The organism is Planctomonas sp. JC2975 (assembly GCF_012985205.1).
In the GTDB taxonomy this organism is placed as follows: domain Bacteria; phylum Actinomycetota; class Actinomycetes; order Actinomycetales; family Microbacteriaceae; genus Humibacter.
Map to the genome: position 1 here is coordinate 1 of NZ_JABEKS010000002.1, position 57,366 is coordinate 57,366.

51 protein-coding genes and 1 rRNA gene (1 of these 52 only partly in view) are annotated in these 57,366 nt (G+C 68.0%); 28 read left to right on the forward strand and 24 right to left on the reverse strand.

All coding sequences use genetic code 11. The features are described from left to right. The first annotated feature begins 4 nt into the window (after nt 1-4). Nucleotides 5-121: ribosomal RNA gene (gene rrf, locus HII28_RS13535) — 5S ribosomal RNA — on the forward strand. Nucleotides 122-226: 105 nt separating this feature from the next. Here rrf and HII28_RS13540 read toward each other — a convergent pair. The 5 genes from HII28_RS13540 to HII28_RS13560 are packed head-to-tail and all read right to left on the reverse strand — an operon-like array spanning nt 227 to nt 5,882. Then, nucleotides 227-1,345, reverse strand: a complete 1,119-nt coding sequence (locus tag HII28_RS13540) for a LacI family DNA-binding transcriptional regulator (protein WP_170026152.1) — start codon at nt 1,343-1,345, stop codon at nt 227-229. Continuing rightward, entirely contained in the window at nt 1,332-2,864 is a 1,533-nt protein-coding gene (locus HII28_RS13545) for a sugar ABC transporter ATP-binding protein (RefSeq protein WP_170026153.1), read from the reverse strand. Before HII28_RS13545 ends, HII28_RS13540 begins: the two co-directional genes overlap by 14 nt. Then, entirely contained in the window at nt 2,861-3,862 is a 1,002-nt protein-coding gene (locus HII28_RS13550; protein ID WP_240977957.1) for a sugar ABC transporter permease YjfF, read from the reverse strand. The genes HII28_RS13545 and HII28_RS13550 overlap by 4 nt, the downstream gene beginning before the upstream one ends. An 8-nt stretch (nt 3,863-3,870) precedes the next feature. Further along, nucleotides 3,871-4,932: an ABC transporter permease gene (locus HII28_RS13555; RefSeq protein ID WP_170026154.1), complete on the reverse strand. Its 1,062-nt coding sequence runs from the start codon at nt 4,930-4,932 to the stop codon at nt 3,871-3,873. Next, nucleotides 4,920-5,882, reverse strand: coding sequence for an ABC transporter substrate-binding protein (locus HII28_RS13560; RefSeq protein ID WP_346769334.1), 963 nt, complete (start codon nt 5,880-5,882; stop codon nt 4,920-4,922). The genes HII28_RS13555 and HII28_RS13560 overlap by 13 nt, the downstream gene beginning before the upstream one ends. Before the next feature lie 367 nt (nt 5,883-6,249). Between HII28_RS13560 and HII28_RS13565 the strand changes: the two genes are divergently transcribed. The 3 genes from HII28_RS13565 to HII28_RS13575 are packed head-to-tail and all read left to right on the forward strand — an operon-like array spanning nt 6,250 to nt 10,075. Next, entirely contained in the window at nt 6,250-7,374 is a 1,125-nt protein-coding gene (locus HII28_RS13565; protein WP_170026155.1) for a substrate-binding domain-containing protein, read from the forward strand. 2 nt (nt 7,375-7,376) lie between these two features. After that, nucleotides 7,377-8,975 (forward strand): sugar ABC transporter ATP-binding protein, encoded by a 1,599-nt coding sequence (locus HII28_RS13570; protein ID WP_170026156.1) that lies wholly within the window; start codon nt 7,377-7,379, stop codon nt 8,973-8,975. Continuing rightward, nucleotides 8,972-10,075: an ABC transporter permease gene (locus HII28_RS13575; protein WP_205864934.1), complete on the forward strand. Its 1,104-nt coding sequence runs from the start codon at nt 8,972-8,974 to the stop codon at nt 10,073-10,075. Before HII28_RS13570 ends, HII28_RS13575 begins: the two co-directional genes overlap by 4 nt. 210 nt (nt 10,076-10,285) lie before the next feature. Here the strand turns inward: HII28_RS13575 and HII28_RS13580 are convergent, their stop codons facing one another. Continuing rightward, nucleotides 10,286-10,660: a type II toxin-antitoxin system VapC family toxin gene (locus HII28_RS13580; RefSeq protein ID WP_170026157.1), complete on the reverse strand. Its 375-nt coding sequence runs from the start codon at nt 10,658-10,660 to the stop codon at nt 10,286-10,288. Beyond that, nucleotides 10,657-10,905: a type II toxin-antitoxin system prevent-host-death family antitoxin gene (locus HII28_RS13585; RefSeq protein WP_170026158.1), complete on the reverse strand. Its 249-nt coding sequence runs from the start codon at nt 10,903-10,905 to the stop codon at nt 10,657-10,659. Before HII28_RS13585 ends, HII28_RS13580 begins: the two co-directional genes overlap by 4 nt. A gap of 488 nt (nt 10,906-11,393) precedes the next feature. Here HII28_RS13585 and HII28_RS13590 point away from each other — a divergent pair, with 488 nt between their 5' ends. Continuing rightward, the gene (locus HII28_RS13590; protein ID WP_170026159.1) at nt 11,394-12,605 is read left to right on the forward strand and encodes an enolase C-terminal domain-like protein; all 1,212 of its coding nucleotides are present in this window, start codon (nt 11,394-11,396) and stop codon (nt 12,603-12,605) included. A gap of 77 nt (nt 12,606-12,682) precedes the next feature. Here HII28_RS13590 and HII28_RS13595 read toward each other — a convergent pair whose 3' ends face one another. Continuing rightward, nucleotides 12,683-15,151, reverse strand: coding sequence for a glycosyl transferase (locus HII28_RS13595; RefSeq protein WP_170026160.1), 2,469 nt, complete (start codon nt 15,149-15,151; stop codon nt 12,683-12,685). Between the two features lie 362 nt (nt 15,152-15,513). After that, the gene (locus HII28_RS13600) at nt 15,514-15,873 is read right to left on the reverse strand and encodes a GntR family transcriptional regulator (RefSeq protein WP_346769335.1); all 360 of its coding nucleotides are present in this window, start codon (nt 15,871-15,873) and stop codon (nt 15,514-15,516) included. 31 nt (nt 15,874-15,904) lie between these two features. Between HII28_RS13600 and HII28_RS13605 the strand changes: the two genes are divergently transcribed. From HII28_RS13605 to HII28_RS20315, 3 genes are all read left to right on the forward strand, one after another. Continuing rightward, on the forward strand, nt 15,905-16,309 hold the full coding sequence (locus tag HII28_RS13605; protein WP_170026162.1) for a (deoxy)nucleoside triphosphate pyrophosphohydrolase: 405 nt from the start codon (nt 15,905-15,907) through the stop codon (nt 16,307-16,309). Nucleotides 16,310-16,372: 63 nt separating this feature from the next. Then, the gene (locus HII28_RS13610; RefSeq protein WP_170026163.1) at nt 16,373-16,909 is read left to right on the forward strand and encodes an SET domain-containing protein; all 537 of its coding nucleotides are present in this window, start codon (nt 16,373-16,375) and stop codon (nt 16,907-16,909) included. Between the two features lie 232 nt (nt 16,910-17,141). Further along, nucleotides 17,142-18,050: a DUF2510 domain-containing protein gene (locus tag HII28_RS20315; protein WP_170026164.1), complete on the forward strand. Its 909-nt coding sequence runs from the start codon at nt 17,142-17,144 to the stop codon at nt 18,048-18,050. Nucleotides 18,051-18,135: 85 nt separating this feature from the next. On the opposite strand, the gene HII28_RS13620 is transcribed toward HII28_RS20315, so the two are convergent. Next, the gene (locus tag HII28_RS13620) at nt 18,136-18,924 is read right to left on the reverse strand and encodes an SDR family oxidoreductase (RefSeq protein WP_170026165.1); all 789 of its coding nucleotides are present in this window, start codon (nt 18,922-18,924) and stop codon (nt 18,136-18,138) included. A gap of 123 nt (nt 18,925-19,047) precedes the next feature. On the opposite strand from HII28_RS13620, the gene HII28_RS13625 reads away from it, so the two are divergent. From HII28_RS13625 to HII28_RS13635, 3 genes are all read left to right on the forward strand, one after another. Next, on the forward strand, nt 19,048-19,764 hold the full coding sequence (locus tag HII28_RS13625; RefSeq protein ID WP_170026166.1) for a TetR/AcrR family transcriptional regulator: 717 nt from the start codon (nt 19,048-19,050) through the stop codon (nt 19,762-19,764). Next, on the forward strand, nt 19,761-20,486 hold the full coding sequence (locus tag HII28_RS13630; protein ID WP_240977962.1) for a nucleoside/nucleotide kinase family protein: 726 nt from the start codon (nt 19,761-19,763) through the stop codon (nt 20,484-20,486). Before HII28_RS13625 ends, HII28_RS13630 begins: the two co-directional genes overlap by 4 nt. Before the next feature lie 181 nt (nt 20,487-20,667). Beyond that, nucleotides 20,668-22,251 (forward strand): MFS transporter, encoded by a 1,584-nt coding sequence (locus tag HII28_RS13635; RefSeq protein ID WP_170026167.1) that lies wholly within the window; start codon nt 20,668-20,670, stop codon nt 22,249-22,251. 22 nt (nt 22,252-22,273) lie between these two features. Here HII28_RS13635 and HII28_RS13640 read toward each other — a convergent pair whose 3' ends face one another. Further along, entirely contained in the window at nt 22,274-22,801 is a 528-nt protein-coding gene (locus HII28_RS13640; protein ID WP_205864935.1) for a carboxymuconolactone decarboxylase family protein, read from the reverse strand. A gap of 174 nt (nt 22,802-22,975) precedes the next feature. Between HII28_RS13640 and HII28_RS13645 the strand changes: the two genes are divergently transcribed. The 6 genes from HII28_RS13645 to HII28_RS13670 all read left to right on the forward strand — a co-directional run bounded on the left by HII28_RS13645 (nt 22,976) and on the right by HII28_RS13670 (nt 29,791). Continuing rightward, nucleotides 22,976-23,875: a sigma-70 family RNA polymerase sigma factor gene (locus HII28_RS13645; protein ID WP_170026168.1), complete on the forward strand. Its 900-nt coding sequence runs from the start codon at nt 22,976-22,978 to the stop codon at nt 23,873-23,875. 99 nt (nt 23,876-23,974) lie between these two features. Next, nucleotides 23,975-24,544, forward strand: a complete 570-nt coding sequence (locus tag HII28_RS13650; RefSeq protein ID WP_205864936.1) for a MarR family winged helix-turn-helix transcriptional regulator — start codon at nt 23,975-23,977, stop codon at nt 24,542-24,544. Further along, complete coding sequence (locus tag HII28_RS13655; protein WP_170026169.1) at nt 24,541-25,956, forward strand: MFS transporter; 1,416 nt, start codon at nt 24,541-24,543, stop codon at nt 25,954-25,956. Before HII28_RS13650 ends, HII28_RS13655 begins: the two co-directional genes overlap by 4 nt. 88 nt (nt 25,957-26,044) lie before the next feature. Next, nucleotides 26,045-27,247: an acyltransferase gene (locus HII28_RS13660; protein WP_170026170.1), complete on the forward strand. Its 1,203-nt coding sequence runs from the start codon at nt 26,045-26,047 to the stop codon at nt 27,245-27,247. 135 nt (nt 27,248-27,382) lie between these two features. After that, the gene (locus tag HII28_RS13665; RefSeq protein ID WP_170026171.1) at nt 27,383-28,699 is read left to right on the forward strand and encodes an aspartate kinase; all 1,317 of its coding nucleotides are present in this window, start codon (nt 27,383-27,385) and stop codon (nt 28,697-28,699) included. A 153-nt stretch (nt 28,700-28,852) separates the two neighbouring features. Next, a complete protein-coding gene (locus HII28_RS13670) occupies nt 28,853-29,791 on the forward strand; it encodes an SDR family NAD(P)-dependent oxidoreductase (RefSeq protein WP_170026172.1) in 939 nt (312 codons plus the stop codon). A gap of 12 nt (nt 29,792-29,803) precedes the next feature. Here the strand turns inward: HII28_RS13670 and HII28_RS13675 are convergent, their stop codons facing one another. The 3 genes from HII28_RS13675 to HII28_RS13685 form a co-directional block, all read right to left on the reverse strand. Beyond that, nucleotides 29,804-30,556, reverse strand: coding sequence for a glucose 1-dehydrogenase (locus HII28_RS13675; RefSeq protein WP_170026173.1), 753 nt, complete (start codon nt 30,554-30,556; stop codon nt 29,804-29,806). A gap of 162 nt (nt 30,557-30,718) precedes the next feature. Beyond that, nucleotides 30,719-31,465 (reverse strand): glucose 1-dehydrogenase, encoded by a 747-nt coding sequence (locus tag HII28_RS13680; protein ID WP_170026174.1) that lies wholly within the window; start codon nt 31,463-31,465, stop codon nt 30,719-30,721. Nucleotides 31,466-31,494: 29 nt separating this feature from the next. After that, nucleotides 31,495-31,962 carry a MarR family transcriptional regulator gene (locus HII28_RS13685; protein WP_170026175.1) on the reverse strand — a complete coding sequence of 156 codons (468 nt, stop codon included), beginning with the start codon at nt 31,960-31,962 and terminating at the stop codon, nt 31,495-31,497. A gap of 134 nt (nt 31,963-32,096) precedes the next feature. Here HII28_RS13685 and HII28_RS13690 point away from each other — a divergent pair, with 134 nt between their 5' ends. Then, nucleotides 32,097-32,768 carry a pentapeptide repeat-containing protein gene (locus HII28_RS13690; protein WP_170026176.1) on the forward strand — a complete coding sequence of 224 codons (672 nt, stop codon included), beginning with the start codon at nt 32,097-32,099 and terminating at the stop codon, nt 32,766-32,768. A 33-nt stretch (nt 32,769-32,801) separates the two neighbouring features. Here the strand turns inward: HII28_RS13690 and HII28_RS13695 are convergent, their stop codons facing one another. The 3 genes from HII28_RS13695 to HII28_RS13705 all read right to left on the reverse strand — a co-directional run bounded on the left by HII28_RS13695 (nt 32,802) and on the right by HII28_RS13705 (nt 36,405). Further along, a complete protein-coding gene (locus HII28_RS13695) occupies nt 32,802-33,698 on the reverse strand; it encodes an SGNH/GDSL hydrolase family protein (RefSeq protein WP_170026177.1) in 897 nt (298 codons plus the stop codon). 14 nt (nt 33,699-33,712) lie between these two features. After that, complete coding sequence (locus HII28_RS13700) at nt 33,713-35,554, reverse strand: site-specific DNA-methyltransferase (protein WP_170026178.1); 1,842 nt, start codon at nt 35,552-35,554, stop codon at nt 33,713-33,715. Between the two features lie 101 nt (nt 35,555-35,655). After that, entirely contained in the window at nt 35,656-36,405 is a 750-nt protein-coding gene (locus tag HII28_RS13705) for an SDR family oxidoreductase (protein ID WP_170026179.1), read from the reverse strand. Between the two features lie 180 nt (nt 36,406-36,585). On the opposite strand from HII28_RS13705, the gene HII28_RS13710 reads away from it, so the two are divergent. From HII28_RS13710 to HII28_RS13720, 3 genes are all read left to right on the forward strand, one after another. Next, nucleotides 36,586-37,887, forward strand: a complete 1,302-nt coding sequence (locus tag HII28_RS13710) for an L-fuconate dehydratase (RefSeq protein WP_170026180.1) — start codon at nt 36,586-36,588, stop codon at nt 37,885-37,887. Continuing rightward, entirely contained in the window at nt 37,884-38,855 is a 972-nt protein-coding gene (locus tag HII28_RS13715) for an aldo/keto reductase (RefSeq protein WP_170026181.1), read from the forward strand. The genes HII28_RS13710 and HII28_RS13715 overlap by 4 nt, the downstream gene beginning before the upstream one ends. Nucleotides 38,856-39,355: 500 nt before the next feature. Then, nucleotides 39,356-40,147 (forward strand): hypothetical protein, encoded by a 792-nt coding sequence (locus HII28_RS13720; RefSeq protein ID WP_170026182.1) that lies wholly within the window; start codon nt 39,356-39,358, stop codon nt 40,145-40,147. A gap of 66 nt (nt 40,148-40,213) precedes the next feature. On the opposite strand, the gene HII28_RS13725 is transcribed toward HII28_RS13720, so the two are convergent. From HII28_RS13725 to HII28_RS13735, 3 genes are read right to left on the reverse strand one after another with little or no spacing between them, the layout of a single operon-like run. Further along, a complete protein-coding gene (locus HII28_RS13725; protein WP_170026183.1) occupies nt 40,214-41,173 on the reverse strand; it encodes an amidohydrolase family protein in 960 nt (319 codons plus the stop codon). 26 nt (nt 41,174-41,199) lie between these two features. Beyond that, complete coding sequence (locus HII28_RS13730; RefSeq protein ID WP_170026184.1) at nt 41,200-41,565, reverse strand: L-rhamnose mutarotase; 366 nt, start codon at nt 41,563-41,565, stop codon at nt 41,200-41,202. 28 nt (nt 41,566-41,593) lie between these two features. Next, nucleotides 41,594-42,286 (reverse strand): FadR/GntR family transcriptional regulator, encoded by a 693-nt coding sequence (locus HII28_RS13735; protein ID WP_170026185.1) that lies wholly within the window; start codon nt 42,284-42,286, stop codon nt 41,594-41,596. A gap of 200 nt (nt 42,287-42,486) precedes the next feature. Between HII28_RS13735 and HII28_RS13740 the strand changes: the two genes are divergently transcribed. Further along, the gene (locus tag HII28_RS13740) at nt 42,487-43,572 is read left to right on the forward strand and encodes an aspartate-semialdehyde dehydrogenase (protein WP_170026186.1); all 1,086 of its coding nucleotides are present in this window, start codon (nt 42,487-42,489) and stop codon (nt 43,570-43,572) included. Nucleotides 43,573-43,579: 7 nt separating this feature from the next. On the opposite strand, the gene HII28_RS13745 is transcribed toward HII28_RS13740, so the two are convergent. Further along, on the reverse strand, nt 43,580-44,878 hold the full coding sequence (locus HII28_RS13745) for an amino acid permease (protein ID WP_170026187.1): 1,299 nt from the start codon (nt 44,876-44,878) through the stop codon (nt 43,580-43,582). 249 nt (nt 44,879-45,127) lie between these two features. Between HII28_RS13745 and HII28_RS13750 the strand changes: the two genes are divergently transcribed. Beyond that, a complete protein-coding gene (locus tag HII28_RS13750; RefSeq protein WP_170026188.1) occupies nt 45,128-45,754 on the forward strand; it encodes a DUF1684 domain-containing protein in 627 nt (208 codons plus the stop codon). A gap of 86 nt (nt 45,755-45,840) precedes the next feature. Here the strand turns inward: HII28_RS13750 and HII28_RS13755 are convergent, their stop codons facing one another. Beyond that, the gene (locus HII28_RS13755) at nt 45,841-46,566 is read right to left on the reverse strand and encodes a MerR family transcriptional regulator (RefSeq protein ID WP_170026189.1); all 726 of its coding nucleotides are present in this window, start codon (nt 46,564-46,566) and stop codon (nt 45,841-45,843) included. A 127-nt stretch (nt 46,567-46,693) separates the two neighbouring features. Here HII28_RS13755 and HII28_RS13760 point away from each other — a divergent pair, with 127 nt between their 5' ends. From HII28_RS13760 to HII28_RS13770, 3 genes are all read left to right on the forward strand, one after another. Continuing rightward, nucleotides 46,694-47,131 carry a hypothetical protein gene (locus HII28_RS13760; RefSeq protein ID WP_170026190.1) on the forward strand — a complete coding sequence of 146 codons (438 nt, stop codon included), beginning with the start codon at nt 46,694-46,696 and terminating at the stop codon, nt 47,129-47,131. A 191-nt stretch (nt 47,132-47,322) separates the two neighbouring features. Continuing rightward, nucleotides 47,323-50,259 (forward strand): DUF5979 domain-containing protein, encoded by a 2,937-nt coding sequence (locus HII28_RS13765; RefSeq protein WP_170026191.1) that lies wholly within the window; start codon nt 47,323-47,325, stop codon nt 50,257-50,259. Nucleotides 50,260-50,343: 84 nt separating this feature from the next. Further along, nucleotides 50,344-51,816, forward strand: coding sequence for a malate:quinone oxidoreductase (locus tag HII28_RS13770; protein WP_170026192.1), 1,473 nt, complete (start codon nt 50,344-50,346; stop codon nt 51,814-51,816). A gap of 122 nt (nt 51,817-51,938) precedes the next feature. Here the strand turns inward: HII28_RS13770 and HII28_RS13775 are convergent, their stop codons facing one another. Then, a complete protein-coding gene (locus HII28_RS13775) occupies nt 51,939-53,306 on the reverse strand; it encodes an extracellular solute-binding protein (RefSeq protein ID WP_170026193.1) in 1,368 nt (455 codons plus the stop codon). A 17-nt stretch (nt 53,307-53,323) separates the two neighbouring features. After that, nucleotides 53,324-55,093, reverse strand: a complete 1,770-nt coding sequence (locus tag HII28_RS13780; RefSeq protein WP_170026837.1) for a glycoside hydrolase family 13 protein — start codon at nt 55,091-55,093, stop codon at nt 53,324-53,326. 430 nt (nt 55,094-55,523) lie between these two features. Here HII28_RS13780 and HII28_RS13785 point away from each other — a divergent pair, with 430 nt between their 5' ends. Together HII28_RS13785 and HII28_RS13790 are read left to right on the forward strand one after the other, a co-directional pair. Continuing rightward, on the forward strand, nt 55,524-56,540 hold the full coding sequence (locus HII28_RS13785) for a LacI family DNA-binding transcriptional regulator (RefSeq protein ID WP_170026194.1): 1,017 nt from the start codon (nt 55,524-55,526) through the stop codon (nt 56,538-56,540). Between the two features lie 173 nt (nt 56,541-56,713). After that, on the forward strand, nt 56,714-57,366 hold the start of the coding sequence (locus HII28_RS13790; protein ID WP_205864938.1) for an intein-containing Rv2578c family radical SAM protein. It continues 1,495 nt past the right edge of the window; the window shows 653 of its 2,148 coding nt (coding positions 1-653); it begins with the start codon at nt 56,714-56,716; its stop codon lies beyond the right edge, outside the window.

Genomic DNA, 57,366 nt, shown 5'->3' on the forward strand with positions numbered 1-57,366 from the left:
GTGTTTCGGCGGCCATAGCGAGAGGGAAACGCCCGGTCACATTCCGAACCCGGAAGCTAAGACTCTCAGCGCCGATGGTACTGCAAGGGGGACCTTGTGGGAGAGTAGGACACCGCCGGACTTCTTTGTAAGAGGGCCGCCCAGAAATGGGCGGCCCTTCTTGCGTTAACGGGCCGCATTCCGGGCCCGTCCGCCCCGAGTGAGGCGTTTCCGCGGGAGACGGGCTTTAGCCGCGGCGGCGCGTTTCGGTGGGACAGTTCGCGCCGGAACCCGCGGCATCCGTGAGCGTCTGGGGCTTCGCATCCGCATCCTCTGGGGTGTCGCCGACGGGCCCGCGACGACGCTGGCTCGAGGCACGCACCACCAGCGTGACGGGAATGGGCGGCGGGGACGGCGACGTGTCGTCGCCGTCGAGCCGGTCGAGCACGCGACGGAGCGCGAGCTGCCCGAGAGCGGCGAAGTCCTGAGTGACGGTCGACAGGGGCGGGGTGTAGAACACCGACTCGGGTACGTTGTCGAAACCGACGACGCCGACGTCATCCGGCACGCGGAATCCGCGTCGTGCGAGTGCAGACATGATGCCGAGTGCGATCTGGTCGTTTGCGGCGAAGACCGCCGTCTTGCCGGCGATGACGGTGAGTTCGAGGCCTATCCGGTGGCCCTCTGCTGCCGACCAGTCCGCGTGGTAGAGCGCTCCGCGTGGAATGCCGGCATCCGCGAGTTCGTCCGCCCAGCCGCGTTGACGCTCACGGGCGTCAGGGTGGTCGGGAGGCCCCGCGACGTGGATGACGTCGAGGTAGCCGGAGTCGATGAGGTGCTGAACGGCCGCTCTCGCTCCGCCGTATTGATCGATCGCCACGACGTCGCCACTGCGCCCGGGCGCCGCGATCGAGATCAGCGGAACGCCGACGTCTAATCCGCGCAGGGACTCGAGGGTCGTGACGTCGAGCTGCACGAGCACGACGGCCTCGACATTCTGCCGCAGCAGCGACTCGATCGCGCTGCGCGCCTCGCTGGCGCTGTCGCCCGGCACGCTCACCGTGAACACGCTGTACCTGGCGGCGTGCGCCGCCTCGTTGAAGTAGCGCTGGATGCTGGCCGGCCCATAATCCGCGGATCCCGGCGCGATCAGTCCGATCGTCCGCGTGCGTCTGGTGACCAGGGCGCGCGCAGCGGCGGATGGCTCGTATCGCAGCTGTTTGATCGCCTTGCGGACGCGCTCGCGGGTCTGGTCGCGCACATCCGGAGAGTCGTTGATGACCCGGGACACCGTCTGATGCGACACCCCGGCAAGGCGCGCGACATCGAAGATGGTCGCCGCACGGTTCCCCTCAGTCCGCGCCATTCGCCTCGTCTCCATCCGCGATGAGCGTGAGCAGGAGCTCGCGGTCGAGCTCATCGTCATTCGCCACGATGCCCAGGATCGATCGGTCGCGCATGATCACGATCCGGTCGGACAGCCGCAGAACTTCGTCGGGTTCGGCGGAGATGTACACGACGCCGACTCCGTTGGCTGCCATGGACGCCACGAGGCGCTGAACCTCAACCTTAGCGCCGACGTCGATGCCCCTCGTCGGCTCGTCCAGCACCAGAACACGTGGCGCGATCGCAAGCCAGCGGGCGAGCAGCACCTTCTGCTGATTGCCACTGGACAGGGATGCCGCCGGCTGGCCGGGGTCGCACGGCCAGACATTCAGTGCCTCGAGGTAGCTCATCGCGAGTTCGTCCTGCCGCGCGCGCGGCATCCGCAGGAACCAGCCCCGCTGCGCCTGGATCGCGAGCGTGATGTTCTCCCGCACGCTGAGCTGACCGATGAGGCCCTCGGAGATGCGGTTCTCGGATGCGTAGACGACGCGAGCGCCCAGAGCTGTGCGCGGCGACCGGTACGTCGTGGTCGACGTGCCGCCGACGAGCTGTCCGCCGGCGATCGGATCGATGCCCGTGATGGCCCTGGCCAGTTCCGTTCGGCCGGATCCGAGGAGCCCTGCGACGCCGACGATCTCGCCCTCGCTCACCTCGAGGTCGACGGGAGCGCGCAGAGCGCTCGTCCGCACCCCCTCTGCCTGCAGGATGGGCGCCGGGCTGGCGATGGCCTCGGCCGCGCGTTGCTCGATGATCTCGTCGAGCTCTCGCGGATCGCGGCCGAGCATGCGCTGCACCAGATCGCGGCGCAGGATGTCGGCCGTTGGGAACTCGCCGACCAGGATGCCGCCACGCAGCACGGTCAGCCGGTCAGCGATCTCGTACACCTGCTCGAGGATGTGCGACACGAACAGGACGGCGACGTCCTCGTCGCGCAGCGACCGGATCACGTCGAGCACGTGCTCCGTCTCGGCCTCGTCGAGGCTCGCGGTGGGCTCGTCCAGCACCAGCACCCGCGGATTGGACCGGATCGCCCGGGCCATCGCCACCAGCTGCCGGATGGCGGGCGGATGCCCGCCGAGCGGCGACCGCGGATCCACCACGGCGCCGAGCCGGTCGAGCAGCTCCGACGCGCGACGGATCATCGCCCGGCCGTCGATGCCGAACCGGCCGTGCGGCTCGTCGCCCAGCATCACGTTCTCGGCGACGGACAAGTTCGGCAGCAGCCCGGTCTCCTGGTGGACGACGCCGATTCCGGTGGCGAGCGCGTCGCGTGGGGAGGTGATGCGCACCTCAGCGCCGTTGCACAGGATCTGGCCCCGCGCCGGCCGGATCGCACCGGTCAGCACCTTGATGAGCGTCGACTTTCCCGCGCCGTTCTCGCCCATCAGCGAGTGCACCTCGCCACGATGCAGGTCGAGGTCGACGTCGTCGAGCGCCAGGTGGCCCGGATACCTCACGGTGATGCCGCGCATCCGGATGAACGGATCGTCGGAGTTCATCGCAGCACCGCCGATCTGCTGGCCGCAAGGCGTTGCGCCACCACGAAGACGAGCAGGAGGAGGCCGAGCACGATGGGCGTCCACCACGGATCGACGCCGAGGTAGTCGATGGTCAGCTGGATGACGCCGTAGACCAGCACGCCGATCACCGTTCCGACGACTCCGCCGTGTCCGCCGCCGAGCGTCGTACCCCCGATGACGACGGCGGCGATCGCCGCGAGTTCCATGCCGACGCCCGCCTGCGGGTCCCCGGACGACGTGTACGAGGCGAACAGCACGGCGGCGATCCCCGCGCAGACGCCGCTGACCACGTACACGAGCACCGTGGTGCGCATGACGGCAAGGCCCATCAGGCGTGCGCCGTCCGCGTTGCCTCCGATTGCGAAGACCGTGCGGCCGAACCGGGTGCGATGCAGAAGCAGGTAGGCGGCGACGGCGAGCGCGAGCGCTGCGATGACACCGAGCGATAACTGCAGGTCGCCGACGCCGACCGAGACCAGCGTCAAGGCGTTGAGCCCGCTGTCGCGGATGGCGACGGCGTTGAGACTGACAGTGTAGGCGAGGCCTCTGGCCAGGAACATGCCGGCGAGAGTTGCGACGATCGGCTGCACGTCGAAGGCGGCGACGAGCACACCGTTGACGAGGCCGATCCCGGCGCCGGCGGCGACGACCAGCGGGATGGCGATGCCTGCCGGCACGCCGGCGGCCAGCAGCTGGGCCCCGATCACGCCGCCGAGTCCGATCACCGAGCCGATGGACAGGTCGATGCCCCCGGAGAGGATGACGAACGTCATCCCGACGGAAAGGGCGAGCAGATAGCTGGTGTCGAGGAACAGGTTGGAGACCAGGCGGGCGGAGACGAAGGATCCGAAGACGAGCTGATCGCCGAGCACCAGCATGCCGAGCATGACGACGGCGACGAGAACGGGGGAGAGGTGCACGCGACGGCTGGCGGTGAAGGCGGGCGATGGCATCCGCTCCACGGGGAGCTGGGGCATCTGCGTTGTCATTGGATGCCTCGCCAACCGGCCCGCACGCGCTGCAGGAGCGCGCTGGTGCGCGGAGCCTGGAGCAGGCAGACCGCGATGATGATGACGCCCTCGAAGAGCGGGGACGTCGCGGGCGACGTGCCCAGATACGTCACCGTGGAGGTCAGCACTTGCACCGTCAGAACTCCCAGCACCGTGCCGCCGATGGAGAACCGGCCGCCGCGCAGGGAGGTGCCGCCGATGACGACGGCGAGGATGGCATCCACCTCGATGCCGAGGCCGGCGTTGCTCGCGTCGGCCGACATGATGTCCGAGCTCACGATGAGTCCGCTGGCTGCGGCGAGCAGCCCGCTCACGGTGTAGACCGTCGCGGTGAGGACGCGCACGCGGAGGCCGGCCATGCGGCTGGCGACCGGGTTCGCGCCGATCGACTCGATCATGGTGCCGAGTGCGGTACGCCTCAGCAGCACGGCGACGACCGCGACGACGGCGGCGGCGATGATGGTGGGCGCCGGAATGCCGAGCACCGTTCCCGAGGCGATCCACGCGTACGGCGGGCTGACGACCGTCTCGACCTGACCGTGCGTGACGAGCATGGCGAGGCCGCGGCCGGCCAGCATGAGCACAAGGGTCGCGATGATGGGTTGCACGCCGATGGCGGCCACGAGCATGCCGTTCCACGCCCCGAGCAGAATGCCGACACCGAGGCCAGCCCCGATGCCGAGCGCGACGGCGCCGAAGGATGCCGGGTCGGGCGATCCCGCGATGACCGCGAGCGCGACGGCGCCGCCGACCGACAGCACGGCGCCCACCGAGAGGTCGATGCCCCTGACGGCGACGACGAGCAGCATTCCGAGGGAGACGAGCATCAGCGGCGCGGCGTCGCGGATGATGTCGGGGATCGCCCCGTACAGTGCACCGCGTCGGATCGACAGCGCGAAGAAGTCCGGCCGCACGGCGACGTTGATGATCACGAGCGCGAGCAGGATGACGACGGCCCAGGACTGAGGACGGCGCAGCAGCGTGCTCAGGCGGCGCCGGACGAAGGCGTCCTCGCGCGCCGGAGTCAGTACGGCCATGTCGCGAGCACCCCCTTGGCGGCCTTCGCGTCGAAGACGCGGTCTGCGGCGATGTACTGCCGCTGGACGGTCGCGCCCGCGTGCACGGCACGCACCACGGATGCCACCCGCGGCCCGAGCATCGGATTGCACTGCACGACCTGGTTGAGGCGGCCGGCCACCAGTTCCGTCAGGGCGTCGCGCGTGCCGTCGATGGTGACGATGCGGATGTCACGCCCGGGCTCCAGCCCTGCCGCCGTGATGGCCTCGATGGCGCCGAGTCCCATGTCGTCGTTCTGCGCGAACAGCAGCTGGATGTCGTCGCCGTGCTTCTCGAGGAACGCCGCCATCACCTCCTTGCCGCCGGCTCGCGTGAATCCGCCGTCCTGCGCATCGAGGATCCTGATTCCGTGGCCGGCGATCACCCGGTCGAATCCGGCGGAGCGGTCGAGGGCCGCGCTGGATCCCGTCGTGCCGAGCAGCTCGACGATCCGCGTGCCGGGTTCAGCGGTTTCGATGATCCACTTCGCGGCGAGGCCGCCTTCGCGGCGGAAGTCGTCGCCGACCCGGCTCAGGTAGAGCGACGAGTCGCTGGGATCGATGCCGCGGTCTTCCAGCACGACGGGGATGCCGGCGCGACGTGCCTCGTCGAGCACGTCGTGCCATCCGCTCTCCACCATCGGCGCCAGCACGATCACGTCGACGCCACGGGTGACGAAACTGCGCACGGCGGCGATCTCGTTCTCCTGCCGGCCCTGCGAGTCGATGAACATCAGATCGAAGCCGTTGCGGCGGGACAGGGCGTTGCGGAGCGAGACGGTGTTGGCCGCGCGCCATGTGCTCTCGGCGCCGGTCTGTGCGAACCCGACGGAGATGAGGGATCCGGAAGCGTCGGCGGCTGTGCAGCCGGCCAGCCCCCCTGCGGCCAACGCGAGGGCGCCGCCGAGCATTGCTCGTCGGGTGATCGTCACTGATCGCCTCCCTGCGTCGTCGGAGCGGAGTTCGTGGAGCGGGTTCGTGGAGTTCGTGGAGCGGGGCCCGTGGACCGCCCGTTCGCGGACCGGAGTGTTCGGGCTACGCAAACGTTAGCGTTCACAGTCCCCTTCCCGCGAGGCCCGCATCCGCGGGATGACGGACTCTCAGACGGATGGGTCGGCCGGATCCCTTCGCATTTGCGGGCTTGACAACGAATTCTGTTAGCGCTCACAATGCTCTCTGAACCCGCCGCTCCGCAATCCGGCACCGTCACGGCGCGAGAAATGTGAGCCCTCACAATTCGTGTCGGCGCCAGGCTGTCTGCGTGCGGGAGGTCCCTCACACACCAACAGGAAGTGAACGATGAAGATCACACTCAGAGTCGCGGCGGTCGCTGCCGCGCTCCTCCTCGCCGGCAGCATGGCGGCCTGTTCCAAGTCGGCCGCGAACGATACCTCGGCAAGCACCGCCAAGAGTTCCGTGGCGCTCAAGGGAACGCTCGCGTTCAACCAGTCGAAGCTCGCAGACCTCGACCAGAAGCTGAAGTCCGCGCTCGCGGGCAAGGACCTCTCGGCAGTCGACATCGCGATGGTCGTCAACGTCGCCGCCGACTACTGGAAGGCCGGCCAGGTCGGCTTCGAGGCCGGATGCAAGGACCTCGGCATCTCCACGAGCAAGTGCACGTACTTCGCTCCGCCGAGCGGCAAGCTCACGGAGCAGACGTCCGAGCTCGAGACGCTGAAGTCGCAGGGCGTGACCGGATACTCGATCTCGGCCATCGACCCGACGTCGACGGCGAACACCATCAAGACCGACATGGACGCGGGCATCTTCGTGCTGCCGATCGACTCGCCGCTGCCGAAGACCGCGGCCGCCGGCCTGTATCTCGGAACGCCGAACTACACGGCCGGGTTCCAGGCGGGCACCGCCATGAAGCAGCTGCTGAACGGCAAGGGCAAGGTGGCGATCCTGGTCGGCTCGCTGACGGCCGACAACGCGGTGCAGCGCATCCAGGGCTTCGAGGACGCCATCAAGGGCACGAGCATCACCGTCGCCCAGAAGGTGAACGACAACCTGCAGGCCAGCACCGCAACGAGTGACGCCGAGACGATCCTCGCCAACAACCCCGACGTGACGGGCCTCTACGGCGTGTACTCCTACGACGGACCGGCGCTCGCCCAGGCAGTGAAGTCGGCCGGCAAGCAGTCCAGCGTGAGCATCGTCTCCGACGACTCGGACGCGCAGACACTTGGCTTCATCAAGTCGGGCACCATCGGCGGCACTGTGGTGCAGATGCCGTACCAGCAGGGCTACACCGGGGCGTACATCCTCGCGGCGGAGAAGGTGCTCGGAACGGATGCGACGGCCGCGATCCTCAAGCCGTACCTGGCCTCCGACGGCTACACGCTGAGCTCCGGCGTGGGACTGGTGAGCAAGTCGAACCTCTCCGACTACCAGTCGCTGCAGAGCCAGCTGGGCATCGGCTAGGCATGACGGACGCCACAGCCCCCTCCGGCCGTGCGGTCATCGCGCGGCTGGAGGGGGTCTACAAGGAATATGGGCCGGTGCGCGTGCTCGACCTTCCGGAGCTCGAGCTGCTCGAAGGCCAGGTCGTCGGGGTGGTCGGCGAGAACGGCGCAGGCAAGTCGACGCTGATGGGAACGCTGTCGGGTGCCGTGCATCGCGACGGCGGCGAGATCACGATCGACGGCACGGCGCTCGCGCCCGGATCGACCGAGGCCGCGCAGAAGCTCGGCGTCGCCATGGTGTCGCAGGAGTTCCCGCTCGTCGGGCAGCTCTCGGTCGCGGAGAACCTCCTCCTCGGCCGTCGCCCGGAGCAGGCGCGGAGCGGCTGGCTCGTCGACCGGCGCGCGCAGCGAGCCGAAGCTGCGGCGATGCTCGCCGACATCGGCCTCTCCGCGGGCCGCGTCGGCCTGGATCGCGACGTGCGGTCCCTGCCCGTTCCGACGAGGCAGATGATCGAGATCGCCAAGGCGTGGGGGCGCAAACCGCGACTCCTCATCCTCGACGAACCCACGTCGTCGCTCGGCCCCGTCGAAGCGGAGACGGTGCTCGGGCTCGCGCGCCGACTCGCCGATCACGGCGGTGCCGTGCTGTTCATCGGTCACCGCCTCGACGAGGTCCGTGAGGTCAGCGACCGCGTCATCGTGCTGCGCAACGGACGGCTGGTCGCGGATCTCATCCCGGCAGAGGCGACGGAGGCACGACTGATCAAGGAGATGGTCGGCGGCGAGCTGGAACAGGAGACGCCGAAGGCGCCGCCCGCCGACGCCCCCGTCTTCCTCCGCCTCGAGGGCGTCACGGCGGACGGACTGGGCCCGGTGGACCTCGAGGTGAAGGCGGGCGAGATCCTCGGGATCGCGGGTCTCATGGGATCTGGTCGCAGCAGGCTGATCCACACGATTGCGGGCGCACAGCCGTCGACCGGTGGAACGATGAGCCTGCGCGGCGCCAGGCATGCGCCAAGGTCGGCGCAGGACGGCGTCGAGGCCGGTATCGCGCTCATCCCCGAGGACCGCAAGGAGCAGTCGCTCGTGCTGTTCGCCTCGATCGCATCGAACGTGACCGTGTCGATCCTGCGGCGGCTGAGCCGGTTCGGGATCCTCGGCACTCGCGCGCAGCGGGCGGCCGCGGTGAAGATCGCCCGCGACGTCAACGTGCGCATGCAGAGCGTCGACCAGCCGGTCGGATCCCTCTCCGGCGGCAACCAGCAGCGTGCGGTCTTCGGTCGCGCGTTCGCCACCGAGCCGGGACTCCTGCTGCTGGACGAGCCGACCCGCGGTGTCGACGTCGGCGCCAAGTCGGAGATCTACGGGCTCATCGACCGGGCGGCAGCCGAGGGCATGACCGTGGTCGCGGCATCCTCCGAGCTCGAGGAGCTGCAGCTCATCAGCCATCGCATCGCGGTGATGAACCGTGGCCGCATCATGACGGTGCTCGATCGGGATGCCGCAACCAAAGAGGCCATCATGACCGCGGCCGCCTCCACCCCCGTCCCGGCGCCGGCGGCGCCGGCATCCGCTTCAGCAGCTGCATCGACTTCACCATCTCAAGGAGACTCGGCATGACCGCCGCACCGAACCCCATGACCGCACCGAACCCCGCGACCGCCTCGGGCACCGCCGGTCCGCCGCCAGGAGCCATGCCGGCTCGCGGGCCCGAGAACCGGAACGGCGGCGACCGTTCCAGCGCGAACCGCGACGACCGGCCCTCGCTGATGCACCGCTTCGCCGCATCGCCGGAGGCGGGCGTCGGAGTCGCCTGCGTCGTCGTGTTCGTCGTCATCGCGATCGCCGCACCGACATACGCCACCGCCGGCAACCTGCAGGTGATGGGACGCGACCTGTCGCAGCTCGGAATCCTCGCCGTGGCGGAGGCGCTTGTCATCCTCACCGGAGGCATCGACCTGTCGGTCGGTGCGTTGGCCGGTCTCGCGGGGATCATCGCCGCGACTCTCAACGTGACCCTGCATCTGCCGGCCGTGCTCGCGATCGTGCTGACGATCGTGATCTGCGGACTCGTCGGCGCCTGGCACGGATTCACCGTCACCAGGCTGAAGGTGCCGCCGTTCGTGATCACGCTCGTCACGTTCACCATCGCGCAGGGACTCTCGCTCGCCATCACGAGCGGGACCCCGGTGAACGGCATCGATCCGCTGTTCAGCGACATCAGCGGATACTACGTGTTCGGTGTGCCCGTACCAGCGCTGTTCTTCATCGCGGTCGTGCTCATCGCGTGGTTCGTTCTCGAGCGCACGTATGTCGGCCGGCAGATCTACGCGGTGGGCGGCAACCGGGAAGCGGCGCGGCTGGCGGGCATCCCGACGTCGCGGCGCATCTTCTCGATGTACGTGGCCGCGGCGGCCATCTCCGGTCTCGTCGGCGTTCTCGTGATCGGGCGCATGAACGTGGCAGATCCGTCAGTGGGCCCGGGCTGGGAACTCACGGCCATCGCGGCCGCCGTCGTCGGAGGTGTCTCGCTGACCGGCGGCGAGGGACGGATCTTCGGAGTCGCGGCAGGCGCCATCCTGCTCGAACTCATCGCGAACGGCCTGCTCGCGCTGCACGTGAGCCCGTACTTCCAGCAGGTGGTGCAGGGCGCCGTTCTCGGCGTCGCGATCCTGCTGGATCGGCTGCGAGCACGCTACTTCGGGCGGGGAAGGAGTTAGACCCGATTCGCACCATCCCGCACGAAATCGATGGGCCCCGGGCATGTGCCCGGGGCCCATCGTCTGTGCGCTGGCGGGTGCGAGTGTCCGCGGTGACATGACATCCGGTTGAGGGCATGCCAGTCGGGCATGTATTCGGCGGGAGAGCGCGGACTGTCTTGTTGAGGCGGATGGCGAGTGCGGAGGGCGCTAGTTCCAGGTGATCCTGCGCTACGCGATCAGGTCGATGCCGTACTGCGTGATGCGCGCATCCGCGCTGAGGAAGGGAACGCGCTCGACCGCCGACTGTGCGACCAGCATGCGGTCGAACGGATCGCGATGGTGCCACGGCAGGGTGCGCAGCGCATCGGCATGGTCGGCCGTGAGGGGGAGCGAACGGAAGCCCTGTGCGTCGAGCACGGATACGAGATCGTCTGGGGATGTGAGCTTGCCGAGGGATGACTTGATCGCGATCTCCGCGACGGTAACCGACGAAACCAGCAGTTCGTTGCCGGTGTCACCGATGATCGCGCGATGCGTTGCGCTCAACCGCGAGTCGTCGCTCAGCCACCACAACAGGATGTGCGTGTCGAGGAGCGCCCTCACGACTGGTACCAGTCGTGCTCGTCCGCGGTCGTGAAGTCGTCGAAGTCGTCGGCGATGGTGACTTGGTCGTGCCAGACGCCGGGCTTTCGAGCCTTCGCCGGACCCGGATACGGCACGAGTTGCACCACCGGCCGGCCATTGCGGCTGATGGTGATCTCGGCGCCGTTCTCTGCAGCGGCGACCAGCTTCGAGAACTGGCTCTTCGCGTCGTAGATGTTGATCGGCTGGCTGTGTAATGCTGCCATGATGTCATGGTAATTGACCTGGTCAGACCTGGCTAGACCTTCTCTGGATGCGTTCAGACTCGGTGCTTCCGTTCACGGGGTTGGCTGATCGTTCGTCATCAGCCTCGCGAACCGGCCAGGCATCGCGAGACCGATCGACCGGCGGGTGCGATCGGGCTCGCTCACACGACTTACGCAGCAGCGCTACTGCAACGCCTCGAACACGGTCGCGTCGCCGAACGTCGCGACGCCGCCCGTCACCGAGGCTGGCACCTCGAAGACGACGATCCCGGATGCCTGCTGCCCGTTCCCGAGGGTCACTTACGGCATCTGCCCGGGTGCCCCGTAGTGGGCGGTGGCGTGCGAGTACACGCTGCCACTGGCATCGGTGAAGCTGGCGTCGTAGGCGGTGTTGCAGATGCCTATGCGCGTTGCCGACACCCGCACCCGCCTCCGCGCCACACCCCCTACTCTCGGAGCATCCCCGCATCCCGACGAAGGATCTCTCCATGCGCACCCCACGCATCGTCGACGTCCAGGTGCACCGCCTCACCGGCCCGAATCCCCGGTACTCCGACGGTCCGCATCCGGACGGCGATCGGCAGCGGCAGATCCAGGCGATCGACCTGTACGCGGATGCCCGCGCCCCCCTTCGCGTTGCTGCCGCTGATGCGCAGGAGTCGCAGACGGTCTCGCGCTGCTACCTGCGCATCCTGGCCGACGACGGATCCTTCGGCTTCTACGGACCCATCGATGAGCTACCCGGCCGAGTGGTGCTCGACGCCTACCGCGAGCTGCTGATCGGGCAGGATGCGCTGGCATCCTCGACGATCTGGGACCAGCTCGAGCGCGTCGACCGGCACAGCAGGCACGGCCTGCACAAGGCGGCGATCTCCGCGATCGACAACGCTCTCTGGGATCTCCGCGGTCGGGTCTTCGACGCACCCGTCTGGCAGTTGCTCGGCGGGGGATCGCGGCGGAGCATCCCCGCGTACGCGAGCATGCTCGCCACCCCAATTGACCCGGAGTCGATCGCGTCAGCCGCCAAGGCGGTGCAGGCGGAGGGATACGCCGGACAGAAGTGGTTCTTCGAGCACGGGCCGGCGAGCGGTCCGGCCGGGCTGAAGGCATCCGTCGACCTCGTGCGCCAGGTGCGCGAAGCGGTCGGCGACGACGAGCCGATCATGTTCGACGCCTACCACGGTTGGGATCTGCCGTTCGCCCGCGCCTGGGCGCAGCGCGCCGAGCAGTACAGGCCGGACTGGCTCGAAGAGGCGCTGCTGCCGAACCGGCACGCGGCGTTCGCCGAGTTGCGACGTTCGACGAGCATCCCGCTGGCGACCGGCGAGCACGTCTACGACCGCCAGGAGGTGCTCGACCTCGTGCGCGACGGATCGATCCAGGTGCTGCAGGCCGACCCGGAGTGGTGCGGCGGCGTGACCGAATTGACCAGGATGGCCGCGCTCGCCGAGACCTTCGGCGTCGCGCTGATCCCGCACGGGCACGGCATCCACGCCGCGCTGCACGTCATCGCGGCGCAGTCGCCCGAGGTGTGCCCCAAGGCGGAGTACCTGCTGCGGCACATGCCCTGGCGGCATCAGTTCGAAGCGGATGCTCCGGCACCCGTCGGCGGCGCCTTCCCGCTTCCCACTGAACCCGGCTTCGGCATCACCATCGACGAGTCGAAGGTCGAACGCGACGAGCTGCTGCCGACAGCCTGACGCCGCGCCGCGCGTGCTGCGGCCCTGCGGATTTCAGCGCCGCGCACATCCCTCCGGAGCGCGCGGCGCCGAAACGCCTACAGGATCGCCTCGACCCGAACCGTGCTCCCGGCGGGTGCGTGCGGCACGAGGTTTCCCTCGATCGCCGCGCCGTCGACCGTCAGCTTCGCCACGGCGCCGTCCGCGCCCGAGTTCGTGACGGTGATGACGTACGTCGCCCCGCGCAGCCCGCGGGTGACGGTGAAGCTCGGCACATCCGGTCCAATGCGGGGGTCGACGACGAGGCCGTCGTAGTCCGGGCGCACACCGAGCAGGTACTGCGAGATGGCGACGAAGTTCCACGCGGCCGTGCCGGTCAGCCACGAGTTCTTCGCTTCGCCGTGTCGCACAGCCTGCTTGCCGGCGATCATCTGCGCGTACGCGTACGGCTCGAGGCGGTGGACGTCGCTGATCTCCTCCCGGAACGCGGGCGCGATCTTCTTGTACAGGTCGTAGGCACGGCCGCCGCGGCCCACCCTAGCTTCGGCGATCATCACCCACGGGTTGTTGTGGCAGAAGATTCCGCCGTTCTCCTTGTACCCGGGCGGATACGTCGATACCTCGCCCATGTGCACCTGATAGGTGGTGTAGGCGGGGTACTGCAGCACGAGTCCGTGGTCGGTGCCGAGCAGCTCGTGCACCGCGTCGAGAGCCTTGATGGCCGGGGCTTCCGCGTCATCCGGACCGGATCCGACACCGATGCCGGCCATGATCGCGATGCCCTGCGGCTCGATCCAAATCTTGCCTTCCGGCTGCTCGTCCGTGCCGATCTTGCCGCCGTAGTAGTCGTAGGCGCGTAGGAACCAGCGTCCGTCCCAGGCGTGGGTCAGCACCGCGTCGCTCATCTCGGCGACGAGTCCGCGGGCGCGCTCGGCGACATCCGTCAGCCCCCGACGCTCGGCGAGTTCGGCGTACTCGGGACCGTAGAGCACGAACTGTGCGGCGATGAAGACGGATTCCGCGACTCCGCCCGTCTTGTTCTCGGTGGTCTGGAACGGTTCGCCGGGGGTCGTGGAGAACGCGTTGAGGTTCAAGCAGTCGTTCCAGTCCGCGCGGCCGATGAGCGGCAGCCCGTGCGGGCCGCGGTGGTCGACCGTGAACTCGAACGAACGGGTGAGGTGCTCGAACAGTGGCACCTCGCTCTCCGGCTCGTTGTCGAACGGCACCGGCTCGTCCAGGATGCCGAAGTCGCCGGTCTCCTTGATGTACGCCGCCACACCCGCGATCAGCCACAGCGGATCGTCGTTGAAGCCCGAGCCGATGTTGTTGTTGCCGCGCTTCGTGAGCGGCTGGTACTGGTGATACGCGGATCCGTCGGGGAACTGGGTCGACGCGATGTCGATGATGCGCTCGCGGGCGCGCTCGGGAACAAGGTGCACGAAGCCGAGCAGATCCTGGTTGGAGTCGCGGAATCCCATGCCGCGGCCGATGCCGGTCTCGAAGTACGAGGCCGAGCGGGACATGTTGAACGTGACCATGTTCTGGTACTGGTTCCACACATTGACCTGGCGGTCGAGGCGCTCGTCGCCCGAACTGACGGAGTACTTCGACACCAGCAGCGACCAGTGGTTGCGCAGGGCCTCGAGTGCGGCATCCGCTTGCTCGGCGGTCGCGAAGCGGCCCAGCAGGGCGTGCGCCGGCGTCTTGTTGATGATCTGGTGGGCGTCGTCGGCCCACTTCTGTTCGACCGGATTCTCGACGTAGCCGAGCACGTAGACGAGCGTTTTCGTCTCGCCCGGCTCGAGCGTGACGTTCACCGAGTGCGAGCCGATCGGATACCAGCCGCTCGCGACCGAGTCCGCCGACTTTCCTCCGCGCGGAACGGATGCCTCGCCCAGCGAGTTATAAGCGCCCACGAAGGTGTCGCGGTCGGTGTCGAAGCCGTCGGCGTGAGTGTTCACCGCGAAGACGGCGTAGTGGTCGCGACGCTCGCGGTACTCGGTGCGGTGGTAGATGGCAGAGCCGTGCGGCGAGTCCTGCTCGATCTCGACCTCGCCGATGGAGAGGTTGCGCTGGTAGTTGGTCTGGTCGTCCTCGGCGTTCCAGAGGCAGAACTCGACGAACGAGAACGCCGTGAACGTCTTGGCGGCATCCGTCGTGTTCGTGAACTCGACCTTCTGAACCTCGGCGTTCTCGCCGAGCGGCACGAAGAAGAGGGTCTTCACCTTGAGGCCGCCGCGCTCGCCGGTGATCGCGGAGTAGCCGAGCCCGTGGCGCGCCTCGAAGAAGTCGAGGTCGGCCTTGACCGGCAGCCAGCTGGGCGTCCACACGTCGCCGCCGTCGTTGATGTACAGGTAACGACCGCCGGCGTCCGCGGGGATGTTGTTGTAGCGGTACCGGGTCAGGCGCCGCATCTTCGCGTCGCGGTAGAACGAGTAGCCGCCCGCCTGGTGCGAGAGCAGGGAGAAGAACTGTTCCGACCCCAGATAGTTGATCCACGGGTAGGGAGTGTGCGGGGTCGTGATGACGTATTCGCGGGCTTCGTCATCGAAGTGGCCGTAGCGCATTGCTGTTCCTCGCTGTTTCTCTCATCGGCACCCATGCCGAACGGTCGGCGCCCATGCCGAACGAATCGCTCGGGACGAGAGTAGCGGAAATCGTGGGAGCGCTCTCACGGGGTGCCTGAACCGGTGTCGGCGGAGGCCGCGGAGGGCGGGCAGGCGCTGCAGTGCGGAGAACGGGGGTGGAGCGGCGCGTGCATTTCGCCGCTCCGAGGACGGGCGCGTGATCGACGCGATCTCCGCTGCGCGACGAGAGGCGGATGCAGCATCACGATTCTCGAGGCACGCGAGCTCTCGAGGCCGGCGCTTTCAGACCGGCGTCCTCGAGACCGGCGCTTCCGAAGCCGCGTCCACGAAACCCCTGCCTGCTACCGACTACCGCTCCGCTGCAGGTACGCGACTGTCTGCTCCCTGTTGAATCCGAGCGCGTTCATCGCCTTCAGGTACCGCTCGGTGAGCGCCGCAGCCTCGCGGTGCGTCGCGTTCCCGGAGAAATCCTCGGCGACCGTCGTGCCGTTGCGCCCGCGGGTCACCAGGTATCCGGATGCCTCGAGCTCCTTGTAGACACGCGCGACGGTGTTGGGCGCCAGGTCGAGGTCGGTCGCCAACTGCCGCACGGATGGCAGTTTGTCGCCGGGCACGAGTTCGCCCGCTGAGATCTGCGAGACGAGCTGGTCGCGCAGCTGCTCGTAGATCGGTGTCGGCAGTGACGGATCGATGGTCAACACGCCAGTCAGCATCCCACGCCACACTGGATCCATGACCGCAGACATCACGGTGGTCGCCGCGATCATCGCCGACGGCGATCGCATCCTCGCCTGCCGCCGCAACGAAGATCGCGAAGCGGGCGGCCTGTGGGAGTTCCCTGGCGGCAAGGTCGAGCCGGGGGAGTCGGCTGAGGATGCGCTCGCCCGCGAGATCCGCGAGGAGCTGGGCGTCGGGATCCGTGTCGGCGGGCTGCTGCACCGCTGTACGACGCCTGTCGGCGGGCGGCTCGTCGACCTCAGTTGCTACTGGGCCGTGCTGACGGATGCCGCGCCCGCCTCGAGCACGGATCACGATGACATCCGCTGGTTCCGCCGCGACGAGCTGCGTGACGTCGACTGGCCGGAGCCGGATCGTGCGGCGGTGGCGCTGCTCGCGGACGGCGCGGGCGAACAGTGACCTGCTCGCCGGACTGACCTCAGGGCATTCACACGCGCCGCTCTCCCGCGTACCGTGGCGCACATGCCCACCGAGCCGACGGCATCCGCCGTGCCCATCGCATCCTGGATCTCACCGAAGGCCCACAAGGGTGCCGCGAGCGACATCGCCGGTCGCGGGCTGTTCGCGCTCGAGGCGATCGCCTCCGGTGAGGTGGTCGCCGTCAAGGGCGGCCACGTCGTGACGACGGCGGAGCTGCATGCGCTGCCCCAGCTGCTGCAGAACTCGGACATCCAGATCGCCGACGAACTCCACCTGGTGGCGCTGACCGACGACGAGTACGAGCCGGTCATGCTGTTCCTCAACCATTCGTGCGCGCCGAACGTCGGCATCGACGGCAACGTGCTCTTCGTCGCCATGCGCGACGTCGCCGCCGGCGAGGAACTGACGACCGACTACGCGCTGTTCGACGACTACGACGGGTCCATGGAGTGCCACTGCGGAGTGGATGCCTGTCGTCACGTCATCGACGGTCGCGACTGGCGGCTGCCCGAACTGCAGAAGAGGTACAGCGGGTGGTTCTCCAGCTATCTGCAGCGACGGATCGACGCCGCAGGCTGAGGCAGCCGTCCACCGCGAATCTTCGTGACCATTCTCGTTCGTAACGGCTCGTGCGCGAATGCGTTTGCGTGCCTCGGGATCAGCTGCATATATTCACCGCGTGGGAGGGGCGACGATAACGCTCCGATTAGTGTCCCCAGAAATGGGTAAGTAACAGAAGGATACGCGTGCCCTAATCTCGGCCTGGGCGAGTTCATTGCTGACTCGCACAAATGTAAAGAGGTGCACCAAAGTGACTCAGACCCCACCGGGCTGGTATCCGGATCCGCACAATTCATCTCGGGTGAGATGGTGGGACGGGCAGACTTGGACTGACCAGACATTCATGGCGCCGGCGGCACAGATGAAACCCAAGTGGGTGCCGACGGCGTCCACGTGGATAGTGGGAGCAGTTGCGATCGTTTGTGCTCTCATCGTTTCAATGAGCGGTGGTATTGGTGGATTCCTTCTCGTCCTATCGCTTTTTGCATTGCCCACGGGCATCGTCGCACTGATCAGTTCCAGACCGACGTGGCTGAGGCTTCCCGCTAGCAAGGGAGCAGCGACCGTCGTAACGGTTGCTGCCGTCATCGCGTTGTTCGTCGGCGCTTTCACGGCAGGGCTTGGACAGGTCAGTACTCCAAGGGCGTCTCAGCCCGTCGCACATCAGACGTCCACTCCAAGTGCTACCGAGACACCCAAAGCGATCGTTGTCGTTGATGTGATCGGTCGATCCGCACCAGATGCTGCGGTCATACTCTCCGGCGACGGGTTCACCGTCGAGACCGAAGCCGTCGACGGTAGCTCCCTTCCGTCGGATCTCACTAGCTGGTCGGTAATCTCCGAGTCGCCAACCGCAGGAACTCGCCTGTTGCCTGGTGCGGTAATCGCACTGAGGCTGCAGGCTCCTCCAACTCCAACTCCAACTCCAACTCCAACTCCAACTCCGACAAGCGCGGCGCCTGCGCCGCAGCCAGCGCCAGCGCCGCCGCCAGCGCCTGCGCCGCCGCCCGCTCCGGCACCCGGCCAGGGCCTGGTCATCCCTGGAGCCTTCTGCCCGGACGCCAGCGTGGGACAGTCCGCGCAGGCTGCGAATGGTCGTACCTACACTTGCGGGAGCAAGGGGCCGGATGCGAACGGGCACTATCACTGGAACTCGTGATGGCGACTTTGCGGTGATCGTCGATTCGCATCCGCCAGCATGTTGCTCTCGCTCCGGCAGCGTTTCGTTGACTCCGACCTTCGACTCACACGATGTGCCCGCCCGCGACATCGAGCGTGACCCCCGTGATCCAGGATGACGCTCCCGAGGCGAAGAAGAGCGCTGCGGCCGCCACATCCTGCGGCTGCCCCAGGCGGCCGAGCGGGAAGCCTGCGGCGAGGCGTGCGCGGACCTCGTCGCTCGTGTACGCGCGCATCCGCTCGGTTTCGATCGTGGCGGGGGAGAGGCAGTTGACGCGCACGCCGTGAGGGGCGAGCTCGCCGGCCAGATGGCGGGTGAGGCCCATGACTCCGGACTTGGCCGCCGCATACGCCGCATTGGCGTCGGTCGGCTCGCGTGCGGCTGAGGACGCCATGGTCACGATCGACCCGCCGCCCGCGGTCAGGTCATCGAGGAAGGCCGAGATCGTCAGGAAGGTGGCGGTGAGGTCTCCGTCGAGCACCCGACGCCAGTGCTCGGCGGTCTCGGTCGTCGTCGGCACCGGTTGCCCGTTGCCGCCAGCGAACGTCGCCAGGATGTCGACCCGTCCGAGATCCGCGTGAACCTCGGCTCGGAGCCGGTGCAGGTCGTCATCGACGGTGCAATCAGCGGCGATCGCGATCGCCTTGCCGCCGAGATCACGGATGTCTGCGGCCACGGCATCCACGGCTGCCCGATCCCTGCCCACCACGGCCACCTCAACACCGTTGGCTGCCAGCGCTCGGGCCGTCGCCGCTCCGATGCCACGTGAGCCGCCTGTCACGACGGCGACCTTACCGTCGAGATCCGGACAGATCGCGCCGGCGCCTGCCTGCCGGTCGAACGTCTCGGTCATGTCGTGCGCTCCTCCCGTTCGGGACGCGCGCTGCACGCTGGGGGCGAGTGGCGCATCCATGCGGTATTATTTGTTCGTACAGCTTGTTCAATTAAACGTCGACGGAACGGCACGGTCAAGAGCATGAGCCCACGCCCCTACAACCTCGGTCTGCGCGGCGACCAGATCAGCAAGGGGCGCCGGCAGATCCTGGATGCCGCCCGTTCCCTTCTCAGCGAAGCCACCAGCTACACGGACTTCACCGTCAACGCGGTCGCCGCGCGAGCGGATGTCTCGCGCGGCACCGTCTACTACCAGTTCGCCTCGAAGGTCGGGCTGCTCGAGGCGCTCTGCGACGACCTGGCCCGCCTGGGCGGGCTAGCGGAACTGCCCCGCGCGTTCGGCGATCCGGACCCACGAGCGGCCCTCGACGCGTTCATCGAGTGCTTCGGCCGGTTCTGGCAGGCCGACAGGGATGCCATGCGCCGGCTCCGCGCGCTCGCCGCCCTCGACCCGGAGGTGAGGGCCGTGATCGGGCCGAGAGACGAACGGCGGCTGGCCGGGTTGACCGAGCTCGTGGCGCGGATAAGTGGGAGAAGGACGGGCTCGGAATCTTCGGACAGCGCCGCAGGAAAGACGGACTCGGAACCTCCCGCCGGCGCTGCAGGAAAGATGAGCGCCGCGGGAGCGGCTCGCCCCGGAGAATCGACCAGCGACCTCGTCAGGCAACTGCAAGCGTTGACCAGCTTCGAGACGTTCGACACGATCGCGGGACCGGATCAGCGTGACATCATGACGGTGACGCCCACGATCGTGCGGCTCGCGCACGGGGTGCTCGATGCGCTGGGATCGAACGCATGACCCTCGACGCATATCCCCGGTTGGACGCGCTGACCGACCGGATGCTCGCGCTCGCCGACACTCCGGCCCCAGGCACCGACGCCGATCCTGGCACCGGACCCGACACCGACACCGGCAGCGGCAGCGCTGGGAGAGACTCGTCGTCGGATCGCCGAATCCTCGGAATCGCCGGCGCACCCGGCGCGGGCAAGTCCACGCTTGCTGGGGCTCTCGCGGATGCAGCATCCGCGCGTGGCCGCGCCCACGAGGTCGCGGTGCTCCCGATGGACGGCTTCCACCTCGCGGATGCCGCGCTCATCCGTCTCGGACGCCTCCAGCGCAAGGGCGCGATCGATACCTTCGATGGCCACGGGCTGCTCGCGATGCTGCGTCGCATCCGTGCGGAACGCGACAACACCGTGTACGCACCGGCGTTCGAGCGTGACCTGGAGCAGCCGGTCGCGGGCAGTATCGCGATCGAGCCCGAGGTGCGGGTCGTGATCGTGGAGGGCAACTACCTGCTCGACGAGGAGGCGCCGTGGCCGAGCATCCGCTCGCTGCTCACGGAGGCATGGTTCGTCGAGACACCGGACGCCGTCCGACTGCCGCGGCTGATCGCGCGGCACGAGAGGTTCGGCAAGAGCCCAGCGGATGCCCGTGCCTGGGTCGAGCGCGTCGACGAGCCGAATGCGCGCCGCATCGCGGCCGTGCGCGATCGTGCCGATCTCGCGGTGCGGCTCTGACGAGCCCAGGAACTCGCCAGTGCGAAACGACCCGAAAGGGGTGAACCGACGGGCGGCCCGCGCATCCGGATCCGGCGAAGCCGACACTGGACGATGGCATTCTCCAGCAGCGGTGGAGGGATGACGATGTGCAGAGCTGCCGACGAGTTCGGATCCCAGATGTCCCGGCTTCGGTGCGCGCATGAGTGACGCGAAGGCAGCACCGACGCGCTTCAATCTGCGGCTCGCCATCCTCCTCGCGATGGCGATGTTCGTGCTCGTGGTCGACACGTCGCTCATGAACGTGTCGATCTCGGCCGTCGTCCGCGACCTGGACACCACCGTGAGCGGCGTGCAGGGAGCGATCGCCCTGGAGGCGTTGGTGTCGGCGGCCTTCATCCTGATCGGCGGCAAGACCGGGGACCTGATCGGCCGCAAGCTGGCCTACATCCTGGGGCTGCTCGGGTACGCGGTCGGCGCCATCGCCATGACGCTGGCGCAGAACCTCTTGACCATCGTCATCTTCTGGGCGTTCATCGGCGGGATCGGCGCATCACTGCTGCTGCCATCGATGCAGTCCCTCATCCACGGCAACTTCGAGGGCGACCATCAGAAGCGCGTGTATGCGCTCGTCGGCGCATCCGCTGCGATCGCCGCAGCGGTCGGACCTCTCCTCGGTGGCTTCATCACGACCTTCCTGTCGTGGCGGGTCGGCTTCCTGCTCGAGGCCGTCATCATCGCGGTCGTGCTGGCCGGCATCGGGCTGGTGCACGACGTGCCGTACACCGGAAGACGCTCGATCGACCTCATCGGCGCACTCCTGTCCGTGATCGGAATGGGCGGAATCGTCACCGGCATCCTCGTCTGGCAGGAGGGCGGCGAATACGTTCTGCTGCTGATCGTGGTCGGTGCCGCCGCACTCGTCGGCCTCGTCTTCTGGCTGCGGGCCAGGAGCAAGCGGAACAAGGCGACGCTGCTGGATCCGGCCCTCTTCACCTCGAAGCTGTTCCGCACCGGGGTGAGCGGACAGCTGCTCCAGCAGGTGGCGCTGGGCGGCACCATGATCGCCCTGCCCATCTACCTCCAGATGGTGCTGGAGTACAACGCGCTCCTGGCCGGCCTGTCGATTGCGCCGCTCTCGTTGAGCATGTTCGTCATCGCGCTACTGGCCGGCCGCAGGATGAAGTGGCGACCGGCGAACCTCATCCTGTCCGGCTTCCTGCTGTCCGTGATCGGCATCGTGATCATCATCCCGATCGTGCCGATCGCGACGAACGGGTGGTTCCTGACCATCCCGCTGATCATCAGCGGTAGCGGACTGGGTCTGTTGGTCTCGCAGCTCAACAACTACACGCTGTCGCCGATCAGCGATGAGCGGGTCAGCGAGGCGGCCGGCGTGAACTCGGCGGCTGGATCGTTCGGTCTCTCGTTCGGCCTGGCCTTCGCCGGCGCGATCATGCTGGCGACGCTCTCACTCACCTTCACCTCGCTCACGAACGCCAGCACCGTGCTCCCTGCTGAGGACAAGCAGCAGGTGGCGACCGCGCTCGAAGAGGATGCGCAGGTGATGTCGAACACGCAACTGGAGAAGCAACTCGCGCACGAGAACCCCGCCGTGCGGGAGGAAGTGGTCCGCATCAACACCGAGGCGCGGCCGCTCGCACTGCAGGTGGCCCTTCTGATCCCACTGCTGGCCGGTCTGCTCGGCGCGGGCAATGCGCTTCGGATGCGACGCCTTCCCGACCCCGCGCCATCCGACAGCGGCGAGGCATCCGTAATCGGTTGAGGGCCCGTGCGCACCCGGCGAGTCAGCGCTTGCCGGCCGGCTGGCGGATCGCCGCGTTGATGCGGTTCCACACGTTGATCGTGCCGATCGAGAACAGCAGCGCGGAGATCTCCTTGTTGCTGAAGAGGCCCTTGACCTCGTTCCACAGCTCGTCGGAGACCGGATCCGGACGGTCAGCAAGCCGGGTCAGCGCCTCCGTGAAGGCCAGCGCCGCGCGCTCCCGCGCGGTGAAGTACGGAGCTTCGCGCCAGGATGCCACGGCCGCGATGCGCTCGTCGCTCGCGCCGTCGTCCTCCCGCAACTCGCGCGTGTGCTCGACGGTGCACCACGAGCATCCGTTGATCTGGCTGGCCCGCAAGGTCACCAGGTGCAGGATCGCCTCGGGAAGATCGGTGGAGTGGGTCGCCTTGTTCATCGCGGTGAGCGCATCCATGCCGCCTTCCAGCAGGAATGCGGGGTGCGGCATGCGCGCCTTCACCTCGACCAGTGGCTCCGCGTCCACAATCTCAGCGGTGTCCGCGAGGTCAGAAGTAGCAGTGGTGTTGGTCATGATGATCTCCCTGTTGTCATGAGTGCTGATGTCGGGACTGCTGTCGCCTGCACTGTCGCCGCTGCGCAGTCGCCGAGGCCGGTCGCCGATCGTGCGTCGGCGGTCACGTCTGGCGGCGACTGCGGGTCATACCGGCGAACACACTGATGACCAGCGACAAGAAGGAAACGTGACATGTCCGATCAGATTCGTCTCGCCGAACGATTCGAGGAGCATCGCGGTCGGCTGCACAGCCTCGCATACCGCATGCTCGGGTCCGATGCCGAAGCGGATGACGCGGTGCAGGAGACCTGGATCCGCCTGTCCCGCACGGGCGACGACGACATCGAGAACCTCGGCGGATGGCTCACCACTGCGGCCTCCCGCGTATGCCTCAACATGCTGAGGTCGCGCACAACGCGCGGCGAGACGGACTACGACGAGCAGTTGCCCGATCCCGTCGTGGAGTCGGCCGACGTGCTCGCGGATCCGGAAAGCTCCGCCCAGCTCTCGGATGCCGTCGAGACCGCCCTGCTGATCGTGCTGAGCCGGCTGAGCCCGGCGGAACGAGTGGCGTTCGTGCTGCACGACACGTTCGACGTGCCGTTCGAACAGATCGGTGAACTGCTCGACCGGGCGCCGGAGGCGGCCCGCCAGCTGGCGAGCCGGGCGAGGCGACGAGTGCGAGCGGATGCCGGCGCTCCCGACACCGACACCCGTCAGGTCGGCGCCCGCCACACCGGCGCCGGGCCGTATGGTCGCCGCGTGGTCGACGCGTTCTTCGCCGCGGCGCACGAGGGCGACTTCGACCGGCTCGTTGCGCTTCTCGCTCCTGACGTCGCTCTCCGCGTCGACGGAGGGCCTTCGGCCTCCGTGATCGTGCGCGGCAACGAGACCGTCGCATCGCGGGCCATGATGTTCGCCAACCCGGACGCCGTGCTGCGGCCGGTCGTCGTCGACGGCGAGCCGGGCGTGCTGGTCATGGTCGCGGGACGTCCGACCTCGCTGATGGCGTTCCACGTCGAAGAGGAGACCGTCGTCGCCATCGACGCGTACACCGAGGAACGGCTGGCGGGCGTCGCGCTGCCGGTCTGACGGATCCGTCTGGGAGTGTCTGGTCGCCGCACGCAACCGCCGGACAATCGGCCGATCGAACGGATCGGCGGAGTCTGACAGCTCTGTTATATTAGCGCTGTGACATCATCCGAACCGCCAGAGGCATCGGCGCGGCCGCACACGATCGACGACCTGCCCAGCGCGTGGCGTCCGTTCCGAGCGCTGCAGCAGCGGATGGACGACGGCATCGCCGAGGCCTACACGGCACTGGGCATCGAGGGGGTGCCGACGCGGTTCAGCGCTGCGCTGATGTTCCTCGAGGACGGGGCCATGAGCATCCGCGACCTCGCCGAGCGCTGCGGCGTGACGCACTCGGCGATGAGCCAGTCCGTCGCAGCGATGCGCAAGTCGGGGCTCGTGGACTCGGAGCCGGGAGAGGATGCGCGCAGCCGCATCGTCTCGCTCACCGATCATGGCCGGGAGGTGGCGCCTCAGCTCTGGAACGAGTGGTACGCGACGGAGCGCGCGGTGCGAGAAGTGGCCGACGAGGCAGGGATCTCGCTGGATGAGGTCGTCACATCGATGAGTGCAGCGCTCGACCGCGAGTCCTTCACCGATCGCCTTCTGCGCCAGATGCGCGAGGACAGCACGAGAGCCCAGGGCTTCCCGACATCCCAGAGCTTCCCGAAATCCCAGGGCGACCGATGAGCCTGCGCGACCATCTCGTCGACGTCCGTCCGCTGCGCGAGATCCCGGCGTTCCGTGCGTTCTGGATCGGCACGACGATCAACGGATTCGGATCCCAGCTCAGCTCATTCGCCCTCCTCTACTACGTGTGGGAGCTCTCGCACTCGGCACTCATCGTCGGCCTCACGGGCGTCGTGCGCGCGGTGCCGATCGTGGTCGGCGGGCTCGTCGGCGGCATCCTCGCCGACCGGATGAATCGCCGAACGCTCCTGTTGTGCACGCGCGTCATCCAACTGGTCAGCGCCGTTGCTCTCGCCGCGGTCGTCTTCGCCGGCTGGGCCAACGTGCCGATCATCTTCGTCTTCACCGCGATCGGATCCGGCCTCGGCTCCATCGCCTTCCCCGCCGCCCAGACCTTCGCGCCACGCCTGCTCGACGGCGAGCGCCTCAGCGGCGGCCTCGCGCTCATGCGCCTCTCGTCGCAGGTCGCCGCGCTCGCCGGACCGTTCGCCGCCGGCCTCATCGTGGCGCAATGGGGTGTGGCCGTCTGCCTCGCCGTCGACGCGGTGACGTTCATCGCCTCCCTGTGGGGCATCGGCGCGCTGCCGAAGGATGCCGCCATGCCGGAGGCCGCATCGGGCGACGGCAAGGAGGGGCGCGGCATCCTCTCCTCCGTCACGTTCCTGTTCCGCACACCGGTGTTGCTCGGCGCTTTCGCGACTGATCTCAACGCCATGGTCCTCGCGATGCCCATCGCCCTCTTCCCCGTGATCAACGCCGAACGCTTCGGCGGGTCGCCGGCGACGCTGGGGCTCATGGTTCCGGCGATCGGTCTCGGCGGAATCCTCGCGGGAGTGTTCTCCGGACGCATCACCAAGCAGCCGAGACAGGGCGTCGTCATGGTGGTCAGCTGCGCGATCTGGGGCGTCGGGGTCGCGCTGTTCGGGCTGAGCGGATGGCTTCCGCTCGCGCTGTTCGGGCTCGTCATCGCCGGCGCCGCTGACACCGGCACCGTTGTCAGCCGTGGCACCATCGTGCAGCGGACGACCCCGGATGCCCTCCGCGGCCGCATGAACTCGCTCGACTTCCTCGTCGGCGCCGGCGGCCCGAGCCTCGGCGACCTGCGAGCGGGGACCGTCGCCTCGCTCACCTCCGGATCGGTGAGCGCATGGATCGGAGGCATCGCCTGCGTCATCGGAGCAGGGGTGATCGGCGCCGCGATCCCGAGCCTGAGGACCTGGCGGGCCGACGCCGCCGATACCGCCCACGCGGCCGACAGAGCCCAGGTGGCCGACACCGCCGAATCGGACGTCGTCGGTGAGAGCGAGGACAGGAGTGCCGCTCCGAGCCGCGCGGCTTCCGACGCCACTCTCGCAGCGGCGGCTGGGCGAGAGAACTCCGCCGACGGGACGGCCGGGGGCGCCCCAGCCTGAGACGAGCCGAGGGTTCGGGCACCGGCTGACAGGCCACGCACAGGATTCGCATACGGCGACCGCACGTTCGCGGCAGAGTCTGTCGGGTATGCGGGGGGCCGATGCGAAACCAGTGACGCGCATCCGTCCCGAGATCCAGGCGTTGCGGGCGCTCGCCGTCGTTGGCACGATCACTTTCCACACCTGGCCCGGTTACATTCCCGGCGGCGATGCGGGCGTCGACGTGTTCTTCGTGGTTTCCGGCTTCTTGATCACCGGGATGCTCGTGCGCGAGGTCGACCGCACCGGGGGCATCTCGTTCCGTCGCTTCTACGGGAGACGCATCCGGCGCCTGCTGCCCGCCGCGTACGTCGTGATCGCGTTCAGCGCGGTCATGACGCTCACGTTCGTGCCGCGCATCCAGTGGGGATACTTCTTCCACGAGATGCTCGCGGCCGCGCTCGGCGTGGAGAACTGGAGCGAACTGGCGAACTCGCAGAGTACGGATGCCGTGCTCCGCCATCTTCCACCGACACCGGTTCTCCACTACTGGTCGCTGGGCGTCGAGGAGCAGTTCTACCTGGTGTGGCCGGCGCTGATCCTGCTGATCGTGTGGCTCGTGCGGCGCAGCCGCCGGCGGGGATCGGGATTCCGCACGCAACTGCGCTGGGTGTTCGGCGTCGTCGCTGTCGCATCCTTCATCGACTGCGTGCTCGCCACGTCTGCGAACGTGAACCTCGGATACTTCGCCACCAACGCCCGCGCCTGGGAGCTGGCGGTCGGCGGACTGCTCGCACTCACGCCCGGGCTCGGGCGCCTGCCGATGCGAGCGCGGATCCTGTTCGGCTGGGCGGGACTCCTCGCGATCCTCGGCACCTACTTCTTCACCTGGGACCAGCAGCACTTCCCCGGCTGGTACGCGCTGTTCCCCGTGCTGGGCGCCGTGGCTGTCATCGCAGCGGGCACACCGCAGTCGGCGTGGTCTCCGTCGTACCTCGCGCAGTGGGCTCCGATCCAGGCGTTCGGCGATGCCTCATACTCGATCTACCTCTGGCACTGGCCGATCATCTTCCTCTTCCCGTTCGTCTCGGGGTCTCCGACGCCGTGGTGGGGTGTTCTGCTGCTCATCGCGCTCGGGATCGGCGTCGGCTTCGTCTCGAAGCGATGGATCGAAGACCCGTTGCGCAGCGGGGCGCGCTCCAGGGAAGGAACGGGAGTGCGCCTGCACCTGCATCCGACTGCGCACGCGGATGCGGGGAAGGCGACAGCGGAGCAGGGGTCGCCGGGCAACCCCACCTCCGCGGCCGGCTGACGGTCCTGCACGTCGCTTCGTGCGCAGACGCGCATTCCGCGACGCTTAGAATTGGGATACCGGGCGCGAGTCGCAGGCGGTCGTCCGCTGCGCCGGGTCCCATCCCCCTCAGGAGCATCCTTCAGGAGCCTTCACGTGGCATTGATCGTGCAGAAGTACGGCGGTTCATCCGTCGCCGACCCCGAGAGCATCAAGCGGGTCGCCAAGCGCATCGTCGAGACGCGCAAGGCCGGCAACGAGGTCGTCGTCGCCGTCAGTGCGATGGGTGACACGACGGACGAACTGATCGACCTCGCGCACGAGGTGACGCCGATCCCGGAGCCCCGCGAACTCGACATGCTGCTCACTGCCGGCGAGCGCATCTCGATGGCGCTGGTGGCGATGGCGATCAAGTCCATGGGCTACGACGCGCGGTCGTTCACCGGCAGCCAGGCCGGAATGATCACGGATGCCCGCCACGGGGCGGCCCGCATCGTCGACGTCACGCCCGGGCGCATCCGCGAGGCCCTGGACGAGGGTGCCATCGTCATCGTCGCCGGATTCCAGGGCTTCAGCCGCGAGTCGCGAGACATCACGACGCTGGGCCGTGGCGGATCCGACACGACGGCCGTCGCGCTCGCTGCGGCGCTCGAGGCGTCCGTCTGCGAGATCTACACGGACGTCGACGGAGTCTTCACCTCGGATCCGCGCATCGTGCCGCTGGCCAAGAAGATCGACTACATCACGAGCGAAGAGATGCTCGAACTCGCGGCGTCCGGAGCGAAGGTGCTGCACATCCGCGCCGTCGAATACGCGCGCCGCCACGGTGTGACACTGCACGTGCGCTCGTCGTTCAACAACGGCGAGGGCACCTATGTGCTCAACGAGACGACGGACGACTACGCCGAGAAGGTCGCGGCGCTGCAGGAGAAGATCCAAGAAAGAGGCGGGAAAGTGGAAGAGCCGATCATCGCGGGTGTCGCCACCGACTTGAGCGAGGCCAAGATCACGATCGTCGGCGTTCCCGACGTTCCCGGCAAGGCGGCCCAGATCTTCAAGATCGTCGCGAAGACCAACGCCAACATCGACATGATCGTGCAGAACGTGTCTGCCGCGGCCACCAGCCTCACGGACATCTCCTTCACGCTGCCCAAGGGCGACGGACAGCGCGTGCTGCAGGCACTGCGCGCCGAGCAGCAGGACGTGGGCTTCCAGTCGCTGCAGTACGACGACCAGATCGGCAAGCTCGCCCTCGTCGGCGCCGGCATGCGGTCGAACGCGGGCGTCTCGGCGTCGCTGTTCGAGGCGCTGTTCACGGCGGGGATCAACATAGAGATGATCTCGACGAGCGAGATCCGCATCTCGGTCGTGACCCGTGCCGACACCGTGGCCGAGGCGGCTCGGGTCGTGCACAAGGCCTTCGGACTGGACGCGGACACTCAGGCCGTCGTCTATGCCGGCACCGGCCGGTAGCGCGCCGGAGCTTAGTACGGAGACTCATTCCGGCCTCCGCAGCGACGCTCCTTCTTGCTCGACCGGACGCCGGAACGACGACGCCCGGAACCGGCTCGCGGGGCCTTGCGCCGACCGCTTTCTCAACGGTCGGGTCGGAAAGCGAGTCCAAGGGTGAGCGGCGCGAAACCGAGCCCGCTCGCGCCGCTCGGACGCCTCTCACGCGATCGGTTCGCGGGCACCAACGTGCTGATCACCGGCGCCAGCGACGGCATCGGGCTCGAGATCGCGCGGTGGATCGCCTCCGCCAGCGGGCGCATCCTCATGCCGGTGCGCAGTCGGGAGAAGGGCGAGCTGGCTGCCGCGCGCATCCGCGAATCGGTTCCGGATGCGCTCATCACCCTGTACGACCTCGACCTGGCCGACCTCGCGTCGACGCGCGCGCTGGCGGACCTACTCCTGGCCGGAGGGGAGCCGATCCATCACTACGTGATGAACGCAGGCCTGGTGCTCTTCGGCGACCGGATCCGTCATGTCACGCCCGACGGATTCGAGGTGCATTTCCAGACGAACTTCCTGGGTCATGTCGCGCTGACCGACGGCATCCTGCCTCTTCTGGTGGCTGGTCGCGCTCGCGTCGCGGCGCAGGTCAGCCTCGAGGGAGGGCACGGACGTCTCGCCTGGGACGACCTGCAGAGCGAGCGGCGATACGGTCCACTGCGGGCCTATCGCATGTCCAAGATCGCGTTGGGACTGTACGCGACGGAGTTGCAGCGGCGAGAGGGTGCTGCGCAGGGCATCACGGTGAACCTGTGTCATCCGGGAGTCGCTCCGGCGACGGCGATCGCTGCGCCGATTCGGGCGCTGCTCCCTCGCGCTGCCGTCGATGCGGTGACCCGGAATCTCGGCAACAGCCCGCGGCAGGGTGCGCTGACCGCGGTGGCGGCTCTGACGGCGGATGCTCCCGCACCCGCCATGTACGCACCATCGCACTGGTTCGGCGTGTCCGGTCCGCCCAGACGTCGGCCGCCGTTCCGCACCATGACGGATGCGCCAGAGGCGAAGCGCATCCGGGACACGGCGCTCGAGCTGCTCGGCGGCCGCGCGTCCTGAGCCTTCCGTGCGTTATTGCGCCGTGTATCCGCCGTCCACCACGTGCTGCGACCCCGTGATGAATGCGGCGCGGTCCGACAGGAGGAACGTCACGAGCTCCGCGACCTCCTCCGCCGTGCCGAGGCGTGCGATCGGGTGCAGGCCAACGAGCGCGTCATATGCCTCTTTCGGCATGCCCTGCAGCAGCGGTGTGTCGATGTATCCGGGGTGCACCGAATTGATGCGGATGCCCTGGCTCGCCACTTGCAGAGCCGTCGCCTTGGTCATGCCGGCAACGGCGTGCTTCGCCGTGACATACGGGATGGCGAGCGGGGTTCCGACGAGTCCGAGGATGGACGACGTATTCACGATCGCGCCCCCGCCTGCTTTGAGCAGCTCCGGGATCTCGTACTTCATGCCGTAGAACACGGAGTGCAGGTTCACGTCGATGAGCTTCAGGTAGCCGTCGATGTCGATGTCTTGGATGGCGCCCTGCGGTCCTCCGATGCCGGCGTTGTTGAGGGCGAGCGTGAGGGATCCGAAGGCCTGCACCGTGGCGTCCACGGCGCCCTTCACCTGCTCGGGATCACCGACGTCGACGCCGATCGCGATGGCGCGACCGCCTGCGGACGTGATCTCGTCGACGACCTGCTGGGCGGCATCCTCACGCAGATCTGCGACACCGATCGCCGCACCCTCCGCCGCGAGCTTCACCGCGACGGCCTTGCCGATTCCGGATGCCCCGCCTGTGACGAGCGCGACCTTGCCGTCGAATTCGTGTGCCATTGTTCTTCCTTTCTGTTACCTCTGCCCCTATTCGAGAACAGCAACTGTCTTCCGGAACAGCAGGGAAGCTGCTGTTGCGGCCGCGAGAGCGCGGTCACTGCTGTTTTCAATGCACGGCTGCCGCTGCGAATTGGCTGATGCGATCTGTTGTGTGGTGCGTGCTCAGTTGTGGGGGATTCCGGCCACCAGGCCGCCGTCGATCACGAACTCCGCTCCTGTCGAGTAGCTCGCCTCGTCTGATGCCAGAAACAGCACCAGCTTCGACACCTCGGCGGGCTGCGCTGCACGACCGAGCGCGATCTGCAGCCTCTCCGCCGAGATGTCGGTGGTCATCGGCGTCTCGATCAGTCCCGGGTGGATCGAGTTCACCCGGATGCCCGAAGGCCCGAGTTCGAGCGCCGCCGACTTCGTGATGCCGCGCACTCCGAACTTCGAGGCGACGTAACCGTGAAGCCCTACGGATCCGCGCAGGCCCTCGACGGAGGACACGTTCACGATGGATCCGCTCGAGTGCTGCTTCATCACGGGCACAACAGCTCGCATGCCGTAGAAGACGCCGGAGAGGTTGATGTCCAGGATCTTCTGCCAGGCATCCGTCGGGAACGACTCGAGCGGAGCGCCGTTGGCGATGCCCGCGTTGTTCACCAGGATGTCCACGGTGCCGAATGCGTCGACGGCGCGCTGCACGGCATCCGTCCACTGGGCGGGATCGGTCACGTCGAGGTGCACGAAGATCGCGTTGTCGCCCAGTTCGGATGCCAGTGCCTGCCCGTCTGCATCGAGAACGTCGGCGATGACCGCCTTCGCCCCCTCTGAGACGAGTGCGCGCACGTGGCTCGCGCCCATGCCGCGGGATCCGCCCGACACGATCGCGACCTTGCCTGCGACCCGGCCTGCCTGTTCTGCCATGTTGATGTGCCTTTCGTTCGAAGTGGAAGTCAGAGGGTGTCCGGCTCGTTGAATCGCGCCAGCGCCGCCGCGAACTCGGCGATCTGCGCGTTCGTCCACGTGGACATCCGCTCGGCCGTCTCGGCGCGGAGCTTCGCGATGGTGGAGTCGAACAGCTCGCGGCCCAGGTCGGTGAGTTCGAGCGGACGCCCGCGGCCCGGCGAGTCCGTCGTGCGGACGAGACCGAGCTCGACGAGTCGGTCGAGCTGACGGGAGACCGTCGAACGGTTCAGTGCGAAGGCGGTGGCGACGTCCGTCGAACGGATGCCCGGCCGCTCGGCCAGGTACGCCATGATCGACTGCTCGGCCTCGGTCAGGTCCGGTCCTGCTGAGTGCTCCTCGATGACGCGGGCGCTGATCACGCCGCGCCGGGACACGACGATGAGCTCGTGCAGGATGTGCGCCACCGCTTCGTCGCGCTCGCTGCGAATCGGTGCGGCTCCGTGTGATTCGACCATTCCGATCACCCCCTCGATGCCTCGAGCCTACGCCGTCGTGTTGCGTTATGCAACAAAGTGGACTTCGGGTGAACGGCCTTCGACCGCTCCGCTCCACGCTCAGCGAGGTCGCACGTCCGTGTTACCGTCGCGCCATGCCCCGGCCGAAACCCCTAGCCGCTCCGCGCATCGACCGCTTCGAGCTGCTCGATGTCGCGGATGCTCCGCCTTCCGCCCTCCGTTCGCATTCGGTCCACGAGGCTGTCGCCTTCGCCTCGCCAGACGATCCGCACGTGCTCGAGGGGTCGGACCTGTCGGGAATCGAACTGTCCGAGTGCGTGCTGTCGGGCCTCGACCTCAGCGATGTACGGATCATCGACTCGCGCCTGCGGGAGACGCGGCTGGACGGGGTGACGGCATCCGTCATGGCTGCACAGGGCGGTGACTGGCGAGACGTCGAGGTGCTCGGCTCACGTATCGGCGCCGCCGAGCTGTACGAGAGCACCTGGCACTCGGTGCGACTGCACGGATGCAAGCTGGGGTTCGTGAACCTGCGGGCATCAGAGCTCGTCGACGTCGTCTTCGAGGACTGCACGATCGACGAGCTCGATCTCGGCGACGCGAAGGCGACGCGTCTCGCGTTCCCGGGATGCCGCATCGGCGTTCTCGAGGCATCCCACGTCCGTTTCGCCGATGTCGATCTACGCGGCGCCGACCTCGAACAGGTGCGAGGGGTCGCCTCCCTGCGCGGCGCGGCCGTGTCGTTCGATCAGCTTCTGGGACTGGCGCCCGCGCTGGCCGACGAGCTGGGCATCCGGGTGGTGTGACCGATCGCGCAGGTGCAACGCGCGGGCGGGCCGTCAGCGGACGAAGTCGCCCAACACCGTTGCGTACTGCGCATAGCCGGCAGCTGTGGGGTGGAAGGCGTTCGGCCCGGTGAGCACGAACCAGGGCTTGGGACTGTTGACGCCGTGGCCGATGAACGACACGTCGACGAAGTGGATGTCGGTTCCGGCATCCCGCTGCTGGGCGACGGCCTTCTCGATGGTCGCGTCGAGCGAGGCGACGGCGGCGTCGACGGCGATCGCGGCGGAGACCTGGTCCGATCCGATCGTCTTCTCGGTGATCGTCGGCAGATCGTAGAACAGCGGATAGTCGGCGACCAGGATGCGCGCGTTCGGCGCCGCCTTCGCGATCGCCTTGTACGTCTTCTCGAGCTTCGTCGGCAGCGTCTTCAGCAGAGAAACCGAGGTCGCCACCGCGGCCCTGCAGGTGGATGTCTCGCCGCGCGCGCACGCCGACGGCAGGGCCGAGACGTTGAGGTCGTTGCCGCCGATGGTGATGGTCACGAGCTCGACCTGCGGATCGAGCGCGGCGATCTGCGTCGACAGCACGTCCGTGGTCGTCGCGCCCGAGCACGCGACGAACCGCGCCAGCTCGATGGTCTTCGCCTTCGCCAATTGCTGCGGGAACGCGTGAGGACTCCGCAGACAACGGCCGATCTCGCTCCCGCCTCCCATTCCGGCCGAGTACGAGTCTCCGAGGGCCGCGTACCGCAACGGATCCGCCGCCGTCGGAGTGCGCATCGTCGAGGTCGGGGCCGGCAACGGGGTCGCGGTCGCGGTCGGTGCGGACGGGGCGCCGGATGCCGGTGACCCGCTCTGACCCGAACCCGAGCAGCCTGTGAGGAGGACGGCGACGAGGCCAAGAGCGCAGGCGGCCGCACGGGTGCGGGGCGTCGGGTTTCGTCTGCGCATCCTGCGAGGGTAGTTCAGGGCCCCTCGGGTGCCGTGGAAGGCTGCTGAGTCGCACCTGGACATGCTTCGAGCCGCTGCACGCGGAACCCCGTATCCATGGGCACGGGCATCGCATCCGATTGCAGTCGCTCGCCCGCGCGGCGCACGCGCTCGATCGTGACGTCGGCGAGGGTGTCGAATCCGGCCGCTGCGGCCTCCGAACCCACCGGCGACCGCTCGTCGAGCTGCACGAGCACGAAGCGACGGCGTCCGCCGTCGTCCGCGTTCTGCTCCATGACAGCCTGCGCCGTGGTGCCGGATCCGGCGAAGAAGTCGAGCACGAGATCGTCGCCCGACGTCGTGACGGCGACGAGCGTGCGCAGCAGGGAGACGGGCTTCGGATTGTCGAAGAGTCGGTGCAGGCCGAGCTCGTCGAGATCCCGCTGACCCGTGATCGTGTTCGGGCCGATGACAACGTCCTTCATCGTCATGCCGTCCACATCGCGAACCTTGGTGCGGATCCGCAGGGTCCCGCCCGAGACGTCGAACTCCAGCTCGTCGTGCTCGGCCAGCACGCGGCCACGGCTCCAGCGCCACGCGTGCCAGTCGAGTCCCGGCCGGTGGTTGTGGTGCGGCATCGCGGTGAGGAATCCGTCGAACGCCGTGTCGTCGTCGATGTCGGTGACCCGCACCTCGCCGGTGCCCGGATGGAAGTGGATGCGGAACACCATCGTCGGCGCCGTGCGCTCGTTGAACCGCGAGTTCGTGTTGTACAGCTCGTTCTTCGTGACGTAGGCGCCCCTCGCGTCGTGCTTCACCGCGTATCCGGGGTTGCGGTACACGGCGGGCATGAGGGCGTGGAAGTCGGAGGCGGATCCGCGGAACCGGGCGACGGCATCCGCGTTCCGTGCGAAGCACAGGATGTACTCGTGCGTCCCAGCAGGTCCGCCGTCCGAGATCTGCCTGCCCTTGAGGTTGCTCACCCAGACGATCGTGGCAAGCACGTTGCGCGCGCCGAACACCTCTGCGAGCAGCAGTTTCAGCTGCGCGACCTCGTTGCCGTCGATGCTGACGAACCCCACGCCGTCGTCGGCGAGCAGATCCCGAGCCAGGAGGAGCCGGGGGTACATCATGCTCAGCCAGTCGGAGTGGAGGTGACCACCGGAATCCGCTTCGCTCTGCAGGTCGCCGAACGCTTCGCTGTCCCGGGCGTCGGAGTTGAGGTGTTCGTCGTCGCGAGCGCCGGCATCCACAGCGCCGGCATCCACGGCTCTGTCGTACTGAGCTCTGTCGTCCGGGTCCTCGGCGCCGCGGCCGGCATCGCGGTCGCGCCGGCGGAAAGCACGGACGCCAACGCTGAAATCGTCGTGATACACGAACTCGTTGCGCGTGTTGTACGGCGGGTCGATGTAGATCAGCTTCACCGCGCCCGCGTAGCGGGGCCGCAGCAGCTTGAGGGCCTGGAGGTTGTCTCCGGCGATGATCAGATTGCCGGCGGTTTCCGCGCGCCGGACCGCTGCGCTGTCACCATCGCCGCTTGCGGACGCGTCGCCGCCTGAGGATGCCACGCCGACGGACGCTGCGACATCGTCGCGAAGCCGCATGGTCGCTTTTGTGTTCGCGCTCACGGCTGCAGCACGCTTACCGGGCCACTCGAGGCGATAACGCTCGCGAGGTCCGTCGACGACGACATGGGAGAGCTCCTGACGCAGGAGATCGAAGTCGATCGCGCGGCGGGCGCCGCCCGATTCGTCCGCCAGCTCGGTGATCACGTGCGGGAACAGCGACGCGATGGCGTCGATGTTCTGCTCGACACGATCGTCGGCTGGCGCGTGCGACAGGTCGTCGTCGCGGTATGCGCGCGGTTGGTCGGTCATCGCCCCTCGTCCTCGTGTGAACAACACACTAGGCGGCGGGAAACGGCACGCGCTCGCCGGCGTGGAGCATCCGGCCACGGCGCCTGCTGGCGCGGCGACGCTCAGCCGCGCGGACGCAGGCGCAGCCCCGACATGCCGCCGTCCACCTCGATGGCCGTGCCCGTCGTGGAGCCGGCTGCGGGGCTGGCGAGGTAGGCGACGGCATCCGCGATCTCCTCGGCGGCGACCAGCCGTCCGTGGGGCTGTCGCGCCTCCAGCGCCGCGCGCTCGGCAGCCGGGTCGGGCGCGGAGCCGAGCAGCCTGCCGACCCATGGCGTATCGGCGGTACCCGGGCTGACCGCGTTCACCCGGATGCCTTCGGCCAGATGATCTGCAGCCATCGCCCGCGTGAGCGACAGCACCGCGCCCTTCGACGCCGAGTACAGGGCGCGCTCGGGGAGACCGGCAGTTGCCGCGATGGATGCCGTGTTGACGATCGCGGCCGACGGCGACTGGCGAAGGTGGGGTAGCGCCGCCCGCGAGACCCGCGCCATGCCGACCACGTTGACGTCGAGCACGCGGAGCCATTCGTCGTCCGGATTCGCCGCGACATCGCCCTGCGCCCCGATGCCTGCGTTGTTCACGACGATGTCGATGCGGCCGAACTCGTCGACCACCCGCTGTACGCCGGCGACTACCGTCGCGTCGTCGCGAACGTCAACGCGCACGGCGAGGTCTGCGTCAGCGGCGTCCGGGGCGAGGTCGAAGACGGCCACCCGTGCGCCGTCTGCGCGCAGGCGGCTGGCGATCGCGGCACCGATGCCGGACGCGCCTCCCGTGACGATCGCGACGAGGCCGGTGAAGTCGGTCATAGTGGTCCTTTCGGGAGGGCTGCCCCGCAGCGCTACGAACGTCCGAGGTATCGCGCGCGTCGAACCCCGTCGTTGGCGATTCTTGCACGGATCCCGACGATTGACAGCCTAAACATCCGATGTTTAGGCTGGTGGTTGCATCCAATGGCCGCGCGCGAGCCACCAGACCCGAAGGAACCCATGAGCACGATCGTCGCCGTCGACACCAGGGACGTTCGCTTCCCGACCTCGCTCTCGCTCGACGGATCGGACGCCATGAATCCCGATCCCGACTACTCGGCCGCATACGTGAGCATTCGCACCGATGCTGCAGACGGTCTCACCGGCGACGCCTTCGTCTTCACCATCGGACGCGGCAACGACGTGCAGGTGGCCGGGTTGAACACCCTGCGCGGACACCTCATCGGACTGGACGTCGAGGAGCTGCTGGCGGACATGGGCGCGGCATCCCGCCTGTTCATGCACGACTCGCAGCTTCGCTGGCTCGGCCCCGAGAAGGGCGTCATGCACATGGCGATCGGCGCCGTCGTGAACGCGCTCTGGGACCTGCGCGCCAAGCGCGCGGGCGAGCCTCTGTGGCTGCACCTGTCGCGCCTCAGTTCAGAGGAGCTCGTCTCCCTCATCGATTTCCGGTACCTGACCGATGCGCTCACGCCCGAGGAAGCGCTCGACATACTGCGTGCCGCGGAACCGACACGAGAGGAGCGGATCGCCGAGCTCCTCGAGGTGGGGTATCCGGCGTACACCACGACCCCCGGGTGGCTGGGCTACTCGGACGAGAAGCTCGCTCGGCTCTGCCGCGAGGCCGTCGAGGCCGGCTTCGGGCAGGTGAAGCTGAAGGTGGGCGCGGACCTCGCGGATGACATCCGCCGCTTCCGCATCGCCCGTCAGGTGCTCGGCGACGGATACCCGATCGCCATGGATGCCAACCAGCGGTGGGGTGTGCAGGAGGCGATCGACTGGGTGAGTGCGCTCGCCGAGTTCGACCCGGCGTGGATCGAGGAGCCGACGAGCCCGGACGACATCCTGGGACACGCCGCCATCGCGCGAGGCGTCGCGCCGGTGCGGGTGGCAACCGGCGAGCACGTGCAGAACCGCATCGTGTTCAAGCAGATGCTGCAGGCCGATGCCCTTCAGGTGATGCAGATCGACGCGGCACGGGTCGGCGGCGTCAACGAGAACATCGCCAACCTGCTGCTGGCCGCCAAGTTCGGCGTCCCGGTCTGCCCGCATGCCGGCGGCGTCGGCCTCTGCGAGGCCGTCCAGCACCTCTCGATGTTCGATTTCGTGGCCGTGACCGGCACGATGGACGGCCGGATGATCGAATACGTCGACCACCTGCACGAGCACTTCGTGACGCCGACCGTCGTCGAGAATGGACGCTACGTCACCCCGACCGCGCCCGGCGCCGGCACCGAGATGCTGCCGGCGTCGCTCGACGAGTTCGAGTGGCACGCGCCGGAGACGGACGTGCGCGCGTGAGCCGCGACCCAGGCGTTCTCGATGGCCTGCTGCCGCTCGGGTACGGATCCGCATCCGTCGGCAACCTGTACCGAGCGGTCAGCGACGAGCGAGTCGCGAAGGCCTTGGACACCGCGTGGCTGGGCGGCATCCGTTATTACGACACGGCCCCGCACTACGGGCTGGGGCTGAGCGAACGCCGCCTGGGCGCGTTCCTCCGCGAGAAGCCGCGGGACGAGTTCGTCGTCTCGACGAAGGTCGGACGTCTGCTCGAGCCGAATCCGGCGTACGCGGGCGGGCGGGACCTCGCGCACCAGTTCGACGTGCCGGACGACCTGGTGAGGCGCTTCGACCCGAGTGAGGCGGGCATCCGGCGCAGTCTCGATGATTCCCTGGAGCGGCTGGGGCTCGATCACGTGGACATCCTGTACCTGCACGACCCTGACGTATACGACGTCGAATGGGGACTGCGCGACGGACTGCCCGCTCTGGCGAAGCTGCGCGACGAGGGGCTCGTGTCGCAAATCGGCATCGGAGTGAACGACGCCGCGGTCGCCGCCAGGGCCGTCCGCGAAGGCGATCTCGACCTCGTGATGATCGCAGGACGCTACACGCTGCTCGAGCAGCCGGCACTCGACGACCTGTTCCCCGCGTGCCGGGAGCGCGGCACGCGCATCATCGCTGCTGCCGTCTACAACTCGGGGCTGCTGGCCACGTCGACGCCTGCTACGGATGCCACCTACAACTACACCTCGGCGCCGCCGGAGATCATCGAGCGGGCACGCGTGCTGGGGGAGGTCTGCGCCGAGTTCGGCGTCGAACTGCCGGCGGCGGCACTGCAGTATCCGCTGCGGGATCCGATCGTCGCGTCGGTCGTCGTCGGAACGGCGAATCCGGTTTCCGTGCGGCAGAACCTCGACCGCTTCACGGCTGAGATCCCTGAGGAGATGTGGGCCTCGTTGGCCGAGCGGGGGCTCATCCCGGCGTGACGCTGGGTATCCGAACGGGCCGCTGAAGCGTTCGAGGTCGCGCGAGGAGGCGTCGCTCACGGATCTCCGACCGAGACGTCAGAATCCGCGCTCGCACATGCTTAGGCATCGCGCTTATTGACGCTTCGCGCTGCCCGGGCGGTGGTCACGATTCTGTCCGCGCGGGCATCAGGTCCGCGCGGGCATCAACGCCGGTGCGGCCGTCGGCGGCGAAACGTCAAACTGTGCGGCCGGAACCGCACGATCGTCGCGTTTGGCGTTTCACGGTCAGTGTTCGGGTGATGGGCGGCAGGGGCTGTGGAGAGCGGCGGCGGCGGATGCCACGTGCTCGGCAGACTCTCCGCATGACAGTGCCGCGGCCCCTTCCACCCCAGCTGCGTGGGTCTGCGTTTCGTGTATCCGAGAGGGAGTTCCACGATCTGACGCCGAGCAGGTTGCGTTCGAGGCTCCTCGACGCTCCGTTCCATGGTGTGCGCAGCGTTGGATTGCGTTCAGACGACGTGATCGATCTCGCGCGTATGTATGCGCCGAAGCTGCGCGAAGGTCAGCTGTTCTCGCACACCACGGCGGCGCGGCTGCACGGCATGCCCCTCCCGTTCCACGACCAGGTCTCGATGACCGTGCACGTGACGTCCGTTCGGGGAACGCGGGTGCGTGCCAGGGGAGTCGTCGGCCACGTGATTCCGGATGCCGTCGCCTCGTTCGTCGAGGAACTGCCGGTGGTCTCTCCGGCTCAGACGTGGTGTCACCTCGCGATCGCGCTCCCACCCGGTTACCTCGTTGCCGTCGGCGACTACGTGGTGTCAGGGCGTCGCTTGCCAGGCGGTGCTCGCACACCGGCGTTGTGCACGATGGCGGAGCTCGGCTTTGCCGTGCTCCAACACGGCCGACGCCGCGGCGCCACGGCGCTGGCGTGGGCGCTCCCGTTGCTGCGATCCGGGGTGGATTCGCCGCGGGAGTCCATGTTGCGCCTCGCGATCATCGCGAACGGATTGCCGGAGCCGACGGTCGGACTTCCGGTCCACGTTGCAGGCGGCCTGACCCTGCATCCGGACCTCGGCTATCCGGATGCGCTCGTCGCCATCGAATACGAAGGCGACGAGCATAGGAGCGATACGAAGCGTTGGCGACGGGATCTGCGACGGATCGCGCTCTTGGAGGAGGCCGGATGGCGCGTGATCAGAGCAACCGATGACGATATTGCCGATCCGACCTCCCTCATCCGCATCATCGCCGCGGCACTGAGGGATCGTGCGGAAACTGTCGTCACGAGAAGTCGGAATCCGGGCTGATCATGCAAAGCGGATCGCACTTTCTGACGTTTCGAGCGGAGGGCGGCCATCGAGGCCTAAGTCGCATCAGGCGAGGGCATAGAAGCGCGAGGCGGTGCCCGCCTCGATGGAGGCGACGCCGTCGACGTCGACCCCTGCACTGTGCGCCGCGCGGCGCACCCGTTCACGCCATCCGGCGAACGTCCCCGTCGCGCCCGTCAGCGCGCTCACCGGCCAGTCGCTGCCGAGCATTGCGCGATCCGGTCCGAACGCCGTGATCGCGTGCGCGAGGAACGCGCCGGCGTTAGCGTCGAGTACCTCGGTGTCGGATGCCTCGGCCGCCAGTCCGCTCAGCTTCACGTGTGCCGAGGGGAGGCGTGCCATCCGATCGATCGCGTCGGCCCAGGCGCGACCGTCCCGCGTGTCGATGCCGGCGTCGACGGGCGGCTTGCCGACGTGATCCAGCACGACCCGAAGGCCGGGGACTTCCTCGAGCATCGCGACCACGCTGCCGAGCTGCGGATGCCTCACGCAGAGATCGAAGGTCAGTCCGCGGTGCGCCAGCATCCGGAGTCCGTCGAGGAGCGCCGTGCGGCTCGCACGGTCGTGGAGCAGCTCGTCCGGCTCGTCCTGCAGCAGGTGACGGACACCGGGGATGCCCACGCGGCGCCCCTTCGAGCGCTGGTCGGACAGGCTCGGCCCGCGATCGGAGATCGCCGCCAACGCATCGAGGTGGCGCTCCAGCGCCGTGCCCGAGCGGAGGTCTGCGTCGGCGACGATCGCGGCGAGCTCCGGCCAGACATCCGCGAGCCCGAGCACCCAACGCACCTCGTCCAGTGCCTGATCGGACCGGCAGCCGGCCTGCACGAAGACCATGCGCGCGGTGGCACGCACCGCGCTGCGGTCGTCACGGTCGGATTCGCCCTCGTCCGGGTGCCCGCGGTCGATGTCCGCAGGGAGGAACGCGCGCTGCAATACAGGCGCGTCCGCCAGCCACGGGTAGTCGAGGCGGGCGGGATCCCAGACGTGGACGTGTGCGTCGATCACCCCGAAGGGTGCGCCAGGGCCGCCGTTCAATCGAGGCCCATGTCGGCGATCGTCACGTCGTGGTCGACGGCCCGTTGATCCTCGAGCCGCCAGACCGGTGCGAGCGGGGTGTAACCGGCGTCGCCGTCCGGGCCGAAGAAGTCGTCCACGAACACTCCGATGTGCTCCTGCCAGCGCGCGTCGGCCTCGTCCGACCGGATGACGCGCATCGCCGCCTCGAAGTCCTCGCACTCCACGAGGTGGAAGAGCCGGTCGCCTGAGCGCCAGATCGTCCAGTCCTGGATGCCCGCCCGATCGAACAGGTCGCGCAGTTCGTCAGGGACCCGGGCGTGCTCCCTCACGTAATCGTCGACGGCTCCAGGGAGGAGTGTGGAGTGCAGTGCGACTCTCATGAGACTCCGATCGTCATGGCTTCGGGCGTCAGGCTCTGCCGGTCGTGGCGTCGAGCGCTTCGCGGAGCCACTCCTCGATGCCTGCGATGTGCGCGAGCGCGAGCGCGGATGCCAGTTCCGCGTCGCGCTCACGCAAGGCGGCCAGGATGGCGCGATGCTCCGCGATCGTGCGGTCCGTCGCGTCCTGCTGGGTGAGCCCGCGCCAGATGCGCGCACGAACGGTGTTGCTCGAGATGGACTCGATCAGCTGCGCCAGGTAGTCGTTGCCGCAGGATTCGACGATCGCGCGGTGGAACTCCAGGTCGTGCTGCACGAGCGCCTCGATGCCTGCCTCCGAGTCCGCGTTGTCGATGAGGCCGGCGACGGCGTCGAGCTGCTCGTCGGCGATACGCGTCGCGGCGAGCTTGGTCGCCGCGGGCTCCAGGATGCGACGCACGCCGAAGATCTCCAGAACGGATCGGTCGTCGTGCAGGTCGATGACGAAGGACAGGGCCTCCAGCAGGAGCCGGGGCTCCAGGCTCGTGACGTAGGTGCCGTCGCCGCGCCGTACATCGAGCACGCGGATCACCTCGAGTGCCTTGACGGCCTCGCGCAGAGAAGAGCGGGAGAGCCCGAGGCTCTCGCTGAGTTCCTTCTCCGGCGGAAGACGGTCACCGGGCGCGAGACGCCCGCTCGTGATCATCTCCTTGATCTTGAGGATCGCCTCATCGGTCACTGCCATACGCGATGGTACCGCGGGCAAGCGCAGACATCCGACGTTTGTCCTGGTGCCGGCGGCCGACGTCTCAGTCGGCGGCGCGGGCGAGATGCCCGGGACCGTCTGCGACAATGGATGCTCAACCCCTCGATGGCGACGGTGGGCGCCGCATGCCTGCCGTGAGCGCATCGGCAGAGCAGGCATCCCACACATAAGGAACTCCCATGGGCAACGGATTCACCGTAGGCATCGTCGGCGCGACCGGTCAGGTCGGCACGGTGATGCGGCGCATTCTGGTCGAAAGGGACTTCCCTGTGGAGAAGCTGCGGCTGTTCGCGACCGCGCGTTCTGCAGGCACGACCCTGGAGTTCCGGGGCGAGCAGATCGTCGTCGAAGACGTCGAGATCGCCGACTTCTCCGGCATCGACATCGCCCTGTTCTCGGCCGGCGCCACCGGCAGCCGTGCCTACGCGCCGAAGTTCGCAGAGGCCGGCGCGATCGTCATCGACAACTCCAGCGCGTGGCGCATGGATCCGGCCGTCCCGCTCGTCGTGAGCGAGGTCAACCCGCACGCGATCGCCCAGGCGAACCAGGCTGCCGGCGGACGCGGCATCATCGCCAACCCGAACTGCACCACCATGGCGGCCATGCCCGTGCTCAAGGTGCTCGACGCCGAGGCCGGTCTCACACGACTGATCGTGTCGACCTATCAGGCCGTCAGCGGCTCGGGCCTCGCCGGAGCGCAGGAGCTGGCGGAGCAGGCGGAGGCTGCCGTGGCATCCGGTCACCTGCTCGACCTCGTGCACGATGGCTCCGCCATCGAGCTCCCGGATCCGGTGAAGTACGTGCGTCCGATCGCATTCGACGTCATCCCCCTCGCCGGCTCGATCGTCGAAGACGGTATGAACGAGACGGACGAAGAGAAGAAGCTGCGCAACGAGAGCCGCAAGATCCTCGAGCTGCCCGACTTGCTCGTGAGCGGCACCTGCGTGCGTGTTCCGGTCTTCACCGGGCACTCGCTGTCGATCAACGCCGAGTTCGCGAGTCCGATCAGCCCCGAGCGCGCTGTCGAGGTGCTGACGGATGCCCCCGGCGTCGTACTCGCGGACGTCCCGACCCCGCTCCAGGCGGCGGGCACGGACCCGAGCTACGTCGGACGGATCCGCCAGGACGAGGGCGCCCCAGAGGGCCGCGGACTGGCCCTGTTCATCGCGGACGACAACCTGCGCAAGGGTGCGGCGCTCAACGCCGTGCAGATCGCGGAGCTCGTGGCGGCCGACCTGAAGGCAGCAGCGCCGGTCGCATCCTGACGCGCGCTCAGGCGGCTCGGGTGGGACTCCGCCGTGCTCGATCGTCGCGCGCTCGCTGACGCCTGACCTTCGCGACCGCTCCGGCGGCGATCGCCGCTGCCGCGACGATGGCCGGATACACGAGGTTCGCGCCAGCGAGCACGAGCAGGCCGAGCACGAGCACGCACGAGAGCAGCGACATCCACCAGCCGAGGCTGCGCCGGGGGAGGAGCACGAGCGCGCTCGCGACACCCATGCCGTAGATGGCCGCCGCGATGCTCGTGTGCACGAGGATCACCGGCTGCAGGTCGGGGATCCACGCGACGATCGCGAAGTAGACGGCCATGACGGCCGCGCTCAGCAGCAGTCCACGGCGGGCGATTCCTCCCCGCTCCGCACCGTGTCCGAACCAGGCGGGCAGGTCGCCGTCGCGGCCCATCGCCGCACCGAGCTTGCTGAACGCCGCGAAGTACGCGTTGAACACCCCGACGACCACGATCACGGCAACGCACGCCACCACGAGACCCCAGCCGGGACCGAGCCCGATGGTCACGAGATCGAGCAGCGGTGCTTGTGTGGTCCCGACCCTGGGCCCGAGCACGCCAACGACCACGGTCTGGATCGCGATGTACGCGATCGCCACGATCACCAGGGCGAGCGTTGTGGCGCGCGGGATGTCCCGCCGCGGCCGCGCGAATTCGCCCGCGATCCCCGCCACTGCCTCCCATCCGGCGAACGCCCAGACGTAGAGGCTGATCGCGCCGCCGACCCCTGCCGGCCCGTTCGGCAGCACTGGCGTGAAGTTCTGCGGATCCGTGTGCGGTGCGGCGGCGGCGAGCGCGAGCACCAGGATGGCCATGAGCGCGGCGCTGAGCACGAGCTGCACCCATCCGGCGAAGCGCACGCCGAACACGGTCACGGCGACGGGAACGACGATGAGCCCTGCCGCGATCGCGATCACCGTGCCGCGACCACCGCCGACGATCGCGACGACGTATTGGGCTGTCATGATCGCGGCGATCGGAGCGCCGATCGGGGTGCCGAAGTAGAACCAGTAGCTGACGACGCGGGCGGCGGACGGCCCGAATGCCCGACGGGCGAAGGTGGCGACGCCACCGGCATCCGGATATCTCGTCGACAGCGCGGCGAACGTCGAGGCGAGTGGGATCGAGATCACGGCCAATGCGCCGACAGCGATGATCGCGCCAGGACCGGCGGCGCGTGCAGCGAGTGCCGGCAGCAGCAGGATGCCTGTTCCCAGCACCGCGGCCACGTACAGTGCAGTGCCCTGCGTGAGGCCGATCCCGTGGTGTCCGTCGTGCGTCATCGCACCAGTTTCCGTTGCACGACCGACAGGTACGGCCCCGAATCCGGGGCCGTGGCAGCATGTTGACGAACGTTGTCCGGATCCGTGGACGCCGGTGCCTGACGGGACGCGGGCGGGCTGAGCATCCGCCCCGAACCAGGTCTCGGCGGCACGCGCACATCACTCGTCTCGACCGCGTTCGATCGGGTCATCGCGTTCGGCCCGCGAGCCCGAGCAGCGCGCACGCGCGCGATCCGGCAGTCTGGTCGCATGACGGACATCCAGACCGCTGTCGATGTCGCCGACTGGCGTCGTCGCGTCTTCGCTCTGTACGAACTCGTGCGGGAGCTCAGCGAGGAGGAGCCCGCCGCCGCGCACGCCGCCTGGGTGGTGGAGCGCGACGCGCTGTTCGCGACGCATCCCTCGACCCCGCTTCTGGCGGAGGACCGCGACCTCTTCTCCGGGCTCCCCGTGCCCGAATACGACCCGTCCTGGCGCTTCGAGCTGCCCATCGAGGACGCTCTGCCCGCCGACCTCGACGTCGAGACCGGCACCGACGGGGTCGTCCCGTTCGAGCGCATCGGCGTCGTGCGGATGCCCGACCTCGGCTCCCTCGACGTCTGGCGTCTGCGCACCTACGGCGGCGGCCTCTTCGTGCCGGTGAAGGATGCCTCTGCCGGGCGTCCCGGCGGAACCTACGGCGGAGGTCGCTACCTTCTCGACACGATCAAGGGTGCGGACCTCGGCCAGGGATCCCGTTCGGGCACGGTCGTGCTCGACTTCAACTTCGCGTACAACCCGAGCTGCGCGTACGACCCGGCGTGGGCGTGCCCGCTGGCGCCGCCTGGCAACACGGTCGGCATCGAGATACCGGTGGGGGAGCGGTACCGAGGCTGAGGTCGCCACACCGCTGATCCGGTCTTCTGGTCGGCGAGTCGCATCGACTATCCGCAGCAGGCGCGCGCGATGTAGTCCGCCGGGAGTCAGGATGTCGCCGGTGGATGCAGCATCCGCGCCGCGACATCCTGGTGCGCAAGGCGTCGCATCGCGACGACCACCGGCTCGTACAGGGCCGTGCCGAGCACGGCGTATTCGATCGCGGCGGATGCCTGACCGAGGGCGTCCTCTTCGGTGTCGGCTCGACCGCCGCCCGCTGATCCCGCTTCCCTGCCGGCATTCGCATCGGCATCCGCATCCGTTCCCGATGCCCGCGACCCGGACGGCATCTGCGCCACATCGAACTCCGCGAGTCGGTGCAGGGCCGCGCCGTAGGTCTCGAGACGTTCGTCGGTGAGCGGGATGCCGGCGTCAGACACCGCCTGCAGCGCACGATCGAGCTGGGCCGTCGCCGCGAAGTCGGCGTCGTAGGTCCAATCGAGGCGTTCGATCGCGGCCTTCGCTCGAGGGTGCTCGGCGTCATCCGAGTCCGTCGCATAAGGCGGGAGGGATGCGATGGCCCGCCCGAGCGCGTCGAAGAGGTCGTCACCGGGATGGTCGATCAGGTCGAGCACCGTCTTGATGCGCGCGATCGGCAGCCCGGCGACATCGGCCAGCGAGCGGATCAGCCGCAGCCGCTGCACGTGCTCGTCGCCGTAGTCGGCCTGTGTCGCACCGCGCGACTCGCCCTGCTGGAGGATTCCCTCCCTCAGGTAGTACTTGATCGTCGGTACCGGAATGGCGGTGATCCGTGCCAGTTCGGAGATGCGCATCGGGCTCCTGTTCCAGATCAGGTCTTGACATAGATAGTACGACTATCCAATATGGATACCGCAACTATCCAACCGATTCACGAACCGACACGACGCCGGCGCGCACGCCGGAGGAAGCGAGACCGTCATGAGCACGGCATCCGCGGCACTCTTCACGCCGTCCACCACGATCACGGTCGGCGTGGTGCTGCTCACCGTGATCGGCATCGCCTATGGCGGCACTTTCATGCTGCGCGTGGTCTCCGGCAAGCAAGGTGCCAACGATCTGCAGAAGTCGTTCTTCCGCGCGGGGCATGCGCATGCCGGCGTTCTCGTCATCCTCGGTCTCGTCACGCTGCTCGTGATGAGCGCGGCCGGTGCGGGAGTGTGGGGTCAGGTGATCGGGATCGCCGTCCTCTGCTGCGCCCTGCTGATCCCCGGCGGCTTCTTCTTCTCGGTGATCGGCCACGATCCGAAGAAGCCGAATGCAGCGAGGTCCCTCATCTGGATCGGCTTCGGCGTGCTCGCGGTCGCAATGCTCGCCGGTGGTATTCTGCTCATCGCGGTCGGCGCATCCGCCGCGTGAGAGTGCTGATGCGGCACGCCGAACCTGGGTGATCCAGAGCGCGACCACAACGCACGCCGCAAGGTGTACTGCATCGTCTGCCCTCCCGAGCTGGAATCGAGCGACCTAAACTCGATCAACGGGCATGCGCCCGAACGCATCCTGTTGGGGGGACCATGCACGCCTCGAAGACCCGAAAAATAGTGTCCGTCGTGGGGGCGGCACTGCTCGTCGGAGCGACGCTCGCCGTGACGGAAACGGTGTCGCGCCCGTCGGCCGCGCATGCGGCCGACCCGACGATGGTCAACCCCATGACCGTCAACGGGGGCTTCACGGTGTACTCACGCGGCGATGCCACGCTCTCCAACAGCGAGACCGAAGGCAGCATCGCGGTCGGCGGCCAGCTCACCATGGACATCGCGTCGACCTACCAGATCGCGCACGTCGTAGCGGGCTCCGGTGCCTACATTCCGCCCACGATCGACAACGACCCGACTCGACTCCTGATCGGCACGTACAACCCGAACCCGGCACAGAACTTGGGCCGCATCAACATCACCAACGCGGGGGCCACCGAGCCTTCTCAGCTCGGCGACCTGAAGGTCGTCGAACGAGCGACGCCGTTCACGACGTTCGCCCGTGGGAGCTTCCTCCGGTACGGCCTCAATCCGGCCGACGCGGATGCCACGCCACTCATCGACTCGCAGAACCAGACGTTTCCGGCGGACTCGACCCCGCCGACCACGTCCGACGGCAACGGCAGCGTCTTCACGTACCAGACGACGGCCTCGGGCGTCAGCACCCAGGATGTCGTCGCGGACTACGTCGGACGCAATGCCCAGGCATCCATCGATCAGGTCACGACCTGCCTTGCGCAGATCCCGGCTCCCGGTGGAACCGGTCACCAGCTCACGGCGACCGACGAGGGCGGCGGCCGATTCGTCCTCTCGGCCCTCACCCCTGGCGTTCCGAACTACATCGATTACACCGACCTCATCGGTGCGGACAAGATCCAGTTCTCCAGCACGGTTCCGGATGCCACGACTCCGCTGATCATCGTCGTTCCCGCTGGAACGACCGACATTCCCGGCCCGTCCATCGACCCGGAGGGCACCTACTCGCCGTTCGTGCTGTGGGATGCATCGCGCGTCACCGGACCGCTGAACATCCACAGCGGCGGTCGCATCGACGGATCCATCTACGCGCCGAACGCCGACCTCACGATCACCGCGGCGCCGTGGGACGGTCAGGTGCTCGGAAGCACGGTGAACCTCTCCGGCGGCGGCGAGATGCACTCCTACATGTTCGCGGGCGCCATCCCGTGCGACACGGGCGACCAAACGGGCAACTTTTCCGTGGCGAAGGAGCTTTCCGGTGTGTCGCCCGACCAGCTGTCGTCCACGACGTTCACGGTCGGGTATCTCGCCGTTCTGCCGGATGGGACACCGCAGGCCGGGACACTCCAGGTCGACGCCGACGGAACGTTCGTCAGCCCAGCCACGCCGTTCCCCTACGGAACACAGGTCACTGTGTTCGAGGTGCCGCCCGATGCGTCCATGCTGCCGGACGGTCTCGCGTGGACGGATGTCACCTGGAACGGTGACACGACCTTCACGATCGACGCCACCCATCCCACGGTCTCGCTCGTCGTGACGAACACGGCTGCGTCGATCCCCGCCGGATTCTCGGTGTCGAAGACCATCACCGGCAGTGGGGCGACGGTTGTGCCGTCTGATGCTCAGTTCGGGCTCGAATACACCGTGAACGGGGGCACGGCGATCCCGATCACCGTGACCCCGGAGTCTCCCGCGGTGGTGGACGGTCTCGCAACCGGCGACACCATCACCCTTCGTGAACTGTCCATGCCGACCGTCGACGGCGTGACCTGGGGCACACCAACCTGGACCGTCAACGGGGATCCCGTGACTCCGGATGCCGACGGGAACGTCAGCTTCACGCTCGTCGCCGGTGAGACGATCAGCATCGGTCTCACGAACGTGGCCGAAGCGACGGGCTCGTTCGCGGTCTCGAAGGAAGTCGTCGGCAACGCGGCCCAGAACGTGGCAGGGGTTACCTACACTGCCATCTACAGCGTGGACGGCGGGGCGGAGCAGACCGTGTCGTTCCAGGCGGGCGCTACGACGACAATCTCCGACATCCCGGCGGGTTCGACAGTGACGATCCGCGAAGGACCGCTGCCCGACATCCCCGGCATCGAATGGTCCACTCCAGCGTGGACAGTCGACGGCGTGCCGCTGACTCCGGATGCCGACGGCAACGTCACCTTCGTGGTGCAGGGCGGCGAGACGGTCGGCATCCAGGCGACCAACACCGCCAACGGATTCGGTCGGCTCCAAGCCACGAAGACGGTCACGGGTGACGGAGCCTCCTCGGTGCCGGCCGACACGCAGTACACAGTGCTTTATCACGTCGACAACGGTGCTGAGCAGACCCAGCTCCTCCAGGCGGGCGTGCCCATCGTGTTCGGCCACCTGAACACGGGCACCACGGTGCACGCCAAGGAAGGGCCGATGCCGAATATCCCAGGGGTCGCGTGGGGCACCCCGGTGTGGACGATCAACGGGCAGGTGGTGCAACCGGATGCCGATGGCTATGTGAGCTTCACGGTGGAAACCGGGGAGGAGATCACGGTCGGCCTGGAGAACGTCGCCAACCTGGCCGAAACGGGTGGGTTCAGCGTGACGAAGACGGTGTCGGGAGGTGCGGCATCCGCCGTTCCCAGCGGCACGGACTTCACGGTCACGTACACGGTCGACGACAGTCCTGCCCAGACGCTCACGGTGACGCCGGGAACGCCGACGACCGTGACCGGGATCCCGACCGGATCCACCGTGACGTTCGTCGAGGCGACCCCGCCGGCCATCCCAGGCGTCACCTGGGGCACGCCGACCTGGAGCATCGACGGCAACGTGGTCTCGAATCCGACGATCACGATCGGCACCGATCAGACCGTCGCGCTCTCACTGACGAACACCGCAGAACCGACCGGTGGCGGCGGTGACGGAGGCGGCGGCATGCTGCCCAGCACCGGATCGGATCCGATCGGCTGGCTGCTCGGCGCCCTCGCCGTCATCGGAGCAGGCGGGGTGACGCTGCTCGTGGGGACGCTCCGCAGACGCCGCGCGTGAAGGATCCGCTCGGCGGCTGCACGCGGTCGCCGAGCCGATCCGCTCCGGTCGGACGCTCGGTTTTCGACCCGTAGAATTGCGAGAGTGAGTGATTCCCGAGCCCCGTTAGACGTCGTCCTCATCGGCGGGGGCATCATGAGCGCCACGCTGGGCACCATGATCCAGCGCCTGCAGCCCGACTGGACGATCCGCATCTACGAGAGCCTCGGCGAGGTCGCCCAGGAGAGCTCCAACCCGTGGAACAACGCGGGAACCGGGCACGCCGCGCTCTGCGAGCTGAACTACATGCCTGAGGGCAAGGACGGCAGCGTCACGCCCGACAAGGCCATCAGCATCAACGAGCAGTTCCAGCTGAGTCGTCAGTTCTGGTCGTCGCTGGTGGAGAAGGGCGAGCTGCCCAACACGTTCATCACCTCCACCCCGCACATGACGTTCGTGCGCGGCGGCGAGAACGTGAAGTACCTCCGCAAGCGCTACGCGGCGCTCAAGGACCAGCCGCTGTTCGCCGGCATGGAGTACAGCGAGGATCACAAGGTGATCCGCGAATGGGCGCCGCTGCTCATCAAGGAGCGCACGCGCGAGCCCATCGCGGCCACGCGCATCACGGCCGGCACCGACGTCGACTTCGGAGCGCTGACCAATGCGCTCGTCGACGGGCTGACGGAGCGCGGAGCCGAGTTGTGGCTCAACTGCCGAGTGAAGAGCATCCGTCGCACCAAAGAGGGCAACTGGCGCCTCAAGGTGAAGCACACCGTCGGCAACACCCCGCACACCGTCGATGCGCGGTTCGTCTTCGTCGGCGCCGGCGGCGGTGCCCTGCACCTGCTGCAGTCCTCGGGGATCGAGGAGATCAAGGGATTCGGCGGCTTCCCGATCAGCGGCAAGTTCTTCCGCACCACGAACCCCAAGATCGTGGCGCAGCACCAGGCCAAGGTCTACGGCAAGGCCGCCGTCGGCGCCCCGCCGATGTCGGTGCCGCACCTCGACACCCGCGTCGTCAACGGTCAGGCGTCCGTTCTGTTCGGCCCGTACGCCGGATTCAGCCCGAAGTTCCTCAAGAAGGGCTCGTGGTGGGATCTTCCCGGATCGGTGCGATCGGGGAACATCGGTCCGATGCTCGCCGTCGCCCGCGACAACGGCGACCTGATGAAGTACCTCATCTCCGAGCTGCTCGCCTCGCGCGCCAAGAAGGTGAAGGCGCTGCAGGAGTTCATGCCGTCCGCGAAGAGCGAGGACTGGGAGCTCATCACCGCCGGCCAGCGCGTGCAGGTCATGAAGAAGGATGCCGAGCACGGCGGCGTGCTGCAGTTCGGCACCGAGGTGGTCGCGGCATCCGACGGATCGATCGCCGGGTTGCTCGGCGCCTCGCCGGGCGCGTCGACCGCCGTGCCGATCATGCTGGACGTGCTCCAGAAGTGCTTCCCCCAGCAGTGGGCCCAGTGGGAGCCGAAGCTGCGAGAGCTGATCCCGACCATGGGCACAACGCTCAACGACCAGCCGGCGAAGGCCGCTCAGGTGCTGGAAGAAACCGCGAAGGTTCTCGGCGTCGAGCAGTAGCCGGCACCGCACAGCTGGTTGAGTCTGTCGAACCGGCTTTGTGCCCGCACCGCTGGTTGAGCCTGTCGAACCGCTGAGACGTGGTTTCGACAGGCTCAACCACCTGGAGGGCCGCTGTCTGACTACTGGGCGGCGTCGAGCAGGCCCTGCACCTTCGTGTTCGCGGCCTTCAGGAGTGCGGGGATGTCCGCGTTCTGATCCGTGAGCACCGCTTGCACGACAGGGTCGAGCGCGCCGTAGAGATCCTGCGTGTTCGCGGCCGGCTCGGCCAGCAGCGGCTGCGCGAACTCCTTGTCCGTGTAGTAACTGAACTGCTTGGTCGGCACGTTCACGTACGGCGCTATCCATCCCATGTACTTGTCGTACGTCGCCTTGTCGAAGACCGGCACCTGCGGCACGCCGACCGCCTGGTTGTCATCCTTCTGCGCCTTCGCCGTCGCCTTGGCGGTCTTCTCGTCGAACTGGTTCTCCATGTAGAAGTAGTCGATCCACTTCACGGCAGCGTCCTGCTGCGCCTTCGTGGCCTTGGTGCTCACCATCGCGAGCGTTCCGCCGCCCAGGGCGCCGGCATCCTTGCCCTGCAGCGGGATGACGGATTCGCCGTACATGGCCGGGTCGATCGAGTTCTGCGACACCAGCGACGCGTAGTTGCCGCCGCCCGAGATGTACATGCCGAGCTGACCGGCGACGAAGGCCTGGTTGATGCCGTTCCAGTCGTAGAGGAAGTTCGATCCCATCGCGTTGTCGTCCCAGCGCATGTCATGAAGCAGTCCGAGCGCCTGGGCGTAGGCATCCGAGTCGACCGTCGCCTTCGTGCCGTCCTCGGATTCGCCGCGGCCGCCGAGTGCGTACGCCATCGTTGTCAGAATCCAGCCGCCGGTGTTCTGCTGCGTCATCGTGGCGAAGCCGGCTTTTCCCGTCTTCTGGGCGATCTGCTTCGCATCCTTGCGGATCTGGGCCCACGTGGTCGGTGGCTTGTCGGGGTCGAGGCCGGCCTGCTTGAAGAGCTGTCTGTTGTAGTGAAGAGCCTGTCCGTATGCGGCGATCGGCACGGCCAAGAGCTTGCCCTTGCTGTCCTGACCGTTCTTCAGCACCGACGCGTTGAGCTCCTTCGACCACGGATACTGGGCCACCTGCGTGCTGACGTCTGCCACCTGGTGCTGTTGGATCAGGCCCTTGCCGTCGGTGAACGCGACGGTGAAGACATCGGGCAGCGTGCCGCCTGCGAGCTGGGCGGCGAAGGTGGTCGCCGTCCACTTGGACTCCTGCGGCGTCACCGTGATGTTCGGGTACTTCTTCTCGAACTTCGCGACGCGGTTCTCGATGTCCTTCTTGGCGGCAGGCTGAAGGCCGACGTCCTCGGCGACTGTGATGCTGACCTTGCTGTTGCTCGTCGTGCCGTTGCCCGACGCGGTGCAGGCGGTGAGGCCGATGGCGGAGACCGCGACGGCCGCCGTGATCGCCACCGCCCTGCGGAAGGTGAGGGACATGTCAACTCCTCTGTTGATCATTCGGGTTGTGCGCCATCGGAAGGGATGCCGATGGGCGCGGTGCTGATGAATGCGGTGCTGCATGCGGTGCGTAGCCACACCGTGGTGTCGGGCGGCACCACGCCGCCGACGATGGGTGCGCTGGCGAGCAGGATGTCGGCATCCTGCTCGAGCGCGAGATCGTGCGTCCCGAAGTTGACGATGCAGATGACATCGTCGCCTCGGGCGAATGCCAGAACGCTGGGAGAGGGCGCTTCGAGCCACCGGAATGCGTCGTCGCGGAACGCGGGCTCGGAGCGGCGCAGCCGCAGTGCATCGCGGTGGAGCAGGAGCATCGAATGGGGCTCCCGAAGCTGCTGCGCGACGCTGAGGCCTCCCCAGTCGTCCGGCTGCGGGAGCCACGGTGCCGCAGCGGTGTCGTGGCGGACGCGGTGCGGGCCACTGGCGGTCGTATCGTCAGCGGCCGACGAGAAGCCGAAAGCCCGGCCGTCGGCGGTCCAGGGGAGCGGCACGCGGCATCCGTCGCGTCCGGGATCCACGCCTCCGGAGCGGAAGTGCATGGGATCGGTGAGCGCCTCGCGAGGAAGCTCAGCCTCCGGAAGCCCGAGCTCGTCGCCCTGGTAGAGGTAGAGCACGCCGGGGAGCGCCGCGGCGAGCAGTGCGGCGGCGCGGGCGCGCCGAGTGCCGAGCGTCTCGTCGGTCGGTGTGCCGAAGCTCTTGGCATCGAACGAGAAGGCCGTGTTCGCGCGACCGAGTCGCGTGACGGGCCGGGTGATGTCGTGGTTCGACAGCACCCAGGTGGCCGGCGCGCCGACGGCCGAATGGGTGTCGAGCGTCTCGCGGATGACGCGGCGCAGCCGGTCCGCGTCCCACGGTGCCGTCATGAAGTCGAAGTTGAACGCGGTGTGGATCTCGTCCGGCCGCAGGTAGGCCGCGAACCGGTCCGCCTCCGCCAGCCACACCTCCGCGACGAGCACTCGGGGCTCGTCGTAGGCGTCCGCGACACGGCGCCACGCACGGTAGATGTCGTGGAGCTCGTCTCTGTCGAGGTGCGGATGCGTGCCGGGGACGTATCCGGAGACGCCGCGCATGTCCGGCAGCGCCGGATCCTTCACGGGGAGCCCTGCCGAGTCGATGCGCACGCCGGCCGCGCCGCGGTCGAACCAGAAGCGCAGCACGTCTTCGTGCTCGCGGCGCACGTCGTCGTTCTGCCAGTTGAGGTCGGGCTGCTCGGGTGCGAAAAGGTGCAGGTACCACTGGCCGGGCGTGCCGTCGGCGTTCGTGGTGCGCGTCCAGGTGCTCCCGCCGAAGCTCGACTCCCAGTCGGTCGGAGCGTCGTCGCCGTTCGGGCCGCGCCCTTCCCGGAACCAGAATCGCTCCCGTTCCGCCGATCCGGGCCCTGCTGCGAGGGCTGCCCGGAACCAGGGGTGCCGGTCGGAGACGTGATTCGGCATGATGTCGACGATCGTGCGGATGCCGTGTTCCCGAGCCTCCGCGATGAGCCGTTCGGCCTCCGCCAGGTCGCCGAAGAGCGGATCGATCGAGCGGTAGTCGGCGACGTCGTAGCCGCCGTCGGCCTGGGGCGAGGAGTACCAGGGCGTGATCCAGACGGCATCGACGCGGAGGTCGCGCAGATACGGCAGCCGCGAGCGGAGCCCGGCCAGATCGCCGATGCCGTCGCCGTTTCCGTCGGCGAAGCTGCGCGGGTACACCTCGTAGACGACCGCGTTGCGCCACCATTCGAGATCGCGTCGTGACGTCCTCTCCTCGGGTCGCTCGGTCCCCACTGGTGTGGGGGCAACGGGTTCGTCCTGGGTGATCGTCACGTCGTCGTGTCTCTCTGTAGGCGGTGATCGGGGTGATCCGGGGTGATCGAGTAGCGGACGTCCCTGCCCCGGCGGCCGAGCCCCCTCTCCGCAGCGGCTCGGGCCCGTTGGACCCGCGCCCTTGCGGGTCGGAGCTGACGCGCTCGGCGCGTCGGGGAAGGAGTTCCGTCCGCACGTCCACGGGCGGCCCGAAGAGCAAGGTTTAGCGCTACACTCATCGGATGGAAGTTGACCATAGAGCCGCCGCGACGACGATGTCAAGCGGTCGTCCGACGCGGATGGTCGCGAGGCATGGCATCCGCGATACCGTTGGCCCACCGTGCCGGGCGGCGCGCCCCGCACCCCTTCTGCCGCCGGAGATCACAGGCCCCGGAACCGGGAACGGAGAACCATGCGCGTGACGCTCAAGGACATCGCCGACGAGGCCGGCGTGAGCGTCATGACCGTCTCGAACGTCGTCAACGGCAACCGCGCCAGGGTGTCGCAGGCCACGATCGAGCGAGTGCAGGAGATCGTCGAGCGTCGCGGTTACGTGCCCAGCGCCTCCGCACGGTCACTGGCCGCGAACGCGTCGCGGATGATCGGGCTCCTCGTGCCGGCCGCTGACGAGGACAGCCTGATGGTCAGCCCGCACAACGCGGCCATGTTCGGTCTGCTCGAGCGTCGGCTGCGACGCGCCGGATACCACCTGCTGCTGCGCGGTGTCGCGCGCCCCAGCGAGGTGCTCGAGGCGGTGCGGTCGTGGAACCTCGACGGCGTGATCCTTCTCGGATTCGTCGACGCGGACGTCGACTCGTTCGTCATGGACGGCGGTCCGCCGCTCCTCGCGCTGGACAGCTACTCGGCCAATCCGCTGACGGCAGGCGTGCGGTCGGACGACTTCGAGGGCGGGGTTATCGCCGCGTCCCATCTGCTGGGGCTCGGGCACCGCGAGATCCTGTTCGCCGGTCCGGAGTTCGCGGACAGCGGTGTGGTCCAGCAGCGGCACGCGGGGTTCCTGGCCGCGCATGACGCGGCGGGCGTGTCGTGGGATCCGTCCCGCCTCGTGCCGGCGGACACGACGTACGAAGCGGGCGTCGAGCTCGGGCGACGAGTGCGGAAGGAGCATCCGCGGGCGACGGCGGTGTTCGCGACCGCTGACATCCTGGCCGCCGGCGTGCTCGAAGGGCTGCGGTCCTCGGGGGCGGCTGTGCCGGGCGACGTCTCGGTCGTCGGGTTCGACGACATCGACCTTGCCGGATACGTGACGCCCAAGCTGACCACGATCGCGCAGGATGTCGTGGCCAAGTCCGACGAGGCGGTTCGGCGCATCCTCGACGAGATCGACGGCACTCCGCCGGACGCAGCGGCCGTGCTGCCGGTGAGGCTCGTGCTGCGCGAGTCGACAGGAGCCCCCGCGCCCGGCTGACGCGCCTCCGGGCGTGGAGTCCCTGGCGCGTGTTGTCGCATTGCGTCCGCGAAGCGACACGTCGGGCCAGGAATTCAGTGGGGGCGAGGGATCCACACGTGAACGACGGACTGGTCGACGACATTCGCGGCGCGTGAGTTGCACAAGAATCGAATTAATGTTCGAATGAGGCAATGCGGTGGAGCGGTCAGGAGATCTCGGTCGAGCAGACGGATGCGCTCCCCGGCCTCGCCAAGCTGAACAACCTGGTGCGCTCCGTGCGCACGCCGGAGTTCGCCGGCGTCACGTTCCACGAGGTGCTCGCGAAGTCCGCGTTGAACAAGGTTCCCGGAGGCGGGGGAGCACTGCCGTTCGGGTGGACCATCAACCCGTACCGGGGATGCAGCCATGCGTGTGTGTACTGCCTGACGCCTGACACGCTCATCCTCATGGCGGATGGTCGCCACAAGCCTCTCGGCGAGGTTAAGCCGGGTGACACCGTCATGGGCACGCGGAAGGACGGTGCTTATCGTCGGTACGTGCCAAGCGCCGTGATGGCAGCGTGGGCGACGCGCAAACGGGCATTCCGCATCACCTTGTCAGAAGGAACCGAGATCGTCGCGAGCGGTGACCATCGTTTTCTGACCGAGCGAGGCTGGAAGTACGTTACGGGGCGGATGTCGGGAAACGAACGGCGCCCATACCTCACACCGAACAACTCCTTACTGGGCTTCGGTTTGGCCGGCCAGTGTCAGCCCATGAGGAGCGAGTCCGTCGAATACCGCCGTGGTTATCTGACGGGAATGATCCGGGGCGACGGGATGCTGATCGCGAAGGACTACGTCCG

Bases quoted from the DNA above. Each gene is read 5' to 3' on its own strand.
- HII28_RS13750 (WP_170026188.1), top strand. From the start codon at position 45,128: ATGACGGACATCCAGACCGCTGTCGATGTCGCCGACTGGCGTCGTCGC.
- HII28_RS13760 (WP_170026190.1), top strand. From the start codon at position 46,694: ATGAGCACGGCATCCGCGGCACTCTTCACGCCGTCCACCACGATCACG.
- HII28_RS13625 (WP_170026166.1), top strand. From the start codon at position 19,048: ATGAGCCCACGCCCCTACAACCTCGGTCTGCGCGGCGACCAGATCAGC.
- HII28_RS13655 (WP_170026169.1), top strand. From the start codon at position 24,541: ATGAGCCTGCGCGACCATCTCGTCGACGTCCGTCCGCTGCGCGAGATC.
- HII28_RS13590 (WP_170026159.1), top strand. From the start codon at position 11,394: ATGCGCACCCCACGCATCGTCGACGTCCAGGTGCACCGCCTCACCGGC.
- HII28_RS13710 (WP_170026180.1), top strand. From the start codon at position 36,586: ATGAGCACGATCGTCGCCGTCGACACCAGGGACGTTCGCTTCCCGACC.
- HII28_RS13690 (WP_170026176.1), top strand. From the start codon at position 32,097: ATGCCCCGGCCGAAACCCCTAGCCGCTCCGCGCATCGACCGCTTCGAG.
- HII28_RS13745 (WP_170026187.1), bottom strand. From the start codon at position 44,878: ATGACGCACGACGGACACCACGGGATCGGCCTCACGCAGGGCACTGCA.
- HII28_RS13695 (WP_170026177.1), bottom strand. From the start codon at position 33,698: ATGCGCAGACGAAACCCGACGCCCCGCACCCGTGCGGCCGCCTGCGCT.
- HII28_RS13645 (WP_170026168.1), top strand. From the start codon at position 22,976: ATGTCCGATCAGATTCGTCTCGCCGAACGATTCGAGGAGCATCGCGGT.
- HII28_RS13620 (WP_170026165.1), bottom strand. From the start codon at position 18,924: ATGACCGAGACGTTCGACCGGCAGGCAGGCGCCGGCGCGATCTGTCCG.
- HII28_RS13630 (WP_240977962.1), top strand. From the start codon at position 19,761: ATGACCCTCGACGCATATCCCCGGTTGGACGCGCTGACCGACCGGATG.
- HII28_RS13555 (WP_170026154.1), bottom strand. From the start codon at position 4,932: ATGGCCGTACTGACTCCGGCGCGCGAGGACGCCTTCGTCCGGCGCCGC.
- HII28_RS13570 (WP_170026156.1), top strand. From the start codon at position 7,377: ATGACGGACGCCACAGCCCCCTCCGGCCGTGCGGTCATCGCGCGGCTG.
- HII28_RS13635 (WP_170026167.1), top strand. From the start codon at position 20,668: ATGAGTGACGCGAAGGCAGCACCGACGCGCTTCAATCTGCGGCTCGCC.
- HII28_RS13540 (WP_170026152.1), bottom strand. From the start codon at position 1,345: ATGGCGCGGACTGAGGGGAACCGTGCGGCGACCATCTTCGATGTCGCG.
- HII28_RS13700 (WP_170026178.1), bottom strand. From the start codon at position 35,554: ATGACCGACCAACCGCGCGCATACCGCGACGACGACCTGTCGCACGCG.
- HII28_RS13740 (WP_170026186.1), top strand. From the start codon at position 42,487: ATGGGCAACGGATTCACCGTAGGCATCGTCGGCGCGACCGGTCAGGTC.
- HII28_RS13640 (WP_205864935.1), bottom strand. From the start codon at position 22,801: ATGACCAACACCACTGCTACTTCTGACCTCGCGGACACCGCTGAGATT.
- HII28_RS13730 (WP_170026184.1), bottom strand. From the start codon at position 41,565: ATGAGAGTCGCACTGCACTCCACACTCCTCCCTGGAGCCGTCGACGAT.
- HII28_RS13605 (WP_170026162.1), top strand. From the start codon at position 15,905: ATGACCGCAGACATCACGGTGGTCGCCGCGATCATCGCCGACGGCGAT.
- HII28_RS13550 (WP_240977957.1), bottom strand. From the start codon at position 3,862: ATGCCCCAGCTCCCCGTGGAGCGGATGCCATCGCCCGCCTTCACCGCC.
- HII28_RS13565 (WP_170026155.1), top strand. From the start codon at position 6,250: ATGAAGATCACACTCAGAGTCGCGGCGGTCGCTGCCGCGCTCCTCCTC.
- HII28_RS13675 (WP_170026173.1), bottom strand. From the start codon at position 30,556: ATGGCACACGAATTCGACGGCAAGGTCGCGCTCGTCACAGGCGGGGCA.
- HII28_RS13755 (WP_170026189.1), bottom strand. From the start codon at position 46,566: ATGCGCATCTCCGAACTGGCACGGATCACCGCCATTCCGGTACCGACG.
- HII28_RS13785 (WP_170026194.1), top strand. From the start codon at position 55,524: ATGCGCGTGACGCTCAAGGACATCGCCGACGAGGCCGGCGTGAGCGTC.
- HII28_RS13610 (WP_170026163.1), top strand. From the start codon at position 16,373: ATGCCCACCGAGCCGACGGCATCCGCCGTGCCCATCGCATCCTGGATC.
- HII28_RS13775 (WP_170026193.1), bottom strand. From the start codon at position 53,306: ATGTCCCTCACCTTCCGCAGGGCGGTGGCGATCACGGCGGCCGTCGCG.
- HII28_RS13595 (WP_170026160.1), bottom strand. From the start codon at position 15,151: ATGCGCTACGGCCACTTCGATGACGAAGCCCGCGAATACGTCATCACG.
- HII28_RS13545 (WP_170026153.1), bottom strand. From the start codon at position 2,864: ATGAACTCCGACGATCCGTTCATCCGGATGCGCGGCATCACCGTGAGG.
- HII28_RS13735 (WP_170026185.1), bottom strand. From the start codon at position 42,286: ATGGCAGTGACCGATGAGGCGATCCTCAAGATCAAGGAGATGATCACG.
- HII28_RS13585 (WP_170026158.1), bottom strand. From the start codon at position 10,905: ATGGCAGCATTACACAGCCAGCCGATCAACATCTACGACGCGAAGAGC.
- HII28_RS13685 (WP_170026175.1), bottom strand. From the start codon at position 31,962: ATGGTCGAATCACACGGAGCCGCACCGATTCGCAGCGAGCGCGACGAA.
- HII28_RS13705 (WP_170026179.1), bottom strand. From the start codon at position 36,405: ATGACCGACTTCACCGGCCTCGTCGCGATCGTCACGGGAGGCGCGTCC.
- HII28_RS13575 (WP_205864934.1), top strand. From the start codon at position 8,972: ATGACCGCCGCACCGAACCCCATGACCGCACCGAACCCCGCGACCGCC.
- HII28_RS13680 (WP_170026174.1), bottom strand. From the start codon at position 31,465: ATGGCAGAACAGGCAGGCCGGGTCGCAGGCAAGGTCGCGATCGTGTCG.
- HII28_RS13660 (WP_170026170.1), top strand. From the start codon at position 26,045: ATGCGGGGGGCCGATGCGAAACCAGTGACGCGCATCCGTCCCGAGATC.